This is a genomic window from Mesorhizobium sp. M0292 (assembly GCF_040321695.1).
In the GTDB taxonomy this organism is placed as follows: Bacteria; Pseudomonadota; Alphaproteobacteria; order Rhizobiales; family Rhizobiaceae; genus Mesorhizobium.
Window position 1 is genome coordinate 56,487 of record NZ_JAMYSB010000008.1, and the last position, 55,886, is coordinate 112,372.

The following is a 55,886-nucleotide window of genomic DNA, read 5'->3' on the forward strand; positions in this document are numbered from 1 at the left end:
AAATTCATCGTCAAGCTTGCTACTTCGTCGTCTCAGCCGAAGCTCGATCCAGGTACGGCGATCCGGCTGGGCTGTGGTCGTGAGGATTGCCTCGCGCTCGATAGATAACAACAAAAGGCAGACAAGGGAGACTCTAACCATGAAGAAATCGCCGAAAGTCGTCATCACCTGTGCGGTCACCGGCTCGATCCACACGCCGACGATGAGCCCGTATCTGCCCATAACGCCGTCAGAGATCGTCGATGCCGCCGTCGGCGCAGCCGAAGCCGGCGCGTCGGTGATCCATCTGCATGCCCGCGACCCCGAGACGGGCAAACCGACCCCCGATCCCAAGCTCTTCATGGACTTCCTGCCGCGCATCAAGCAGCAAACCAACGCGGTGATGAACATTTCTACCGGCGGCGGCCTCAAGATGACGCTCGACGAACGTCTCGAAGCCGCTCATGCCGCCAAGCCCGAGCTCTGCTCGCTCAACATGGGGTCGATGAATTTTGCCTTGCACCACATCGCGCCAAAATACACCGAATGGAAGTTCGACTGGGAAAAGCCTTATCTCGAGGACACCAAGAACGGCATCGTCTCCAACACGTTCCAGCAGATCGAGCGCATCATCGTCGAGGTCGGCCAGGCCTATGGGACGAAGTTCGAGTTCGAGTGCTATGATGTCAGTCACCTCTACACGCTGGCGCACTTTCTCGACCGCAAGCTGCTGAAGCCACCGCTTTTCGTCCAGACGATCTTCGGACTTCTAGGTGGAATCGGCTCTGACCCCGAAGACATGATGCATATGCGCAGGACGGCGGAGCGACTGTTCGGAGACGACTATCTCTGGTCGATCCTTGCCGCCGGCAAGCATCAGATGAACCTTTGCACGATGGGAGCGATCATGGGCGGCAATGTGCGGGTTGGGCTGGAAGACAGTCTCTATGTCGGCAAGGGCGCGCTTGCCAAGAGCAATGCCGAGCAGGTCGCCAAGATCAAGCGAATCCTTGGCGAACTCTCGCTTGAAATAGCGACGCCCGAAGAGGCGCGGCAGCTGCTGGATCTCAAGGGTGGCAACGAGGTCGGGTTTTGACCGCGCCCGGCATTGAAACCTATGTCGGCGTCGTGCACCCTTGGATGTGCGACGCGATGGGCCATCTCAACGTTCGTCACTACGTCGCCATGTTCGATGATGCCAGCTTTCAACTGCTGGGCAGGATTGCCGCTCCCAATCTAACGCCGACTCTCGGCTGGGCGGACGTCAGGATGGAGATCGACTATGCGCACGAAACCGCGGTTGGAACCTTGGTCACCATTCGCTCGGTTGTCGAAAAGGTTGGGAAGTCGTCTCTGACCTATCTGCATGAAATGCGCGGCACGCTCGACGATGTTCTGTATGCCCGTGTTTTGACGGTTACAGTACGATTCGACCTTAGTTTACGCAGCAAGATCGACCTTGAGGCGGATGCGCGTCATGCGGCGACAAGCCTTCTGAGGGCTGAAGGCGATACACGTCGATAACGATGCCGGGTAGGCGGGTTTGCATCTGTCCTCCAGCGCACCACGATATTCTCCGTGGTAGATGGAGTCGTGCGACGGCTGCGGAATCCGCCACGCGGTTCTTCGAAATCTTGGCAACCGCTTCGATGACGCCAACGGTCTGATCGTCACAAGCGCAACGTTGCGTCCGCGCGATCGGTGCTTCGGTCGGCATGAAGCCGGTCGGCCGCGACAACGATGCTTATCAACCAAAGCATGAAAATCTCCGCCTGCGGCTTTGGCGCAAAATACGCGGACCACCGCGAACGGGGACAGTCGGTCCCGCGTCCCGTCCTGCGGCCGGCGCTATGCTGACGCTCCTACGGCTGTCCTGTTCACCGCCCGCGGCGGGGGCGAATTTCCTCCGTCCTGCGCGCGACAACCGTCACTGTTGCCGATGCGCGCAGGACTGCGGCTTATACGCCATTTTCCTTTGAGCGCCGACGGTCGCCGGCGCGGGGATGCTTGGGCATGGAATCGAATCCCAGGCAGGGTATTGAATCGGGCTATGTATCTGAATTCCACATGTCGACTGTAGATGGCACCCTAGCAAAAGGCGCACACGGCGCAGAGACTCAGAATCGACCCCGACTTATCCGCTGCCGGAGTTTCGGCCATTCCAGCTTTGCACATCAACAGACGACATACCGGTGGGCGGAGATTGGTTATCTGGCTTTCGCCAAGACTGCAGCGAACACGCGCAGCATCGGAGGCGATTTTTCTCCTGATGCAGCACGCTTTTGACGAACTCGGCTACAGGAGGCTGGTATCGCGTTGCCAAGCTTTGAATACAGCTTCACGCCGCGCGGCGGAGCGCTACGGTTTCAAAGCAGAGAGGGTTTGGCGCGCCGCAGCCGTGGTCAAAGGTTGGCAACGCGACGTTGCTTGGCACTCAATGCTCCTCGAAGAATGGCCATCGCATAAGGCCGCCCTTTTGACATGGCTGGATGACGACAATTTCGATGCTAGCGGCAGTGCTCGCTCAGCACTCGCCAGGCTCCGAGAACGGACGCAAGCCTCAAAAAGATATTTCACTTTAGCCCGGTGCAGTGCACCGCCGATCCGCGCCAAGAAGGCGCGCTATCATGAGGATGCTCGCTTCCGGGAACGTACCTGCCGCCGCCGGTGCCGACGGCGGAGGAGGAGGAGAGGCCCGACGACTGGACGAAACTGCCTCTGCCTTCCCGTCCGCAGATTGGTGAAGCCACATCGGCGCATTCGGCCACACATGACGACACAACCTGACTACCGCATTCACGCCGGAAACGAGGACGGCCCCGAGATTGGTGCCGGCTGGAAACGCTTCAGCGAAAAGGCCGGAGACTATGTCTCGATCCAGCTCGACGACCCGACCTTCGCGCAGCCGATACGCGCCAACCTCTTTCGCAATGGCGACGACAAGACGTCCTGGTCGCTGCACTGGGCGCGCCCGCGCGACCGTAGCGAGAAGGATTGAACGATGCGCGCTCGCCGTCCGTCGACGAGCCATCGCGGTGCGCCCGGGCCGCTTCGCGCTGCCTGGCGCATGGCTCTGCTCCTCCTTTGCGGCCTGTCCGTCGCGACCGTCATGCCGGCGGCAGTGGCGCAGGACCTGGCCGTTGCCCGGTCTTCTCAACGCGATCCGTTCGGCGCGCATATCGCAGAAGCCTCGCACCGCTTCGGCGTCCCGACCGCGCTGATCCGCGCCATCATGCGCAAGGAGAGTGCGGGCGATATGCGTGCCGTCTCCAGCGCAGGCGCCCGCGGCTTGATGCAGATCATGCCCGGAACATGGGATGACCTGCGCGCCCGCTGGTCGCTTGGCCGCGATCCATTCGATCCCCGGGACAACATCCTGGCTGGAACGGCGTACCTGCGCGAACTGCACGATCGCTTCGGCTCTCCGGGATTTCTGGCCGCCTACAATGCGGGACCTGCACGCTACCAGGCCTACCTCACTGGGCGTCCGTTACCGGCCGAGACCCGCGCCTATGTCGCCGCATTTGCGCCCCTGATCGGTGAAAGCGAGGGTATGCGCCCTTTCGCCGTTACGTCTGTCGAGGCCATTCCCTGGAAGCGCGGCTCGCTCTTCGTCGGTCAGCCGGATCGCAAACAAGCTGTCGCTCGGGTGCCGGCCGAGCGACCACCAAATGACGCGAGCTCTGCGCCCACCGTGCGCGATGTGTCCGCCATCGTGCCGCTGTCCGAAGGCCTCTTCGTGGCGCGAGCGGGCGAAGGGATACAGCCATGAGCGCACATGGGCGTCTTCGCGCAACCGCAAGCTCCAGCGCACCATGGCGTGGGTGGAGGCGGAAAATGTGCAGAACAACCGGAAGATGGCGAGATAAAAGGCCGCGAGGTGCGGCGTCGATCGGTTGTGCTGTTTCAATAGGTTATGTGGCATTTCCGCGAGGTGCGAACATGTGGCGCACCTCGCCGGAACACCGTTTCACCTGTGATTTCGGTGCCTTGAGACGATGTGCGGATCTTCACGATGACTGACGAGGATGGTTTCCGCATCCGGCCCGGCCGCATCCGCTCGCCCAGCGCCCAGCCCGGGCTTGTGGGAAAGCCGATCCAGCGCGTCTCGAAGCGCAATGGCGGCATCGCCACGCTCGTCCGCGGACATCAGTCCCGGTTCAAGTTCCAGCCTGAAGTGCGGCAGCTCGGTTCGAACGGCGCGACAAGCGCCCGCTAGATTGGCCTTCAGATCGATGACGCGGTAGGTGGCGACGGGATAGGCGACCCCCTTGACCTTGACGTGCCCCAGCTCCTCACAGCCGATCGTGTTCTTCACTTGCGCAATCGTCTCGTAGGAGATGACGACGGCCCCCGGTGGGCCTCCTGTTCCAGGCGCGACGCGAGATTAACGGCGCCGCCAGCAAAGCCAAAGCTCAAAGAACCCCTTGCCAACGGAGAGCCGTCCCTACACGGCCCCATTTCGGTCATTGGAAAATTGGCTGCGAATGATCGGTCTAGCGATTTATCGGCCCTTCCCGGCCTCAATCATTGCTCGCCGTTTAATTAGCCACAATGTCAACATGGTGCGCCCACCAGATTCTGGCCGGGCTGCTTCGGCGTGAACGGCAGCTTTGCGCCGGTGGGTTCAACCGGTCACTGCAACACCTTTAATCTGAGAGGATTGGGAGGTGTCGCATGGTGACGTCACGGATCTGGTTTACCCCGGAGCAGAAGGCCGAGCTTTGGGAGCGGTGGAAGCAGGGTCAGAGCATTTCATCGATCTCGCGGGCACTAGACCGCCGGACCAAGGGCGGCGTTCAGCGGATCGTATCCTTACACGGCGGCATTGCTCCGTCAGCAAGGCGTAGAGCGGCCTCGGCGCTCGAGCTGGGGGAGCGCGAAGAGATCTCTCGCGGGATTGCGGCAGGTCTTGCCATCCGCGCTATTGCACGAAGTCTGGGGCGATCCCCATCAACGATCAGTCGCGAGATCTCGCGCAATGGCGGTGCCCAAGCTTATCGAGCAACCCGAGCCGACAAGCAGGCTTGGCAGCGCGCGCTTCGCCCGAAGCAATGTCGCCTGGCATGCTCTGGACGGCTAAGGTGGCGGGTGGCGCAAAAGCTGGCACTGCAATGGTCGCCGGAGCAGATTGGGGGTTGGCTGAAGCGAGCGTACCCAGGCGATCCAAGCATGCGGATATCTCATGAAGCGATCTATCGCAGCCTGTTCATCCAGTCGCGAGGGGTGCTCAAGAAGGAGCTGACAGCCCATCTGCGCACCAAACGACAGATGCGCCTCGGCAAAGGTGCACAGAGCAACCGAACGGGGCAAGGTCAAATCCTCGATATGGTCTCCATCCGCGAGCGTCCCGCCGAGGCGGAGGACCGTGCCATCCCAGGTCATTGGGCATAGGCGCTAAGATAGCTTTGGCATGGACTGAAACTTGCGCTTTCGTGGTGGCTCACGCCAGCGATATCGCAAGGCACGGAGATTCCGGCGCAGGGTTGCCAAGGGAGGTTGAGCGAAGATCGCTGCGATCAGAGAGGCGACGATCTGGCGGGTGGCGCGCCACAGTAGCGGGCGCCCGTCGCTCAAGGGGGAGAGACACCCAACTCCTGCGAGAGGGGTTCGGTCACAAGCGCGATGAGGAAGTGTGCAAGGATCCAAGGCTTTGCGATCCTTGGGTCTTTGGCGGGAGGAGAGCGCAGCCCGATCAGGCTCTTCAGGCGCTTGAAGGCGAGTTCGATGCGCCAGCGCATGCGGTAGAGCTTGAAGACCGTATCGGCGGGAAACTCCTCCCGGTCAAGCGAGGTCACAAGCAGGACGAAGCCGGCCGCAATCAGCGTCTGCGGTTGAACCTTGTTGCCCTTGGCCTTGGCTTCCTTGTTGATTTTGCGCCGCGCTTCTTGTGCCGCGGCCTCGGATTTGCGCAAGGCGATCAGGCGCATCTTCACAGGCTCGCCCTTCTTGAGTGCCAGCCGGGCAGGCGTTTCGCAGACTTCCTCCCGGCAGTTCTCCAGGTAGCCGATGAGATCGAACGCCCTGCCGTTGGCGTCGAGCCATCGCGCGTTTTTCCACGACGCGCGCACAACAACATCGCCGCCTTGCGCCATCACCTTTGCGATCCGCTCGGCCTGCAGATAGGCGCGGTCACCGATGCGGATCTCGCCCGCCACCACCGGCACGCGGTCGATCAACTCGGCCTCGCTCTGGTCGGTGATCTCGATGAAGTCGAACTGCTCGCGCTCAAGCTCGAAGGCGCAGTGCATGCGCCAAAGACCATTGCAGCCTGCCATGACCGCCCTCTCTCAGCCAATTTGCAGAACTCTCAGCACACTACCGGGCAGGACCTTTTCCAACGCATTGAATGTATCTCTCGAGGCAACAATCCCTGCGTTTCCACGGAGCCGCCCGCGAGAGGTTGACCATCCCTTTTGGGGTGGCGTCCTCGACAGCGGCTGCCTTTGAACAGGAGGTAAGGGTTCATCCAATCAGAAAACGATCAGCCCGCGCCCCTGCAACAGAACGCGAGCCTTTTGAGCAAAATAGCCCCGATGTCATCAGCTGGTCTTGATGCCGATCTTTCGGCGCTTCACTGGCGCCGCTTCAGGCTCAGGCGCTACGGCCTTCCGTCCCAGGCCGATCGCCTTCGCCATCGCCGATCGCACCGCGGCATAGTTCGGCGCAACCATTGGGTAATCGGAGGGCAGGCCCCATTTCGCCCGGTACGCATCCGGCGAAAGATCGTAGTGAGTGCCAAGGTGCCGTCTGAGCGATTTGAACTTCTTGCCGTCTTCCAGGCAGATGATGAAATCGGGCGTCACCGATTTCTTGATCGGGACTGCGGGTGTAGGCTTCTCTTCCGCTTTGGGTGGGAGTGCTCCCTGCAGCTTGCTGATCGCTCCATAGGTATCGGCAATTACCCGGGCGAGTTCTGCGACTGGAACCGGGTTGTTGCTGACATAGGCGGAAACGATGTCAGCTGTCATCTCCAGCAATTCCGTGTCGGAGTTGATAAGATCTTCAGGCATTTGGGCCAACCCTTCATTTGCTCTTCAGTTGCCGTAGCCCCGATCTACGTCAGCAGCCTCGCTACAGCAAAGCGCACCGGGTGCACAAGACAAGAAGTTACAAAGAGGAACGTGGCGGGGGCAGGGTCACGAAACGCTACATAAAGCAGTTCAGGCGCGGCACCGCCCAGCAATGAAGGTGGAAGCGCATTGGGCGGGAGGGCGGAAGTTGGTTTTGAGCGAGCCTTGTTATGCTGCCGGCTGAATGGGTGCCTCACCAGCAGGCTGACCAGATCTCGCGGCTCGTCGGGATCGGCAAGCAGGTCGAGCTCCTCGTAGAGGCCAGTCGCTTGTAGCTTGTCGCGCACGTATCGCAGTGCCGAAATATCCTCGATGGCTAACCCGACGGAATCGAACAGCGTGATCTGCTGACGTCCCGGCGGCCTTGCGCCCTGGCGTCCCGGAATTCGGTCACCGGGACAGTTGGAGTCCAGCTACTGGATCTCGCACTCGATGCGTGTCTGTGGTGGGAATTCGACGAAAATGTCGGAGCCCAGCAGGATGTCGCGGTGCAGTTCAGTCTGACCGAAACCTTAAGCTTCGACGTTGATCGCGCTCATCTACACCCCGGAGGACCCCTTTAACAGCTCTTCTATAAAATCAGCCACAATTCTCGAAGGCTCCCTTTGAGGCGGAAGCAACAGAAGCGTCCGAAAGTGAATTGCTGGCTCGAACGGCACGATCATCATTCCCCGACCGAGGAAGGGGTCCGCCGTAATCGGATTGACCATGCCGCAGCCAAGACCAGCCTCGACCATCGCCGCGATCGTCGTCGAATAAGGGGTCTCCAAGACAATTTTTGGCTTCACCCCATGCTCCGCGAAGATCGCCTCCGCCTCTCGCCTTGTCGTGTCCTCCGGCGCGAGTGCGACGAAGTTTTCATCGTGGAGGTCTCTTGGATAGATAACTGCTCTGCCCTGCAAACGGTGGCCCGGAGGCAGGGCAATGGCAACCTGATAGCTGGCAAAGGGCCGAGCGATGACGCCTGCGAGATCGATCTCGTCCGCCGCCACACCGACGTCGAACTGGCCGGAAGCAACCAACTCCTTGACCGAGGACGACATCCGCGCTTGGAACGTTATAGCCACCTGCGGGTGGCGCTTCTGGAACGAGCGCATGACTTTTGGCATGACGTTAGTGCTTAACGCCGACAGGCTTGCCACTCTTATTTCGCCCGACCCGAAGTCTCTTATACGCGCAGCCGCACTCTTGAGATGGATCAGGCCGGAAAACGAGGTTTCAACCTCTCGGAAGAAGAGCCGCCCTTCCGCAGTTGGGCTCATGCGCCCCTTAGCGCGATTGAACAGCGCAAAACCAACGGTGCGCTCCAGCTCCTGAACCGCCTTGCTCACGGCCGGCTGTGAGATGCGCAGGACCTCGGCCGCACGTGTCGTCGTGCCGTTTGTCATCAGGGCGTGGAAGACTTCGATCTGCCTCAGGTTCATCCGACCCTATAACCTCCGCGAATAGTAAACCGTAATCTTGATATTAGACCGCATAATGAGGAGTGTGCTTAAACAATCGCCATGTCCAGGGGGTGGCGAGAGAATGAACGACTTTACTGAAGTGGTGCTGACCCCGAAGGTTAGGAATGAGGGCTTCGATCCGCTTGGAACTGCGGTCCACAGAGCCTCGACGATCGTGTTCGAGAATGCGGAGGCATACGCCAACCGCGCGCAGCGCGGGCCTGAAGGATATTCCTACGGCTTGTACGGCACGCCGACGACGCGCACGCTCGAACAAAAGCTTACCAAGCTCGAAGGAGGCGTCCGGACGTTCCTCGCCCCTTCTGGCCAAGCGGCCAACTCGGTAGCGATGCTTTCTTTCCTGAAGGCTGGCGACAACATCCTCGTTGTAGACACGTCCTACCCGCCCGTCAGGGACTTCGCCAACCAGGACCTGGCACGCTTCCAGATAGAGACGAGGTACTTCGATCCATCCACGATCGATGATCTCGAAAGCAAGATCGACGAGCGCACCGCGATTGTCTGGTGCGAGTCTCCTGGTTCGACGAGCATGGACGTCCAGGACATACCAGCCATTGTGGCGGTGGCCCGGCGCCGCGGCATTCTCGTCGGATGCGACAACACTTGGGCGACGCCGCTGAACTTCAAGCCGATCCTGCACGGCGTCCATATCGTCACAGAGGCGTTGACCAAATACATCTCCGGGCACTCCGACATACTGATGGGATCGATTACGATCGCCCGTCCCGAACACGAGGCTGTGGTCAAGGGTTTCATGGGACGCTTTGGGATAGGCGTCTCGCCGGACGACGCGGCCCTCGTCCTGCGCGGCATGGAGACACTCGGCATCCGGATGCAGCGCTCGTTCGAAAGCGCGCGGACCTTGGTCGAACAGATCGAACGGCATCCGTTGGTAGACCGCGTGCTGTGGCCGCCACTCGCCCATTCGCCTGGTCATGAGTTCTGGAAACGCGACTTCGTTGGAGCGAGCGGCGTATTCGGCGTGCTGTTCAAGGACGCCTGCACCCGACATGTCTCACCAGCGCTCGACGTCTTGACGACGTTCGCCATCGGCGCCTCCTGGGGAGGCACCCGCAGTCTCGTCGCACCGATGCCCGTCCGGCAGAACAGAACGGCGACAGAATGGCTCGCGTCCGACCTCGTGCTGCGCATCAGTGTCGGGATCGAGGCGCTTGAGGATTTGCAGGCGGACGTCGCTCGCTTGCTCGAAGACATATCTGTTCGGACCGCACAAGATCGGTCCGGCACGGGAGCTCGCTCCTACGGGTAGTCAAATCAAAAACAAGGGGAATCGAACATGGACAGCAGCAAATTCATAGCAATTCACAGGCGGTCGTTTCTGACAGGCTTGTCCGGCATGATCGGCATCGCCGCCGGCGGCTCATTCTTTCCGAGCATGGTCGCGGCCGCGGCTGAAAATGATACGCTTAGGATCGCCATCTCTGTGGCCCCCGGCGACTTGGACCCCCACAAATTCAAGGGGCTCTACGCGGTCCAGGACATGGTGTTCGAACCACTCGTCACATACTCCTATGACGGAAAAATTGAACCTGGACTGGCGACCGCTTGGTCCATCGAGAATGAGGGCAAGCTCCTGCGCCTGACGCTCAGAGAGCGGGTGGTCTTCCATGACGGGACACCCTTCGACGCCACCGCGGCCAAGTGGAACCTGGGGCGCTGGATGGGGCAGGCTGACAACAACTGGATGAACTGCTCCAGGCTCTTCGTGGACGCCACCGTCGTCGACGACAGTCATATCGATATTCGCTTCAAGGAGCCCGTTCTTGGGCTGCTGCAAGAATTGGCCTATGTCCGCCCCGGTCGTTTCCTCAGCCCGAAATCGGTCGCGGCTGACGGGAGCTACAAGGCTCCGGTCGGGACCGGTCCGTGGCGTGAAATCAGCGCGGATAACTCGGGCAGCGTCTTCGAGCGGTTCGACCGCTATTGGGGCGAGAAGCCCAAGTTCTCGAAAGTCCAGTTGAAGGTGCTCCCCGACTCGCGTGGCCGTATGGCTGCGCTCCGAGCCGGCGATATCGACCTAATGGGTGGGGCCTTCGTATCGCCGATCACCGCGATCGAGGCCCAGACCTTGAAGCAGGCGGGGCTAGACGTCGTTGTGGAACCCGGTTCGACGACGATGATCATGGCATTCAATCCCGACCGGGCTCCAGCTCTCAAGGAAGTCGCAGTCCGGAAGGCCATCGATATCGGCATAGACCGGGCAGCAATTTCAAAGGTACTTTATCGCGGGATGGCAGCGACGTCGGCCAATCTCTTCGCCGAATCCGTTCCACTTGCCGGAAAGCGCTATGAGGTTCCCCAGATCGACGTCGAAGGCGCTAAGGCGCTTTTGGAAAAAGCGGGATGGGTCGGCAGTCCTGTGAGAGAGAAGGAGGGTACTCCGCTCGCTCTCGAAATCGTCGTCAGCGAAGAACAAATTCCCGGATCGAGATCCGTCGCCGAGGTGCTTCAGGCGGAACTGCAGGAGATCGGCATTCAGCTTACGATCCGCTCGGTGGACCATGCCTCGCGACACAGCGATATTCCCGAGCGCAAGTTCGACCTTGCTTTCTTCCAGACATACGGCGCCCCTTACGAGCCTTTCGCCACAATCGTCGGTCTTTTCCTGTCTACCTACGACAACGGGGTCGACGGCAAGCTGTTCGTCGACGCCGAGCGGCTCGATCCGCTCGTGACCGCGACGATGTCGGCGTTGGACCCAAACATGGAAGCCAACGTCCAGAAGGTTTACGATTGGCTGCACGACAACGTCGCCATCGCTCCACTGCTTTACGTGCCAGGTATCTGGGCGCACTCCAGCCGCGTCAAAGACTTCAAGGCCCCAGCAACGGAGTACGACATGCCTTACGAAAACATCAGCCTGAGCGAATAGGAGACGCCGTGTTCTTCTTCATCGCAAAGAGAGCCCGGAACGCGCTCATTCTGCTTTTTCTGGCTTCCGTCTTGTGCTTCTCGCTGGTGGTGTCAGCCCCAGGCAACATCGCTATCTTGATTGCGGAGCTTCGCACCCCAACGGCGACCAAGGCAGACATTGCCAAGGTCGCCGAGGAAATCGGCCTGAACAAGCCATTGCTCATTCGATACACGGACTGGCTTGGCAATGCCGCTCACGGCAACTTCGGTATCTCCTACAAGACTGGGGAGGACGTTGGAACATCTCTTCGGAGCCGGTTATCGGTTACCGCTACGCTGGTCGCCGGCGGAGCCATGGTCGCCCTCGTGTTCAGTTTGCTCATAGGATTTCTCGGGGCCTTGTGGGCACACAGAATGCCCGACCACATTGCACGCGGACTGGCGTTGTTCGGTGCATCCACGCCCTCGTTCTTCGTCGGTGCGCTTCTGGTCTATGCTTTCTCAGTGTCGTTCAAGATATTTCCGACATTCGGCTACGACGGTTTTCGCAGCTTCATATTGCCATGGCTCACAATAGCGATGCTGCCTGCCGCTGTCCTCAGCCGCGTCGTCCGAGTCGGCCTTGAGGAGGCCATGGCGCGTCCTTTCGTCCTCACCGCGATGAGCAAAGGATTCAAACGTGAGCGGATACTCGTGCGCGACGCTTTGCCCAACATCGCGCCGACCTACCTTAATGCGCTCGGAACTCAGATAGGTCTCATGGTCGTGGGCGCCGTCGTGGTAGAGCCGCTGTTCGCTTGGCAAGGGGTAGCAGAGCTGTTCCTGACCGGGATCCGGTTCCGCGACTTCATGGTGGTGCAGGCCTGTCTCCTGATCTTCATAACCTTCTTCATTATCCTGAATGTGATCGTGGACGTCCTGATGATGCTCACCGATCCGCGGATGCGCCGGCAAAGGAGCGGATCATGAACATAGTAGGCAAATTGGCAGAGCCGATAAGAAAACTGCCGCGCGCATCCGTCATCACCATTGGCGCTTTCGTATTCATCGGCGTGTTCGCACCGCTGCTCACACCTCACGCGCCGAACGCCCAGAACCTGCTGCTCGCAGGCGAAGGCCCAACCATGACACACTGGCTGGGCGCCGACCACCTTGGACGGGACACGCTCAGCAGGCTGATAACCGCTGCCCGGACCTCACTTGTCGGCGTCTGTCTCGTGCTCGTCATCGCCCACACGATAGGAACCACCATCGGTACGGTCGCCGGATATCGACGCGGCTGGACGGACGAGATCCTGATGCGCATTGTCGACGTCGGTCTCGCTATCCCCAGCCTTATCATTTCGCTCGCGGTCATCGGCGTATTCGGGGCCAGCTACTGGAACATGATCCTCGCCTTGGCGCTGGCTTGGTGGCCGGGTAGCGCTCGCGTCAGCCGCGCGGTGGCCGTGAGCGTCATGAACAAGCCCCAGATGGAGGCGCTGCGCGTCCTTGGTGCAAGCCCTATGCGGATCTACTTCGTCCATCTTCTTCCAACGACGCTCGGCGCCGTCCTTGTCTATGCCACGGCAGACGCGGGCGCAGTAGCTCTGGCGATTGCCACTCTGAGCTTTCTCGGCCTCGGCATCCAACCGCCAACTCCGGAATGGGGGCAGATGCTGGTCGATGCGCTTCCCTATCTGGAAACGGATCCACGGCAGGTTGTTCTCCCGGGTCTTGCCCTTACGCTGGCCGTGATTGGATTCAATATCCTGGGTGAAGCAGTCGCGCTGAACCGCGTGCCGACCCCGCTCACCAACAAGATGCTTGTCGCGCGTCGGCGCGCCACGGCGCTCTGGGCAAAGGAGTCGATCTGATGCCCGCTCAAACCGTACTGGACGTGAGAAACCTGACTGTCGATCTCTTAACTGGCCATGGGGCGGTCCGTCCGGTCGATGGCGTCAGCTATTCGATACGACGCGGGGAGACGTTGGCTGTCGTAGGAGAGAGCGGCAGCGGCAAGACCGTGATGAACTTCGCTCCTCTCGGTCTGATGCCGCTTGGTGTGAAAGCGGACGTTTCGGGCTCAGTGGTCTTCGACGGCACCGAGCTGGTCGGAGCCTCCGAGGACAAAATCAGACGCCTCCGTGGAAAATCGATAGGCTTCATTTTTCAGGACCCGATGAGTGCACTGAACCCCGCAAGAGGGGTGGGGCGGCAAATCGCGGAGATGGCTGAGTTCCACTTGGGCATGTCGGCAACTGCCGCCGAAGCAAGGGCGCTAGACCTTCTTAAATTGGTCGACATATCCGACCCGGCGGCGCGACTAAGGCAGTATCCTCACGAACTGTCCGGTGGCCTCAGGCAGCGCGTGATGATTGCAATTGCCATCGCGGCCGAACCCAAGCTCCTGATTGCGGACGAGCCGACCACCGCGCTCGACGTCACCGTTCAGGCCCAGATCCTGCGCCTGCTCAAGAACATTCAGTCAAAGCTTAAAATGGCGATGGTTCTCATTACTCACGACATGGGCGTCGTCGCAGGATCGGCAGACCGAGTGGTCGTCATGTACGCGGGCCGGAACGCGGAAACCGGTCCCGTCGAAAAGGTTCTGGTTTCCCCGCATCATCCCTACACGATGGGGCTGATCGACGCCATCCCGCGGCGTGAAGACGCGATCGGGGCACCCTTCCGGGGACTCCCCGGCGTGCCGCCTATGCTCGCGGCGCCTATTGTCGGGTGTGCTTTTGAGCCGCGCTGCGTTCATTCGGTCCAAAGCTGCAAATCGCATCGGCCTAAGCTCGTCGAGACGCTCGGCCCTTCGGTCTTCGCCGCGTGTCCTGTGATCAACGACCACCTCTTGGAGAGAGTAAGCTGATGGCTGTTCTCGAAGTCGAAAACCTTGTGACCAGCTTTCCCAGCGCGATGAGGGGCAAGACCATCAAGGCCGTAAACGACGTGTCAATCACGTTGAACGCGGGCGAAATCGTCGGCCTCGTCGGCGAGTCCGGCTGCGGTAAGTCGACACTTGGCCGATCCATCGTGGGGCTGGAGAACCCTCAGTCGGGTAGAGTGATCTTCGACGGCGTCGATCTCGGATCCCTCTCGGGCAGACGCCTTAGGGAAGTGCGCCGTGCCGTCCAATACGTGTTCCAGGACCCCTACGCCTCGTTGAACGATCGACAGACCGTTGGCGAAGCAATCGCAGAGGCTCTGATCATCAAAGGGATGCGCTCGAAGGAACAACGTGCGGCGCGTACGACGGAGCTGTTGGACCAGGTCGGACTGGCGACCCAGGTCAGGGACCGGTTCACCCGAGAGCTGTCCGGTGGACAGCGTCAACGTGTGGCAATCGCGAGGTCACTTGCCGTGGAACCGCGGGTGCTGATCTGCGACGAGCCCGTTAGCGCGCTCGATCTTTCGATCAGGGCGCAAGTGATGAATTTGTTCATGGGACTGCGCAGGGACCTTGGCGTCGCCTGTTTGTTCATCGCTCACGACCTCGGCCTCGTTCGACAGGCTTCGTCGCGTGTTTACGTCATGTACCTTGGTCGGATCGTCGAGATGGGAAGGTCTGAGGACGTCTACAACCATCCGAGCCACCCCTACACGCAGTTGCTCCTGGCATCGGTTCCAGTAGCCGATCCCATTGAGGAGAGAAATCGGAAGGTCCCGCTGCTCGTAGGAGAGATACCGAGCCCGACCAATCCTCCTTCGGGATGCGCGTTTCGGACGCGTTGTCCACTAGCTGTCGCCGACTGTGCGACAGCACTCCCGCCTCAGATCGAGGTCAGTGCCGGTCACCGGGCGGCGTGCGTGCTCGCGGAAAAGGTCTTCCGTGGAGAACGCAGTGCTCTCAACGTCCCGCCTGAATCCGGAAGAATGCCCGGGCAAGTGCGTCTGATGACTGCCCCCGCCCTCTGAAAGTAATCATTCAAGATCGAGTCGCACCTGCATGAGTCTGTCACCGGACATCGCCCTGCTGTCGCTTGCGGAACTGTCCCGCAGACTTCGCGCGAGGGAAATATCTCCCCTTGAACTCACGAAGACGTACCTCGACAGAATCGCTGCGCTGGACCAGAGACTTCACAGCTTCAACTCGCTGCGAACTGAAAGCGCGTTGCAGGAGGCATCGGCGGCGGAGCAGGCGCTCATGCGCGGGGACTGGCTAGGCCCGCTGCACGGCGTGCCCATTGGCATCAAGGACCTGATCGATGTCGCGGGACTGCCGACCACGGCGCAGGCTGTTCACAGACGCGACGCGATCGCCAGCGAGGATGCAGGCGTCGTCGCGTCCTTGAAGCGGGCCGGCGCGATTATCCTCGGGAAGCAAGCAACCACCGAATACGCGGTGTCCGGGACGCAGTTCGATCTTGGCTGGCCGCCCGCCCGCAACCCGTGGAACCTCGATCTCGACCCATCGTCGTCATCGAGCGGCTCGGCGATTGCGGTTGCGGCGGGTTTGTGCGCCGGATCGGTGGGGACGGAGACCGCAGGCTCCATACGAGATCCTGCCGCGTGGTGTGGGGTCGCAGGTCTCAAGCCGACCGACGCGCTGGTAAGCCGAAAGGGCGTACTTCCGCTGTCACGATCAATGGATTGCGTCGGTCCGCTAGCCTGGACGGTCGAGGACTGCGCCCTGATGATAGCGTCGATGGTGTCGACGGATAGTGACGATCTTTTGCTTAGAGGTTTCAAGAGCCCTGATATCTCAAGGATAGGAGAAGGGATCCGAGGTCTGCGCGTCGGCGTCATAAGGCAATTCTACGAGGGCGATCCCGACGTCGATCAGGACGTGCTCGACGCGATGGAGAATACGCTCACCGTCGTGCAGGATCTTGGCGGCCGTGTTTCCTCCGTCAAATTGGCGGATTTCGGCCTGTATGGTTCTGTCGCAAGAAACATTACCTGGCCGGAGGAATACGCCGAACATCGGACGGAGCTCGATGCCTATCCAGAACGGTTTCACCCTGTCAGCCGCTCCCGCCTGCAGGACGGGAGGACCGTTTCGGCGGCCGACTATATCGATGCCCGCCTTCGGCAGAAGGCGCTGACTGAAGCCCTAGCCGGCATTATGGAGGACGTCGACGTCCTTGTCCTGCCGACGATGAAGACGCCCGCTCAGATCCTAGGTTATGAGATGACGGAGATGGGCGAGATGGAACTTTCGCTCAGCCGGCCTTTCAACCTTACTGGTAGCCCGGCGCTTGCGATCTGCAACGGCTTTACCGCGACGGGACTTCCGATCTCGATGCAGATCGTGGGCCGCAAGTTTGAGGACGACACAGTGCTGAGGGCGGGACACTCCGTGGAGCAGGCGCTGGGACTTCGATCCAGGAGGCCGGTGGTGGCGACAGAAAATCCCGGGTGAGACCCGCCAAAGCACAGCCAGCCGAAACGCGTCGATCTCATGGCGCCTTCGGACCTATGTGCAGAGCAATCTCCCGAAGGCGGTGCACTCGGTCAATGCCACGCTCGTTTTGTAACAGCTTACAAGGCAAAAAGCCTGGCGGAGATGCCAGTCAACCCGAGCCGCGGACTACGCTGCCCTCGCAGCTTGGAGAGTGTGCAGCATCTCCGGCTTGAGATGCGTATACCGCCGCAACATCTTCCAATCCTTGTGACCCGTGACCAAAGCTACCTGTTCGATCGTGAATCCAGCTTCGAAGAGGCGGCTTGTTCCTTCATGCCGCAAGTCGTGAAAGTGAAGGTCGTCGATGGCCAGGTCAGCGCATCCTCGACGAAAGGCGGTGCCGACCGACCTATGATTGAAGGGGAAAATTCGATCATCGTCATTGCTTCGCTTGGCCAGTCGGTCCTTGACAATGGCCCATGCGTCGTACCCAGTTGCCGCGAACAAGGGTATGCGTTGATTGTTCCCGTTTTTGTTTCGTGGGTCTTTCCGGTCACGGATGAGAAGCATCCGCGTGCGGGCGTCCATGTCGGACCACCGCGCCTTGCAGATTTCCTCCTGGCGCATCGCCGTTGCGACGGCGAAACGTATTATCTGACCAACCGGCGCTATTTGACGAGGATTTGCATCGAAGTGGGCGATGAGTCTGTCGAGTTCATCCTGGGTCGGCCTCCTGTCGCGCTGATTGCCTTTACCAACGAGGCCAAGCCTCTTTAGGGCAATACGCGCGAGATCAACCGGTTCGACCTTGACGGGCAGGCCGTGCACCGCAGCGGCATGAGCCAGTATGAGTTTTACAAAGCCGATGTCCATGCCGAGCGTCATCGGTCCGGCACCTTGGGCGGCCCGGTCGCGCCCAAAACGAATGAGCCGTTCGCGATCGAGAGCCGCGATGTTGCACTTCCCCAGATGTCTTTGGAGCATATCGAGAGCCGCGGCCTTGGAGCGGCGAGGGGACTTGCCTACATCACACATGTCGCCGATATGAAGGTCGATGAGTTCACCGAAAGTTTTCAGGCGGGCTATACGGGACTTGGTCGGCGTCTCACCACGATCGACTTGGCGCTCGGCTTCGGTTGCCCAGCGCCGTGCGTCGTCTCGGCGTAGGAAGGTCTCGCTGACGTAGCGACCCTTGCGACGGACTTGGACGCGCCAGGAACCGGACGAGAGTTTTGTGTAGGTGGCCATTTTTTTGTGTGCGCTCTGTGTGCACTGAGAGATCGAAACGTGGCGAAAAGGGTCGTATTCTGGCGCAAATTCGTGTGCACTCGGTAGGTTCTAACGATTTGATGTTAAAGAAAAAATGTTGAAAAATCAAGAGCATAGACTGGCCATTGCACCGATGATGGACTGGACCGACCGGCATTGCCGGTTCTTCCACCGCCAGCTGACGCGGCGTGCGCTGCTCTACACCGAAATGGTGGTGGCGGACGCCGTCATCCATGGTACGCGCGAGCGGCTGCTTGGTTTTGACGAGACCGAACATCCGGTGGCACTGCAACTCGGTGGCTCCGATGCGCAAAAGCTGGCCGAGGCGGCGCGCATCGGCGAGGGCTTCGGTTACGACGAGATCAATCTCAATGTCGGCTGTCCGTCCGACCGCGTCCAGTCCGGCACGTTCGGCGCCTGCCTGATGAAAGTGCCTGACCTCGTCGCCGATTGTGTGGCGGCGATGAAGGCGGCGGTGAAAATCCCGGTGACGGTCAAATGCCGCATCGGCGTCGACGAGCAGGATCCGGAGCCCGCGCTCGACGCGCTGGCCGACGGCGTTTTCGCGGCCGGCGCCGACGCGCTGTGGGTGCATGCGCGCAAGGCCTGGCTGGAGGGTCTGAGCCCGAAGGAAAATCGCGACATCCCGCCGCTCGACTATGACAGGGTCTATCGCCTCAAGGCGGGAAAATCGAACAAATTCATCGGCATCAATGGCGGCGTTCAATCGCTCGAAGAGGCGGCTCGCCACCTCGATCATGTCGATGGCGCCATGCTTGGCCGCGCCGCCTATCACACGCCAGGCATCCTGGCCGGCATCGACGCGGCATTCTACGGCGGCAAGGCCGGCGCCTACGATTTTGCCGCGCTGATCGACGCGATGGCCGACTATGCGGCGCGGCATATCGAGCAGGGCGGGCGGCTCGGCCACGTCACCCGCCACATGGTCGGGCTGTTCCACGGCCTGCCGGGCGCGCGCCGCTTCCGGCAGATACTGTCCACCGACGCGACGAAACCCGGCGCCGGACCGGATGTGCTGAAGGCAGCGTTCGCTGCCGTCGATTTCGACCGTGTTGAAAAGGCCGCTTAAGCAGTTCAGTCGCGCAGAATCATCCGGTTGCCGCGCACGTCGAAACCCGACAGCGAACCGATGAAATTCATGCCGAGCAGGCTCTGGCTGAGCGCGCCGGGCGCGGCGACCATGACTTGCATGTTCCTGCGCACGATGCCGCCGATCGCCAGTTCGTCGGTGCGCACCGAAGCGGCGCGCGCCATGCCATTGGCGGTCGAGACCGGGACGGTGAAGCTCAGCGCTGCCGGATTGAAGCCGGCCGCCTGCGCGTCTTCGGCGGTGAGCACTGTACTGGTCGCGCCGGTATCGACGACGGTGCGGATCGGCGCGCCGTTGATCGTGATGCGGGCCTCGAAATGGCCGCTGTCGGCCTTGTCCAGGGTCACGGTGGCATGGCCGTCCTCGACGCCGAGCTCCAGCGGGCTGCCGGGAACGAGGCCCGCCGTCACCCGGCTGGCGAAATCCTGCAACTCGTAGCGGTACTGGTAGCCGGCGACGAGCGCCAGCACGATCAGGGCCCACGTGCCGAGATTGCGGGCCATGACGCCGAGCGGCCTGCCGGACCGGACAAGGCCGGCGCTGACGAGCAAGCCGATCGCCCCCAGCCAGACCAGACGGCTGAAATCGTAATTCTCGATGCCGAACGTGCTGCCGGCGTCGTTGTTGATCATCAGCAGCACCAGCCCGAGGCCGATTGCCGCCATCACGATCCAGAACAGTCGGTTCATTGGACCTGCCGCCTCAAGAGAGGACGTCGCGCTCGCGCGCCATGCGGCTGCGGCGTGTTTCCCGGCGCGGCCTGCGCTCGACCGTTTCCAATCGGGCCGGCAACTCGGCCATGACGCTGCGGCGTACCTCCGGCGTCATCCCCATCCAGGCGCCGATTTCATCGCGCGTGCGGCCACAGCCGAAGCAGAAGCCGGTTTTCATGTCGATCGAACAGACCAGGATGCACGGGGATTCGATGGCCGTCATGACTTTCTCTTGAAGGTTCCGTCCGGAATCCCTCGTTCCATCTCCACATGGTGCAACGGCAAAGCCAATGCAAGCCCTTCGGAATGCGGCGCGGGCAACCGCTTTCGCGCCAATGTCGAGGGGAGTTGTGCCGGCCGGGCAAGGCGGTTATGCCGCTGATCAACCACAGGGAATGATCAGGACCGACATGACCAGCGCGCTGCCCTTCGACGACTTTCGCAATCTGGTGGCGTGCCTGCCGCCTGCCTAAACCGGCCCGGAAAACCCGGGCCCCACCGTGTTTTCCAAGGCCGACAAGCCGAAAGCCTCGCTTGGCCGCATCGAGGACATCGCCGCCTGGCTTGCTGCCTGGAGCGGGCGCGCCCCGCCGGCGGTGAACCGGCCCCTGGTGGCGATCTTCGCCGGCAACCATGGCGTGACCCGCCACGGCATCTCGCCGCGCCCTGTCGCTGCGACCGCAAACGCCGTTGAGCTGTGCGCCGCCGGCGGTGCGGCAATCAACCAGATTTGCGTCGCCTACAATCTTGGCCTCAAGGTGTTCGACCTGGCGCTGCACATTGCGACCGCCGACATCACCGAGGACGCCGCCCTCGACGAACGCGGCTGCGCCGCCACCATGGCCTTCGGCATGGAAGCCATCGCCGGTGGCGCCGATCTGATTTGCCTTGGCGATCTCGGCGTCGGCAACTCCACCGTTGCGGCGGCCTTGTGCGCCGCCCTGTTCGGCGGCAGCGGCGCCGACTGGGTCGGCCCCGGCTCCGGTGCCGACGCGGCCATGCAGGCGCGCAAGGCTGATGTAGTCGATGCAGCCGTCGCCTTCCATGGTGCGGCTCTGAAGGACCCGTTGGAAGCACTGCGCCGGGTCGGTGGCCGCGAATTTGCGGCCATTGCCGGCGCCATCCTCGCCGCCCGGATGCAAAAAATCCCGGTGCTGCTCGACGGCTTCGCCGCGACCGCTGCCGCTGCCGTGCTGCATGCCGCCAACCCGGGTGCGCTCGACCATTGCCTGCTGGCCAGCCAGTCGCCCGAACCCGGCCAAAGGCTTGCCGCCGAGCGGCTCGGCCTCAGGCCGCTGTTCGATCTCGGCATCAGCCACGGCGAAGGGGTAGGGGCCGCCCTTGCCGCCGGTCTGGTCAAGGCGGCGGCGCTTACCAGTTCGGGCATGGCGGCGGCGGTCAAAGCCTAGAACAAGCTGTCAACGTCGGCGGGCCGCCGCCACGGTCTTGGTTGGCAGCGCCGGCAGTTCCTCCATCACTCGGGCGAGCGGGAAAATGGCGATTGCCTCGGTGCCTTCGCGCAATTTCGACTGAAGTTCGAATTCGCCGCCATGCATGGCGAGCAGGCCCTGCACGATCGGCAGTCCGAGCCCGGTGCCCTGTTCGGCGCTCTTGATGGCGATCGAGCCCTGGCCGAAGGCGGACAGCACGATCGGGATTTCGTCTTCCGGTATGCCCGGCCCGTTATCCTTGACCGAAATGTACTGGCCGCCGCCCGCCGTCCAGCCGACGCGCACGCGAACTTCGCCGCCGGTGGCGGTGAATTTGATGGCGTTGGACAGGAGGTTGAGCGTGATCTGCCGCACCGCGCGCTCGTCGGCGAACAGCCGCGGCAGGGCACTTTCGAAATCCTGCACAATGCGGATGTCCTTGTTGCGCGCCTTCAATTCCATCATGTGGCAGCAATCTTCGGCGATGTTGAGCAGCATCACCGGCTCTTCGTTGAGCTGATAGCGGCCGGCCTCGATGCGCGACAGATCGAGGATTTCGTTGATCAGGTCGAGCAGATGCTGGCCGGAATCGTGCACGTCGCGGGCATAGTCGCGATAGGTCGGGTTGCTCATAGGCCCGAGCACTTCATTGGCCATCACCTCGGAAAACCCGAGAATGGCGTTGAGGGGCGTCCTCAGCTCATGGCTCATCGAAGCAAGGAAGCGCGACTTCGCCAGATTGGCGTCTTCGGCCCGCCGACGAGCTTCGTCCGACATCGATTTCGCGGTCTCCACCTCGGCGAGCAGCGCATCCTTTTCGGAGCGGAAGGACAGAAGTATCAGCGACGAGCGGTTGAGATGGCGCGCGATGTAGGCAAAGAACGGCAATGCCGCGACCAGCAGGGCGACCATGATCGTCCCGACCGGCACCCAAAATTTCGTTTCGGCATAGGCATAGACCGCCACCGGAACGACGAAGGTGGCAAGCAGCGAGCCGCGCAAGGACGACGCCATGATAGCGGTCGTCGCCATGGCCAGCAGCAGCACCACCGCCTTGGCCACCTGGAACTGGTCGATCTGGCAGGTGGCGCAGCCGAGCCATGCGAACCACGCCCAGCCGAGGCCGCACAGCGAATGTCCGATCAGGAAATCCCTGCGGGTGTGAACAGGATTGAGCTCGGCGGCTTCGGTGCGCTCGACGCGGCGCGCCATGAAGGCGACGATCGAATAGCAGATCAGGGTGAACAGCGCCCAGACGCTGATCTGTTTGTCCACACCGGCCAGCAGCCCGGCCGCCGCGACCGCCAACACCAGCAGTGGGATGACGGCTGCGCCGCGCACCATGGTCCCGGCATGCAGCTTCAGCAGTTCACGGTCGAAGTCGAGATTGCCAACCTGCTGCGAAAGACGGTCGCGCGTCTTGCGCACCGCGCGCGCCACATCGCTGTTGCGGTGCGGTTTCCGGCGGTCCACAATGAATTTATCCGCTGTGTTCGAGCGTAGCAGAGGCATGGAAACTTCGATTTATGCGCGCAGCGATCTCAATTCGTTAAGCTACGTTCGAATGATTAAGAGACTGTTTGCCATATGAGCCGTTCGTGGTCGCCAAGGCCGCGCCGGCGATACTATCCGCCGCCGCCGCGAAGCCTGTGGCGCAAGCTGCTGGATTACGCGCTGACGGTCATTCTGCTCGGCCTGCTGATCCTGCTCGCCGCACGCCTCGACCGTTTCGAGACGCGCAAGGCGCAAGGGGTGGCGATCGTCAACGATGGCGATTCACTCACTCTTGGCACCGAACGTATCCGCATGCGCGGCATCGACGCTCCGGAATACCAGCAGATCTGCCGTAGGGATGGCGCAGACTACGCCTGCGGCAGGCTGGCGCGCCAGGCGCTGGTGCGGCTGATATCAGGAAATCCGGTGACCTGCAGCGGCTGGCAGCGCGACCGCTACGGCCGCCTGCTCGGCGATTGCAAGGCCGGCGGCAAGGATCTCAACCGGGCCCAGGTTGAGGCCGGCTGGGCCATTGCCTATGGCGATTTCGACACCGAGCAGGCCATTGCCCGCGCCGGCAAGGTTGGCATCTGGGCCGGCACGTTCGATGAGCCGCAAGACTGGCGCGAAAGCCACCACGGCGGCCCGCTCGAAAGAAAGCACGGCACCCTGGCTTCGGTCGGTGACGCCTTGCGAGAGATGTTTCGCTTCTGGTGACGAGCACTATAGTTGAAGGACCAGATCGGGAGGATAAGCATGAAACTGTTCGACGGCGGCCGCGCCCCCAATCCGCGGCGCGTGCGGGTTTTCCTCGCCGAAAAGGGCATCGCAGTGCCGCTGGTGCCGGTCGACATGGGTGCGATGGGGCACAAGCAGGAGCCGGTCAGGTCGCGCAACCCGCTGCAGCGGCTGCCGGTGCTCGAGCTCGACGGCGGTACCATCCTCACCGAATCCGTCGCCATCTGCCGCTATTTCGAGGAACTGCATCCCGAACCGGCGCTGTTCGGGCAAGGCGCGCTCGGCAGGGCCAAGGTCGAGATGTGGCAAAGGCGCATGGAGTTCAATCTGCTCAGCTGCGTCGCCCAGGCTTTTCGCCACATCCATCCGGCGATGAAGGAATGGGAAATTCCGCAGATCCCCCAATGGGGCGAGGCCAACAAGGCGAAAGCGGTCGAATTCCTGAAACTGCTCGACCCCGAACTGGCAAACCGCGAATTCGCCGCCGGCGACGCCTATTCGATCGCCGATATCACCGGCATGATCGCCATGGATTTCATGAAACCGGCGCGCATCAAAGTGCCGGACGAGTGCACCAACGTGCTGCGCTGGTACAGCGCCGTCTCGAGCCGTCCGAGCGCTTCCGCCTGATGGAGGCGGAACTCGAACGCTTGACGGCAAAGGTCCGCGCCTGCCGCATCTGCGTCGACACTCCGGTCGGCAGGCCACTGCCGCACGAGCCGCGCCCGGTGCTGCTGCCATCATCCAGTGCCCGCATCCTGCTCGCCGGCCAGGCGCCAGGCACAAAGGTGCATTTGTCGGGCATGCCGTTCACCGACGCGTCCGGCGACCGCTTGCGAAGCTGGCTGGGCGTGACAAGCGAGGAATTCTACGACACGGATAAATTCGCCATCGTGCCAATGGGGTTCTGCTTCCCCGGCCAGGACGCCAAGGGCGGCGACCTGCCGCCGCGCCGAGAATGCGCGCTGGCCTGGCGCGCGCCGCTGATGGCGCTGATGCCGCAGATCGACCTCGTTTTGACAATCGGCTCCTACGCGCAATCCTGGCATATGGGCGCCACGCGCCGGCCGTCGCTGACCGAAACCGTGAAGGACTGGCGCACCATCTGGGATGCGCCGGCCAGCCTGAAAGTGCTGCCGCTGCCACACCCGTCATGGCGCAACTCAGGATGGCGGAAGCAGAATCCATGGTTTGAAATGGATTTGCTGCCGTTTCTGAGATCGGAAATCCGCTATCGCATAGATTAGACTTTAAGCAAGATATCACTCGCTTTTGTGCCATCCGGCAGAATTTCTTTCTTGTGAAAGGTCGAAATAAGAGGGAGTATAGCCAATCTATTCCCAAAGCGCGTCGCGCCCGAGGGAACGCGGCCTGCACCAGGAGCACCTCAATGGATCGCCTCGACAGAAAAATTCTCCGCCTCCTGCAGGAGGACGCGACGCTCGCGGTTGCCGATGTCGCCAAGAAAGTCGGCCTGTCGACGACGCCGTGCTGGCGCCGCATCCAGAAGCTGGAGGAAGAGGGAGTCATCAAGCGGCGCGTCGCCATTCTCGACCACGAAAAGGTCAATGTGCGCGTCACCGTCTTCGTGTCGATCCGCACCAATTCGCACAGCCATGAATGGCTGCGGCGTTTCTCGGAAGTCATCCAGGAATTTCCCGAGGTGGTCGAATTCTACCGCATGAGCGGCGACGTCGATTATCTCTTGCGCGTCGTGGTGCCCGATATCGCCGCCTATGACGCCTTCTACAAGCGGCTGATCGCCAAGATCGAGATCCGCGACGTGTCGTCGTCCTTCGCCATGGAGCAGATCAAGTACACGACCGAAATGCCGCTCGACTACATGCTGCTGGACAAGGAATCCGGCGCCAACGCGGCCTGAGCGCGGTTGTCCGTGACTGGGCGGTGACGCTGCACAAGCCGGCGGCGCTTAGTTTTTCTTTTTGTTGAGGAAACTCCAGGGCGAGTTGACCGGCAGCGTGATCGTGTCCGGCACCGTGTCGACTGCCACCACATCGGCTTTGCGTACGGTGTAGCCGGACTGGATGATGCTGACGCCGTCGAGAATGAACAACTGGCTCTTCTCCAAGCCGGGCCGCAAGGCGCCGGTCACGGCAACCGACTCATAGGCCTGCGACATCTTGTAGGGACGGGCCGGCGTCACCAGCACGATCTGGTTGGGCGGCGGCGTCGGCATGTGGCTGCAAGCGCCTGTCCACGGCACCAGCAGGAACTGGTAGACGAGGTCGCCATCGCGGTCGACCGGCAATGCATAGCCGGCTAATTGTACCATCTTGTCCTGCAGGTTGAGCGACAATGTCTCGCCACGATCGGGCAGTTTTGCCGCAATCATCGGCAGGCCGGCATCTTCGGCCACCGCCTGCGTCGCAGGACGCAGATCTTTCCAGAAGATGTGCGCGGTTTGGCCTGAGGCGTTGGTAGCGGTGAACACCAACAACGCGGCTGCAAGCGCCAAGGTCGATTTGAGAGGACTGCTCATCGGCCGCTTCCTTTGTGCAGGAGTAAAGACGCCGCGGCCGATCGCGTCAACGCTCGAGCCGCATCACATGTCTGCGAGAGCCGGCCATGCCGACCTCATGGAACCCGCGAGCGATGAACACGCCGCGAAACCCCATGAAACGGTAGCTCGGCGATGCCTCGTCGACCGGGTAGGCCTCGATCACGCCGGCGCCCTTGGCAAAGGCGTGATCTATGGCAGCGTCAAGCAGCGCTGCCGCCAGCCCGCCGCCGCGCAGCGCCCTTGGCACATAGAAGCAGACGATCGACCAGATGCCGGTCTCGTCATCGTCCTGTTGCGACGTCAGCTTCCGATAGGTCTGGCGCGGCGCGACCGAGCACCAGCCGACGGTCTTGCCGTCAATCTGGGCCAAGATTCCCACCGGCGTACCGGCCTCGACAAGCGCCATCATGGCCCGTTTCAACTCGGCGTGCTGGACATGCTCGCGGCGGCCGGGCAGGGGCCGCCAGGCCATGCACCAGCAATACTTCGGACCGCCTTGCGCTTCGAAGAGGCCTTCGAAATCGGCGCGCGTCTGCCGCGTCACCTCGGTGAACCGGACGTTGGCTAGGTCAGCCTTTTCTGGCGGCGATCCGCTCGACGATCTTGGCATTGGTGAGTTCCCGTACGGCGTCCTTGCCAATCCAGCGCGCCGTCTTGTCGGCCGACTGGGCCAGTCGTTCGGCCACGGCAAGGGCAGCGCCGTGCATCTCCAACGATCGCTTGCCGATCGAACGAAGCGCCCAGTTTGCCGCCTTCTTCACGAAATTGCGGCTGTCGGCGGCATGCGCTTCGATGATCGGCAGGAAGCCGAGGAAAGTCGCCACCGGCTCCTGCTTCCGGTGCACGACGGACCACGCCATCATAGCAAAGGCCGTGCGTCGAACGAACTCGCGCTCGTCCGCCGCGAACTCTTCAATCAGCTCCTTCCAGGCGTCCGTGTCGACGAAGAGATCGGAGACGCCGTCGACGATATCCCAGGAATCGAAGGACGCGGCCCATTGTCGTGCATCCGCGGCTGAGAAGCGCTTCGGGTCGGCCGTGACGGAAGCGATGAACTGCGCCTCCATGATGCCGGTCTGCCAAAGTTCGAAAGCTCGCTCGTGGTTGCGCTTGATCTTTTTGGCGATCTGCCGCTGCATGCCATGCGAGATGCCGAGCGCGCGCTCGGTCTTGATACCGTAGCGCAACATGCCGCGGCGATTGTCCTCCGAGCCGATCGAGCGCAAATGGGCGACGATCTCATCGGCGCTCGATTGGGGCGAAAGCTCGGCCATTGCGAACGCTTATTTTTCCAGGCGCGCCAGCAAGGACGAGGTGTCCCAGCGCTTGCCGCCCATCGCCTGCACATCCTTGTAGAACTGGTCGACAAGGGCGGTCACCGGCAGTCGCGCGCCATTGCGGTCGGCTTCATCGAGGCAGATGCCGAGATCCTTGCGCATCCAGTCCACGGCAAAGCCGAAATCATATTTACCGGCATTCATCGTCTTGTGGCGGTTCTCCATCTGCCAGGACCCGGCAGCGCCCTTGGAGATGACTTCGATGACCTTCTCGATGTCGAGCCCGGCCTTCTTGCCGAAGTGGATGCCTTCGGCCAGTCCCTGCACCAGCCCGGCAATGGTGATCTGATTGATCATCTTGGTGAGCTGGCCGGCGCCCGACGGCCCCATCAGCCCGACCATCCGGGCAAAGGCGTCGATGACCGGCCTGGCCTTGTCGAAGGCAGCCTGCTCGCCGCCGACCATCACCGTCAGCACGCCGTTCTCGGCGCCCGCCTGGCCGCCGGAAACCGGCGCGTCGAGGAAGGAAAAGCCGGCCTTTTCAGCGGCGTCGGCCAGTTCGCGCGCGACTTCGGCCGAGGCGGTGGTGTTGTCGATGAAAACGGAGCCTTTTTTTATCGCGGCGAAGGCGCCATCGGCCCCGGTCGTCACCGAGCGCAGATCGTCGTCATTGCCGACGCAGGAGAAGACGAAATCCTGGCCCTCTGCGGCCTCTGCCGGCGTCAAAGCAAGCTTGCCGCCATGCTGGGCAACCCATTGCTCGGCTTTCGCTGCGGTGCGGTTGTAGACGGTGACCTCATGGCCACCTTTGTTCCTGAGGTGCCCGGCCATGGGATAGCCCATCACGCCAAGACCGAGAAATGCCACAGATGCCATGGGTTTGCCCTTCAGATGAAAGCGAAATTGTCAGCGCAAGCTCTAGGCACTGCACACAATTCGTCAAGACGCGCATGAGCCGATCGACTGGTACAGCCGAACGCTCAGCGGATCAGATGAATGGTGATCCGTCGCTCGATCCATTCGACGCCGTGGCGCAGGATCTCGACCATCACCAGATAGACGATGGCGACCCAGACATAGGCCTGGAAGTCGAAGGACTTGGCGTAGGCGAGCTTCGCGTTGCCCATCAAATCATAGACGGTGATGATGGCAACGATGGCAGAGGCCTTGATCATCAAGACGAGCTCGTTGCCGTAGGGTCGGAGCGCCACGATAAACGCTTGGGGCAGGATGACCTTGCGCAGCGTCTGCAGCTTGTGCAGGCCGAGCGAAGCAGCGCCCTCCCATTGGCCCCTCGGAACACTCTCTATGGCGCCGCGCAGGATTTCGGCCTGGTAGGCGGCGGTGTTGAGCGCGAAGGCGAACACACCGCAATTGAAGGCGTCGCGGAAGAACCACCACAGTCCGACGGATTCGAGCTGCACCCGGAACGAGCCCAGGCCGTAATAGACGAGATAGACCTGGACCAGCAGCGGCGTGCCGCGGAAGAAGTAGACGTAGCAATAGGCCAGGACGGACAGATAGCGGTTCTTCGACATGCGGGCATAGGTGACGGGCAGCGAAAAAAGCGCGCCGAGCACCATCGAGATGGCCACCAGCGCAAGCGTGGTTCCCAAGCCCTGCAGATAGGCCGGCGCGTATCTGGCGAAGAATTCGCCATTCCAAGCGTAAACCAGATAGACGGCGATGCCGATGCCGAACAGGATCCAGAAGCCGACCAGCGCGTAGCCGACGATACGGGCCCGCGGCCAGCCTCGCGCCCGTGGTGGTGGCTTCTCGATGTCGACGGCGGCGCGCGTCACGACGCTCATCGTGCCTCCCTCCTCCCGAGCGAACGCAGGATGAAGCCGGTGGCGATCGACGACAGGATGGCAAGGATAAGGAACACCATCGCCGCGACGCTGTAGAACAGGAAGGAATGTTTGGTGACACGGGCCGCCACGCCGGCGTTGCGCAAGGTTTCAGCCAGGTTGACGACCGACACCAGGGCCGTGTCCTTGAGCAGGCTCAGCCAGCAATTCTCAAGGCCGGGGAAGGCGATGCGCAGCAGCTGCGGCAGGATCACCTTGCGCATCGTCTGCCATTTCGACAGCCCGATCGCATAGCCGCCCTCATACTGGCCCTTCGGAATGGCGCGAAAGGCCGAAAGGAAGACTTCGCTGGAATAGGACGAAAAGATCAGCGACAGCACGATCATGCCGGCGAGGAAGCTGTCGACATCGACCGTCGCTTCCGGCCTGAACAGACGGATGACATACTGCAAGAGGATCGGCATGCCGAAGAAGAACAGGAAAAGCGTCACCAGTTCCGGCAGTCCGCGAAACACCGTGGTGTAGATGTTGGCAGCCACGCGAAGCGATGGCTCTTCGGATTGTTTCGCCCAGGCGACGAAAAAGCCGATCGTCAGGCCGATCGGCAGTGTCGCCAGCGCGAGCGCAATGGTGACCAGTGCGCCATAGGCAATATCGTCAATCCAGCCATCGGGTCCCCAAGTGAGAAGTATCCATATGTTCTGGCTTGGCATTGACGGGTCTTGTCTCCACTTCTGTCAGGCCAAAGGCGGCAGGAGGAAACTTCCCCTGCCGCCTTGTTCAGACGATCAGGACTCGGCGCCGAAGACGTCGAACTTGAAGTACTTGTCGTTGATTTCCTTGTACTTTCCGTTGGCGCGGATTGCGTCGATGGCGCTGTTCAACTTGTTGACCAGATCCGTCTCGCCCTTGCGCACGGCGATGCCGGCGCCCGGTCCAAAGATATCGACCGGCTGCGGCGAAGGCTGGCCGAGAATCTTGCAGCAGGCGCCATCAGGCGAATCCAGGAACTGTTGCAACACGACGATATCGTCCTCGATCGCGTCGAGACGGCCATTGGCGAGATCGGCCTGCTCTTCGGGGCTGCTCGGATAGCCCTTGACCGTGCTGTCCGTATAGGTTTTCGAGGCATAATTGAAATGCGTCGTGGTGGTTGCGACGCCGATGGTCTTGCCGGCCAGGTCTTCCTTGGTCACGCCCTTGAGGGTCGAATCCTTGGGTACCGCGATCGCCGACGGCGTGTTGTAGTATTTGTGGGTGAAGTCGACCTTCTCGGCGCGCTCCGGCGTGATCGACATCGAGGCGACGATGGCGTCGAACTTGCCGGCCTGCAGGGCCGGAATGATGCCGTCCCAATCCTGGGCGACGAAGGTGCACTTGACCTTCATCTCGTCGCAGAGCGCCTTGGCGATGTCGATGTCGAAGCCCACGAGCTGGCCGTCGGAGGTCAGGTTGTTGAATGGGGGGTAGGCGCCTTCGGTGCCGATTCTCAGGGTCGTTTCCTGAGCCTGGGCGACGCCGAGCGTCAGCAGCGCAGCCGATGCGGCGAGCGCGATACGCAGTGCAATACGCATGATAGTCCTCTCTTTATGGCTCCCGGCCGTCGTTCCGGAACGGCTCTGTGGGGCGGTGCTTTTGACCGCCCGCTGGCGCGATACTCCCACTGTTTTCGGGAGAAAAGCAACTGCAAAACCGTTGCTTGCGGGATTTGCGGGTCCAGCCAATGCCGACGCCGGGTTAATGCATGTCGCCCAAAAGTGCGCAGCGGTTTTGGGACGACGACATGCATAAATAAAACAACCTGAAGCGTCGCATGAGGCCGTTCAGGCGCGACGCGCTTAGACAATGCAACGGCTGAAGAGGGCGGCTGACCCGGGCGAGGGCATGGGCCTCAAGGTTTGAGGCCGGTCATGCGCTCGATGAAGTCGGCTATCCCTCCCGAGTCGTCGAGATCGAACACAGGCAGGCTTTCGCCGGTAACCGCGAAGTCGGCGGCAATCGCCACGATATGTCCGTCGTTGGCCGACAGCGGCGAGCGGTCCTTGGCCTCCCGCCGCCGGGTCTCGATCTTTTTGTGCGCCTCGCGCTTGTAGCCTTCGACCAGCACGATGTCGCACGGGGCCAACCGCGACAGGACCGTCTCCAGCGTCGGCTCGTCCTCACCGCGCAATTCATGCATCAGCGCCCAGCGTTTGCCCGACACCACCGCGACTTCGGTGGCGCCCGCCTGGCGGTGGCGAAAGCTGTCGGCGCCAGGCTTGTCGATGTCGAACTCATGATGGGCGTGTTTGACCGTCGACACCGTCCAGCCGCGCCGGACGAGCTCTGTGACCAGCTTCTCGGTCAGTGTGGTCTTGCCGGAATTCTTCCAGCCGGTGATGCCGAAGATGTTCATGGGCCGATGCTCTGCAACAGACGCTCGGCCACCGCAAGGTCGTGCGGTGTGTTGATGTTGAAGAACGGGTCGATCTCGTCACTGCCGTGGGCCAGCAACGGAAATTCCACTTCGACACAGTCGTGCCGCTCGATGAAGGCGGAGACGCGCCTGTTGTCCTCGTCGATCAGGAAATGACGCAAGGCCTCACGCAGCCCGAGCGGCCACAGCGCGAAGGTCGGATGCTGCCGGCCGCCGGAACTGGCAACCGCAATCGAGCCTGGTCGCTCGTCAACAGCCGCAGCCAGCCTCACGACCAGGTCCACCGGCAGGAACGGGGTGTCGCCGGCGGCCGTCGCCAATGCCTTGAAAGCGGTATTCGCTGCCGCCCATTCGAGGCCGGTGAGGATTCCGGCAAGCGGTCCGGCATAGCCTTCGACCATATCGGCGAGAACCGGAAGACCGGCCGCGGCGAAGCGCGCCGGGTCACCATTGGCGCTAAGCGCCAGCGATCCGACCTGCGGCGCCAGGCGGGCAACGACATGGTCGAGAAGCGGACGCCCGCCAAGCGCCAGCAAAGTCTTGTCGCCGCCGCCCATGCGCCGTGACAGGCCTCCGGCCAGGATAATTCCTGCAATGTCTTGGCTCATGGCCAAACTATATGCCGTCCGGCGCCATGTCGGGTCCAGCGCTTTCGGCTGCGGGTTTTTGCCGGCCGGCGACCCGCTCGCGATAGAGCGCGTAGAGGCCGGAGCCGATGATGATGGCGGAGCCGAAGATCATCGGCAGGTCGGGAACATCGCCGAAGATGGTGAGGCCAAGCAGCATCGACCAAAAGAGGGCGGTGTAGCGGAATGGCGCAATGAAGGAGATGTCGCCGGCCCGCATTGCCATGATGATGAACTGGTAGCCGATCAGCACCAGCACCGCCGCCAATGCCAACAGTGCCGTGCCTTTGCCGGACATCGGCGTCCAGCCACCCATCGGCGACAGCAGCACGGCGCCAACGATGGTCATGGCGATTGCCGTTGCCGTCGACACCAGCAAGGTCGGGATAGCCCTCGGGATGCGCTTGGTGGCGAGGTCACGTACTGCGCAACAGGCGACGCTGACGAGTGCGTACAGCGAATAGACGCTGAAGCCTTCGAAGCCTGGCCGCACGATGATCAGCACGCCGCCGAAGCCGACGGCGATCGCCAGCCAGCGCCGCCAGCCGACCGCTTCGCTGAATACGAGTGCCGCCCCCATCGTCACCGCCAGCGGCAGCGCCTGCAGCACCGCGGAGACATTGGCGATCGGCAGATGCGCCAATGCGACAAGGAAGGCGACGGTGGCGCCGGCCTCGGCGACCACGCGAAGCGCCACCAGCGGCTGCAGCATCGAGCCCGGCCGTGCGAGCGCACCTTGCTGCCAGGCGAGCAGGCCGACCAGCAGCGACGCAAAGGCGCCCCGCACCAGCATGACTTGCGCCATGTTCATCGATTCCGACGAGAACTTGGTAATGGCGTCGTTGAGGGTGAAGCCGATCATGGCCACCATCATGCACAGCGCGCCGCGAATGTTTGGGGAAAGAGGCAAGGGCGTTACCGGTTTTGCAAGAGCAATTCCAGGAAAAGTGTGAAACGGTTTTCCGTCCGGAATTGCGTGAAAACAAAGAATAAAGCGGTTCGACGTTTCGGCGAAACGGTGAACCGCTCAAGCCTGTAGCAGCCGGCGGCAAGACAGCAACGTCAAAGAAATAGGCCAAGGATTTTCACCCGTGGCCAATAGAAATCCCTGAGAGGGCTGGCTGGATGACCAGCAGGCTCATTTCGGCGTCAGCACCTCGGTGCCGCTGCCGTTCTTGCCGGCGATGGTCCACAGGCCGTGCAGCGAGCCGTCATCCTCTACCTTGTAGACGACAAGACCGATTTCCTTGCCCATGACATAGCCGGCGGAAAAGGCATCGTCGTTGCGCATGCAGATGCCGTCCGACGATGATCCGCCGGTCTCCCAATGGATGGTACAGGTGGTCTCGCTGGTCAGCGTGATGGTGGCTTCGCCGCCATATTTCGAGCCGTCGAAATTGGTGCCCGCGACGGTGTAGCTGCCACCGATGGACTGTGCTGCTGCCGGCGCGGCGGCAAACCCAAGCATTGCAAGAGAAAGTAAGAATGTGCGCATGTCGTATTCCCCCAAACCGAGCGACGAGCCGCTATGTCCAGGAATCTAGGCTCGAACGCGCTTGCGGTAAATCCGCCAGCTATATGCGCATGAGACTTTTTCTGGTGTGTGTCCGAAAAGCTCACGGTCCTTTGAGGCTGCCGGCAATGGCGCCGACCAGCGGATCGTATTTCGCTTTAACGGCCGGCGGATAGTCGATCCGCACGGTGCGGATGACGCCGTCCTTGCCGAACAGGCGCCGTTCGTAAAAAATCTTGCCATCCTTCAGTCCCGACAGCACCGCCCAGTTCTTGCCGGTCTTGCTGTAGCTGATCTGGTAGCCCGCTTCCTTGATTGCCTTCTCCTCGGCGACGAAGCTCTTTGGGGTGTCGTCACTGACGTTGAAAATACCGGAGCAGATCAGGCTGGCGCCGTCGGCGCTGAGCCACTGCTGTCCGTCGCCATTGTACGGCTCGGGCTGGCGATCGGTGAAGATGTCGTCGGGAAAGGTGCAGACCGTGCCGAAGCGCGCATTGGTGTAGGTGAACGGCGCTGCATTGGCGCTGCCTGCCGCGATCAGTGCAACTGCCAATCCAATGGAAAGACGCTTCATTCGATGTCTCCAGCCGACAATGGGAGACATTCCTTGCACCAATCGCGGAGAAAATCAGCCGCCGGTGACGCTCATATGTCTCGACACCGACGGGCGGCTGGTGCGGCGGTCGATGATGAAATCATGGCCTTTCGGCTTGCGGCCGATCGCTTCGTCGATGGCAGCAGCGACCAGTTCGTTGCCTTCGGACGCACGCAGCGGGGCGCGCAGGTCGGCGGCATCCTCCTGGCCCAGGCACATATAGAGCGTGCCGGTGCAGGTCAGCCGCACGCGGTTGCAGCTTTCGCAGAAATTATGCGTCATCGGCGTGATGAAGCCCAGCCTGCCGCCGGTCTCTGCGACATGGACGTAGCGGGCCGGACCGCCGGTCTTGTAGGGGATGTCGCTCAGCGTGAACTGGCGCTCGAGCGAAGCGCGCAGCAGCGACAGCGGCAGATACTGGTCGGTCCGGTCGGCGTCGATCTCGCCCATCGGCATGGTTTCGATGACGGTCAAGTCCATGCCGCGGCCATGCGCCCAGCGCATCATCTCCGGCAGCTCGACGTCGTTGAAGTCCTTCAGCGCAACGGCGTTGAGCTTCACCTTCAGCCCCGCCGCCTGCGCGGCATCGATGCCTTGCATGACCTTGCCGAGATGGCCCCAGCGGGTGATGGCGTGGAACTTGTCGGCATCGAGCGTGTCGAGCGAGACATTGATGCGCTCGACACCGCAATCGGCAAGCTCGGCGGCAAAGCGCGACAGCTGCGAGCCATTGGTGGTCAGCGTCAACTCTTCCAGCGCGCCGCTCTTCAAGTGCCGCGACAACTGGCGCACCAGATGCATGATGTTCTTGCGCACCAGCGGCTCGCCGCCGGTGAGGCGCAGTTTGCGCACGCCCTTTTCGATGAAGACGGTGCAGAGCCGGTCGAGTTCCTCGAGCGACAGCAGGTCCTTCTTGGGCAGGAACGCCATGTCCTCGGCCATGCAATAGGTGCAGCGGAAATCGCAGCGGTCGGTGACCGACACGCGCAAGTAGCTGATCGTGCGACCGAAGGGATCGATCATGTCCATGCGTTCAAGCGTTTCCAATGCTGCGAGTGGTGCCGTTATATACGGCTATGTGATACGATCCAACCCGCCATTCAAGATAGCCGGTCTCGATCTTTGGTGACATTCCCTGGCCGACATCCGATGTCGGCCGGGTCCAAATGGCCTTTTCCGCTCGCGCGAAGCAGCGTAGGGAAGGGCGGATTGATGCGGGATGCAGAACAATGACGGCGCCGAAGGAACTCAGGGTCTCGAAGGACAGAAAACTGCTGTCCGTCACCTTTCCCGATCATCGGCCGTTCGAACTGCCGGCCGAACTGCTGCGCGTCGCTTCACCCTCGGCCGAGGTGCAGGGCCATTCGCCGGACCAGCGGGTGACGGTTCCCGGCAAGCGTAACGTTGCTATCCTGAAGATCGAGCCGGTCGGCAACTACGCCGTGCGCATCACCTTCGACGATTTCCACGACACCGGCATCTTCACCTGGAATTACCTGCACACGCTTGGCCACGAAAAGGACGCGCGCTGGAATGCCTATCTCGCCGAGCTCCAGGAGAAGGGACTGAGCCGCGACCGCTAGTCGGCACTGTCCGCAAAACGTCATTGACTGGGGGTAACGCCGGCAAAGGTTCGGAGACGGGAAAATGTCTGACATCACCACGGTCGAACAGCTCGAAGCCCTCTACGGCCTGCCCGGCGAAGCGTCGACGATCAAGGAACTCGACCACGTCATTCCCGAATATGCCGCCTTCATCGAAGCCTCGCCTTTTGTCGCTCTGGCGACGAGCGGGCCGGAAGGGCTGGACTGTTCGCCGCGCGGCGATCTCGCCGGCTTTGTGCGCATGCATGACCCGAGAACGCTGATGATGCCGGACCGACGCGGCAACAACCGCGCCGATTCGCTTAAGAACATCATCCGCGATCCTCGCGTCGGGCTGCTGTTTCTTGTGCCGGGTTCGGGCACGACGCTGCGCGTCAACGGCCGCGCCCGCATCGCCACCGACGCCGCGCTTTGCGCCTCCTTCGCCGTCGAAGGCAAGCCGGCGCGCTCGGTCACCGTGGTCGATGTCGATTCGGTCTATTTCCAGTGCGCCCGCGCCATCGTTCGCTCGGAGCTGTGGAACCCGGCAAAGCACGTCGACCCGAAATCGCTGCCGACACCCGGAACAATCCTGGAAGTCACCAGCCGCAAGAATATCGATGCCGGTACTTACGACAAGGAATGGCCGGAGCGGGCGAAGAAGACGATGTGGTGAGGTGGGAGGCGCGTGGATCGAACGGCTCAGGTATCCTTCAGCACGTCATAGATCTTGCGCATCTGTTCGCCGATCATATCGCACTGTTCCGCTGTCGACTGGCTCATCGCCTTTTCGATCAGCGCCATATGCACCTTCAGCGCCTTCATCAAAAGCTCCGTGCCGGCCTCGGTAAGCGTCAGCCGCAGCACGCGTTTGTCCTTCTCATCGCCTTCGCGGCGCAGCAGGCCGCGCGCCTCGAGCTGCGGCAACAGCATGGTGATGTTGGAGCGGCCGACCAGCAGTTTGCGGGCGAGATCGTGCTGCGACATGCCGGGATGGCGATAGAGGTTCATCAGCACGTCGAGCTGCGCCGGCTTGAGATCCAGCGGCGCCAGCTTTACCGCCAGCGCACGCTCCAGCACATGGCAGGCGCGCGCCACCGCGACCCAGTTGCGAAAGCGCGGGTTGTCCCAGGGCAGCTCTTGTTTAATGTTCATGTTTGAACTATTATGTTCATGCTTGAACGGAATGGATGGATCGCCACTATGGCATCATTTGGACTGAAGGTCATCCGGGGCGTGTTCGGCGCGGCCGAGCTTGTGGCGCCGCGTCTTAGCGGGCGCGCGGCCTTCGAACTGTTCTGCCGCACGCCGAGCGTGAAGGCGCTCAGCGACGGCGAGCGGCGTGCGGTCGACCGCGCCGCCGGCTTCATGGCCGAGGCGCGCCATCATCGGCTGACGACCAAGGCCGGCTGCGTCATGGTGCACGAATTCCGGCCCGAGCCGGGCAGGGCGTCCGCCGGCACGGTGCTGGTCGTCCATGGCTGGCGTTCGCGCACGGAATATATGCGCGCTCTGATCGAAGGTTTTCGCGATGTGGGCTACCGGGTCGCCTCGCTCGACCTGCCGGGCCATGGCCAGTCGCTGGGCCGGCATCTCAACATGGTCAATGCGGTCGAGGCGGTCAGGGTCGCCGGCGAATGGTTCGGTCCGTTCAAGGCGATCGTCGGCCATTCCTTCGGTGGCGCCGTCGCCGCCAATGCCATTGCCGGTTCGATCAGGGGTATCCACCCAGTGGCGGCCGAGCGGCTGGTGCTGGTGGCCGCGCCAAGTTCCCTGCCGGCGATCTTCGCCGACTTCAGCCGCATGCTCAACGTCGGCCCGCGTTCGCAGGTTTCCATGGCCGATCAGGTGAAAAGGTTGTCGGGCCGGCCGCTGCACGAATTCACCGGCGACCGCCAATTGGCCGAAGCGCCGGTGCCGACGCTGGTCATCCATGCGCCGGACGATCGCGAAGTTCCGGCCGACCATGCCAGGCGCTACGCCGGCGCCGGCAGCCATGTGCGGCTGCACTGGGCCGATGGGCTCGGCCACCGTCGCATTCTCGCTGACAAAGGTGTCATCGAACGCGCCGTCACCTTTGTCAAAAACGAGCGCGAGCCGATACTGCATTGATTCCAATGGGTGTATTGTCGACTCCGACAACGCCGGAGCGGTGAGCTAACCGTTCTTCTTGCCGCCCGGCTCGACGGGCAATCCGGCCGACTTCCAGGCGGTATAGCCGCCAAGGATGTGCTTGACCGGCGACAGCCCCATATCCTGCGCCGTCTTGGTGGCCAGCGCCGAGCGCCAGCCGCCGGCGCAAAAGAAGACGAAGCTCTTGCCCGAGGCAAAGAACGGCTTGTGGTAGGGGCTTTCGGGATCGATCCAGAATTCCAGCATGCCGCGAGTGACATGTTTGGCGCCGGGGATCTGGCCGTCCCGCTCGATCTCGCGTGGATCGCGCAGGTCGACGAAGATGGTGTCCTCGTCGTCGAGCAGCCCGGCCGCTTCCTCGGGCGAGACCACCTCGATCTCGGCATTGGCCTCGTCGAGCAACTCGCGATACCCTTTTTTCACGGATGATCCCTCCCGGCGCATTTCGCCGCCGACTGGATTTCCAGCACAAGCTCCGCGCTTTGTCACGCTGTTCCGACCAGCCCCTGCCACGCCGCCATCGCTCCGGCCACTGTGGCCATCAGCGCTTCGCACGAGGCGCCGTCGCGGGCCTGGATCGACATGCCGTGCTGGACCGTCGCATAGAAGGTCGCCGCCGCGTTGCTGTCGAAGCCCGCCGGCAATTCGCCTTCCGCCACACCGCGTTCCAGCCGTCTCAGCAAGAGGGTGTGGTTTTCGGCGCGGCGGCGGCGCAAATCATCGCAGATCGCGCCGCTGCTTGAATCCTGGTGCAGTGCGCCCAGCGCGATGAGACAGCCCTGCGGGCGGTCGTCCTGAGAGTACGCTATTGCCGTCTGGCGCAGGAAATTCTCGATCGCCTGGCATGCCGTCGGCGCTTCGTCCAGCGCGCTCCAGATCTCGGTGCCTTCGTTGCGGGTGTAATACTCGGTCGCTTCCAGAAACAGCGCCTCCTTGCTGCCGAAGGCGGCATAGAGGCTGGGCGAGCTGATCCCCATCGCCGCGGTCAGGTCGGCGATCGAGGTGCCCTCATAGCCTTTGGCCCAGAACAGCTCCATCGCCTGCCGCAAGGCGGCGGTTCGATCGAAGGTGCGGGGACGGCCTCTTTCCGGCATGACGATCTTTTCTGTGTTGATCGACACATAATTCACTTGACGTCGCCAGGCAAGGTTGCCAGATATTTATGTATCGATCGTTACATAACGGAGAAATGACATGTCAGCGAACGGATTGAACGGCAAGGCAGCACTGGTCACCGGCGGCAGCCGCGGCATAGGTGCTGCGATAGCAAAACGGCTTGCGGCCGATGGCGCCGACGTCGCCATCACCTACGTCAACAGCTCGGCGCCGGCCCAAGCTGTCGTCGCCGAGATTATAGCGGCAGGTGGTCGCGCGATCGCCATCCAAGCCGACAATCGCGACGCTGCCGCCATCGAAAATTCGGTCACCGAGGCGGTGAATGCCTTCGGCCGGCTCGACATCCTGGTCAACAGCGCCGGCATCTGGCGCGCGGCGCCCATCGAACAGATGTCGCTGGCCGACTTTGACGAGACCATTGAGGTCAATCTGAGAGCGCCGTTCGTGGCCTCGAAGGCGGCAGCGGCTCACATGGGCGAGGGCGGCCGCATCATTTCGATCGGCAGCAATCTGGCCGAGCGCGTCACCGACACCAGCCTCAGCGCCTATTCGACCAGCAAGGCTGCGCTGGTCGGCCTGACCAAGGCGCTGGCGCGAGACCTCGGTCCGCGCGGCATCACCGCCAACGTCGTTCATCCCGGTTCGACCGACACCGACATGAACCCGGCCGAAGGCCCGCATGCCGAACACCAGCGGCGGAAGATGGCGACGCCCCGCTTCGGCAAGGCTGACGAGATCGCCGGCATGGTTGCCTGGCTCGCCGGTCCGGAAGGGCGCTTCGTCACCGGCGCCGCGCTCACCATCGACGGTGGCGCCAACGCCTGAAGCAGCAGCCGCTTTGACCGGTCTGGAGCGGCAACGCCGCTCCAGACGTCACGATGTTGTGAAACCGTTCTGCAACAGGCCTGCGGAAATTTATGGAAGCTTAACGAAATCGGTATGAATCGGTATAGTAGCGCCTTACATCCGCCATGCGGTTGGCAAGATCGTCTAGCGGCGCGGAACGGGAGCCGGCTTGCAGCCGGAGCGGGTGATTAATGAAATTCCTCGGAAATAAAGCCACCGTGATGCCGCTTGCAGTGGCGGCAGCACTGGCCTTCGGTGTGCCGCAGGCAAGCGCGCAAGGCCTGTTCGACATGCTGTTCGGCGGTGGCGTCAAGCACAGGCCGCAAGGCGAATTCCCGCCGCCGCCAAAGCGCAAGCCGAAGCCCGCCGTATCGGGCGGCGGCGGCACCAGGATCAGCAGCCCGTCCTACTACACCTACAAGGCCGACCGGCTGGTGCGCGTCGACTTTGCCGCGTTGGTGGCAGCACCTCCCCAGGTGGCAACAGCTGAAGACGCCGCCTTTGTGCCGTCGGCGACCAGCACTGCCTTCCGCGAAGCCGTTGCAGGCCTTAGTGACTATGAACTCTATGCCGAGCCCGATATCGCCAAGGCACTGATTGCCTATTACTCTGCCAATCCTGATTTCATCTGGGTGAACGAGGGCAATCCCAATGCCCGCGCCCAGGATGCGGTGCGGGTGCTTGGCGAAGCCGCAAGCTATGGTCTCACGTCGGCCGACTACACGGTCGAAGTGCCGGCAGCCAACGCATCGGCAGTCGATGCCAACGCCCATCTGAAGGAACTCGTCCGCTTCGAGATGGCGCTGTCGGCGCGCGTACTGCGCTATGCCCGTGACGCCCAGAGCGGGCGCGTCGATCCCAATCGCATCACCGGCTACTATGAATTTCCGCCGAAGCCGGTCGACATGGAAGGCGCGCTCAAGACGCTGGCCCACACCCAGGAAGTGCGCACCTACCTCGAATCGCGGCACCCGCAGAACGCAGAATATCAGGCGCTGCGCGTCGAACTTGAATCGCTGCAGGCGAGCGCCGAAAACGAAATCGTCGTCGATCCCAAGCTGTTGCTGAAGCCCGGCGAGACCAGCGCCGAACTGCCGAAGCTGCTGACGCTGATCGCGCGCAATCTCGACGACGAGATGGGCGGCGCCTATGGCGAGATCCTGTCTCGTCTCGGCACCAGCGATGTCTATGTTCCCGAACTGGTTCCGATCATCAAGGCCGTGCAGGTGAAGGCCGGCATGAAGGGCGATGGGGTCATCGGCCCGCGCACCGTCGCCTCGCTCGCCGGCACGTCCAAGGCCGACAGGCTGCAGAAGGTGCAGGTCGCGCTGGAAGAATTGCGCTGGATGCCGTCCGATCTCGGCAGCCCGCGGGTGTTCATCAACCAGCCCGCCTTCACCGCCAGCTATATCGACAATGGCGAGGAGAAGCTGAAGACCCGCGTCGTCATCGGCCGGACCACCAACCAGACCGCCTTCTTCTTCAAGGAGATCAAGCAGGTCGATTTCCATCCCTATTGGGGCGTGCCGCAGTCGATCATCGTCAACGAGATGCTGCCAAGGCTGCGTGGCGATCCGGGCTATCTCGACCGTGCCGGCTACGAGGTGACCGACTCGCGCGGCAGGCGGGTTCCCTCTTCCTCGGTCAATTGGGGCGCCTACGGCGCCAACATTCCCTACAGCGTGCGCCAGCAGCCGAGCGAAGCCAATGCGCTGGGCGAACTGAAGATCCTGTTCCCCAACAAGCACGCCATCTACATGCACGACACGCCGCAAAAATCCTTCTTCCAGCGCGATATGCGGGCGCTCAGCCATGGCTGTATTCGCCTTCAGGATCCACGTGGGATGGCGGCGGCGGTGCTCGGCGTCTCGGTCGACGACATCGCCGAAAAGCTCAAGCACGGCCATGCCAGCGAAGACGTGACACGCACGATTCCCGTCTATGTCTCCTACTTCACTGCCTGGCCGGACCTGTCCGGCAAAGTCGAATATTTCAACGATGTCTACGACCGCGACACACGGCTGATGCAGGCGCTGGAAGCGACTGAAGCGGTGCGCTCGCCGACGAGCTGAAACCAGCGGAGTTCCTCGTTCAACGAACGAGGAACTCACTTTGTCTCTCTGGTTTTATTAGATTTTTGGCCGATGGACGGTCGCCCGTTTCCTGCGATCAGCGCTGGATGAGCGGACGCCGGAAGCCGGCGTCGCGGCCCGCGATCAGCCAATAGACCAGACCGGCTACGAGGCCGGCGGCGGCGATGATGCCGATATCGGCCCAGCGTCCGGCATCCTCTTCCGCGGCCGGCCAGACCAGGAAAAAGCCGGCTGCAGCGGCAGCGGCGCCAAACAGCATGTGCACCAGGAAATTGCGCAGGGCAAAGAATTCGGCGAGCAGCGCGAAGATCAGCGTCTGCAGGCCGGTCAGCACGATCGTCAAGAAATAGACGACCATGCCGAGCGGCGGCCACAGCAGCACGACAATGGGCGAAAATTGCATGGCGCCGAAATAGTCCGGCGCGTTGGGCAATACGGCGAGTGCGCAATATATCGCCACGACCGCGAACAATCCGATCAGCACCGAAACGAAATAGCCGGCAAGCATCATCAGGATGCGCTTCAAAACATGCTTAACCATGGCCATGCACCCCCGTGCCCTGCAACTGTTACGCGCACTCAGCCATCAAAGGCGGACCGGCGCAAGAGTGCATCCAGCAGTGCTTTGCGGCAAATCTTCAGGCGCCGCCGCATAGATGTTGTGAATCCGGCAAAACCCATGTGCCTTTTATCGTGAGGTCGACGCCGTAATAGACCCGCCCGCGCTCGTCGCCCTGCGGACAATCCCTCGGGATCGAAATCAGGCACATGACGACAGGATCGCCGGCTTTCGAACTGGCAAGGCCAGGCTCCCGCTCGTAGGAAACCCCGGCGCCGCCATTGCTGAACCGCGCCAGGCTGCCGGCTTAAGGCCGGCGGTTTCCAGCGGGTCGTCGCCGAGCCGCGTCGTCAGCGCGGTGATGTGGGTCAATGCGCATTGGCCGATCGACGAGGGCAGGGGCTGGTCGGGGCTGCCCGGATGGCGGGCCGCGGTGTCGAGCGCCTTCTTGCCGATCAGGGCGATGTTGTAATCCTGCACCCAGGACGGCGCATTGCCGTAGGTCTGCAGCGCATTGTTCTGGGCGCTGACGATGCAGGCGGCATCCTGCCCACAGGCGTTCCTGTCGTCGATGAGCGCACGGGCGATCTTGCGCTTGTCGCCGCCAAAGGCTGGCTCGAAACCCGTAAAGGCCTCGGCCACCAAGGCATCAATTGCCGACAGTTGCGGGTCGGCACAGATCGCCTTTTCCACCGGCAGGCTGGCTTTGCGGCAGTCGAAGGATGGCCCGTCGGCACGCGCTGGACCAAGGCAGACCGCCGCGCCAGCCAGTGCAACGACAAGCGCAAGCGAGTTGGCAATTCGATTGGAAGAAAGCATGGTCGCCCCGTTGTCCGACAACTGCCACCATCGTAGGCAAAAAACGCGGCGGACGGAATTGCCGAAGCGGTGCGGTATCGGCGCTATTTCGGTTCGGCGGTCACGGGATCGAAGGTGATTTCGACTTTCGCCTTGTCGGCGGTGTAATAGGTCACGGTGTAGCCGTCCTTGTCCCAGTCGACCTCCTTCACATAGCGAAAGCCGTCGCGCTGCTCGACCTTGGCGATGATTGCCGACAGTTTCTGGGCATTCGTCGGCGGCAGTGGGCTGTCATCCGCGGCAAAGGCCGTTGAGCCGGCCAGAAGAACGACGACACCGGTCGCCAGAACAAGATTTCGCATGATTACCCTCATTTGGTATTGAACCGCACCGGAAACTCGCAGGCAGCACAGTTTGTTCCGAGATGTGACGTCGCGCAGGTTCCGTGAAGCCCTGGATCGCGGCGCTCAGAGCGACGGCACGCCCATATTTGCGCCAACCGCCGGCCAACCATGAGTGCTGCCACGGCCCGCGCTGGACAACCCGATGGTGGTAGAGCTTTGCCAAAGACCCTGCTAGACTTCTGGTCCTGGCGGGGTGGCATGGCGCGCCAACCCCGCCGGAATCTTCATCTCTCAGCGCGCGGCGAAGTGTTTCAGGAACGGGTCGTCGCCTGTGCTGGACCAGAACCAGAAAGGGAGCGGGGGCTCGAACATGGCTGTACGGAACTACACCCGTCAGCTGGCGACAATCATTTCTATCGATGCCGTCGGGTTCTCGCGGCTGATGGGCATCGACGACGAGTCTGCTGTCGCGGCATTCGAGGAACGGCGCGACATCATCGCCGACAGCTGTGGCACATTTGGCGGCCGCACGTTCGGCGACGCCGGCGACAGCATCATGGCCGAGTTCGGCAATCCGATCGAGGCGTTGCGCGCGGCCTTTGATTTCCAGGGCCGCATCGTCGCCCTCAACGCCGAGGTTGCCGACGATATGCGCATGCCGTTTCGCGCCGGCATCAACACCGGCGACGTCATCGTGCGTGGTGGCCGCCTCTACGGCGACGACGTCAACATCGCGGCGAGAATCCAGGAATTCGCGCCGGGCAACGGTCTCGCCGTTTCGGAGACGACCTGGCACCATGTGAAGGACAAGACGGCGGCCGAATTCACCGATCTCGGCGAATTCATGCTGAAGAACATCGCCTTGCCGGTGCGCGTTCTGATCGCCGGCCGCAGCGGCAACGGATCCTCGCCGGCGGCGTCGTTCGCGGCCATTCCCCAGGCCAATGCGCAGCAGAAGCTGTCGTCCAAGGGGCCGCCGGCGATCGCCGTCCTGCCCTTCCACGCCGATGGCGGCGAGCATGACATCGGCTACATGGCCGACGGCATCGCCGAGGACATCATCTATGGTCTATCCAACACCAGATGGCTCTCGGTCATCGCCAAGGGCTCCAGCTTCCAGTTCCGCGACGACACGCTGGGCACGCGCGTGATCGGCAACGCGCTCGGCGCGCGCTACATCGTCAGCGGCACGCTGATGCGCAATGGTGGCCAGATCCGCCTCAACACCTCGCTGGCCGACGCGTCCAACGGGCGGCTGGTGTGGTCGCAGCGCTTCGATCGCGATCTGGTCGACATCTTCAACCTGCGCGACCAGATCGGCGCTGAGATCGTTTCGATCCTCGACAAGGAGGTCGACCGGGCGGAACAGGCACGCACCTTCCAGGTTCCCTGGGAAAGCCTGGAGACCTGGCAACTGGTGCGACGGGGCCGCTGGCACATGAACCGGCGCACCCGCGGCGACACCGAAACCGCACTCGAGTTCTTCCAGAAGGCCTACCGCGAGGACGCCAACTCGAGCGCCGTGCTCAACGAACTGGCGTGGTGGTATTTCTGGCGGGCATGGCTGCGTTTCGGCGACAGCGACGATTTGAACAAGGTCGAGCAGTTTGCCCGCAAGGCATTGCTGGTGGACAGCCTGGATGCGCGCCCGCACGCCCATCTCGGCGCCGTCGACATCATGCGCGGCGAACCGCGGTCGGCCGTCGACCATCTCGAGGAAGCGATCCACATCAATCCGAGCTTTGCCTTCGCGCGCTCGGCCATGGGCAGCGCCCAGCTGCTGCTCGGCAATGCCGCGACCGCGATACCGTTCTTTCTCGATACCGAGCGATTGAGCCCGTTCGACCTCTACCGCTTCCACAATCTGGGGGAACTGACGGCGGCCTATTGTCTGGTCGAGAACTGGCCGGCGGCGATCGCTGCCGCTGACCGCTCGCTCAACCTGTCTCCCGGCTATTTCTATTCCAGGTTCCTGAAGATCGGCGCGCTGATGCGAAGCGGCCGGCCGGAACAGGCGCGGCGCGAGATGACCATTTTCACCACCCGGCATCCCGATTTTTCAGAACAGCGTGTGCGCTGGATACCGTTCACCGACAAGGCCGCGAACGAGATCCTCGTCGCCAATTTCCGACTGGCCAAATGAACATGGCGTCAATGCTGGCTGGAACATGGACCAACTGTGAAAAGATTCACATACGTGCAACCGATGCAAACCTAGGCGTTGAACGGCCGGCATCGCAATAACGTGGATAGCCGGGGGGCTTGAACGCGCATGACCGAACTGAAGTATTTCGACGCTATTCGCGTGGCCCAGAAAAACCAGCGCCCGCTGTCGGAAATGCCGCCGTTCGATCTCGGCCGGATCCGCAAGACAGGGCTGATTGCGCGCATCGTCGGGTCTCTGGCCGAAGACCCCCGCTGGGCGCTTTCCCTGTTGCGGCGTATCCGCCCGACCGGCAAGCTCTTCGGTGTTCTCGTGGTCACCAAGAACGCCGATGTCCGCGACATATTGGAGCGCGGCGACGAATTCCAGACCCCATACGGCCCGGAAATGACCGAGCTTGCCCGCGGATCGAACTTCATCCTCGGCATGCAGGACGGCGCCGACTACCGGCGCATGAAATCGTCGGTGCTGAGTGCATTCCCGCCGGCCGAGGTCGAAGCCGCCGTCAGGCCGATCGCGGCGCGTCATTCGCAAGAGATCATGACGCGCGCCAGCCCCGGCTTCGATGCGATCTCCAGGTTGATGAAGATCGTCCCGGTGCACATCTGCCGCGATTATTTCGGCGTCGAGATGGACGATGAATCCGAATTCGCCGACTGGGCGATCGCGCTGAGTGCGCTGTTCTTTTCGGACCCGACGGCGAGCCCCGTCATGCGCGAACTCGCAGTGGTGGCGGGCGACCGTCTTTTCAAAGTCATCGATCGCTCCATCCAGTCGGCTAGGGACCGGGGCTTGAAGGCCGAGCAACCGCTGGCGAGGCTGGTTGTCCAGATGGATCAGGGCCGCCTGTCGCGGGACGACCTCAATTCGATCATGCTGGGCATGATCGCCGGCTTCGTCCCGACCAATGTGCTGGCCGCCGGCAATTGCCTCGACGTGATCCTGTCGCGGCCCGACGCAAGGCAGGCTATCGATGCCGCATTGGCCGAAAACGATACCGCCAAGCTCGACAGGGCCGTCCTTGAAGCCATGCGCTTCAAGCCGATCTGGGTCGGCCCCTGGCGCTACACGGCCCGCGACGCGATCATCGGCAAGGGTACGCGCCGCGAGCGCCTGGTGAAGGCCGGCACGGTGGTGATGCCGGCGACGCTGTCGGCGATGTTCGATGCCGACGCCGTGCAGAACCCGGACCAGTTCGACACATCGCGCCCGCATCGCGACTACATGGTGTTCGGCCACGGCATTCATCAGTGCATCGGCGCCGAGATTGCCAGGATCCAGATCGGCGAAAGCCTGCGCGCCCTGTTCCAGAAGCAGGGCGTGCGCCGCATGCCCGGCAAGGCCGGGCGGATGACCCGCATCGGCGCCTATCCCGAAACCCTCAAGGTCGATTTCGAACGGGCAGAACTCTGCCGCACCGTAACGCAGTCTATGGTGACGGTGGTCTGCCCGGTCACCCGATCCGCGTCGCTGGATGCTGTCCGCGACAAGGTTGCCAGCCTCGGCAACCCGGCCGTCGAAGATATCCGCACCGCGCTCGACATTGCCGGCACCGTCCACTTCACCAGCCTGACCGTGGTCGGCACCGGCGAGATCGGCGCTGATTCCGGTCAGGAAAAAGGAGCTCTGGTTCTCGAGATTTCCGGTGACGGCAGCATCGACGATGTCATCGATGCGGTCACGCACGCCATCGGGCACCGGCTACGGCCGATCTTCAAGGATGTCTGCGATCTGCGCGATGGCGGCGCATTGAACGATTTCCTGCGCAAGCACAATGTCGACATATCGCCGTCCTTCGGCAGCAATGCCGGACTGGTGTTTTCGGGCACGCCGGGGCACTCGGTCCAGCGTATCAAGGCCGAGCAGCAGCTTTTCGAAGCCGTGCGCGACATCGTCGAGCGGCCACGCAAAGGCGCCGGCAACGCTCCTGCCGTGCTCGCTGAAGTTCGCCAGCATGTCCAGTCATTAGAGACGTTTGCCTGGGCGTTCGAGCCGGCCGAGAGCCTGCTGGAAAAGCCGCCGGGTCATTGGGGCCGTGCTCTGATGACGACGTTGCTGGTACCACCGGTCTTCGTCACGGTGGCGATCATCTGGGCTGCTTGCTGGTACATGACCTACAGTGTGGTGTTCGGCAGATCTATCGACATCAGTTCCCAGGAAATCTCCTTCACCGCTATAGCCGTGGCAATCACCTCACTTCTGTTGTCCGGACTTGGAGTGTTGGTGGCAGCGGCGCTGCTGGCGTTTTCGTGCTTGCTGGCGCTGCGACGCCGCGAGGACAGGGATCGGCCGGAAAGCACATCGATCGGCATATCTGAATTGAACGCGATACTCGTCAAGGAGGGCCACGCGGCACAGAACCATCTGACTGCGATTTCGACGATGAAGGCCGGCATCCTGCGGCGGCTGGCGCTCAGGTTTTCTTTCTACCTGATCTCGATAGCTGCCCAGAAGGTATTCAAGCCAGGCTTCCTCAACACCATCAACACCATCCATTTCGCCCGCTGGATACTGCTGCCCGGCTCCAACCGATTGATGTTCTTCTCCAACTACGGCGGCAGCTGGGAAAGCTATCTTGAGGACTTCATCGCCAAGGCGTCCGCTGGCCTGACCGGCGTGTGGAGCAACACCGTGGGCTATCCACGCACACGATGGCTGTTCCTGGACGGCGCCCGCGACGGCGATCGTTTCAAGCGCTGGGCGCGGCGCCAGCAGGTGCCGACCCTGTTCTGGTACTCCGCCTATCCCCAAATCAACACAGAGCGCATCCGGATCAATTCCCGGGTCAGGCGCGGCATTGCTTCCGCCGTCGGCAACGAGGCGCGCGACTGGCTGAGCTTGTTCGGTTCGCTACGGCGCCCGGCGAGCGAAACAACCACCGTTCAAAAGACCACTTCGCTGCTGGCCAATATCAGCTCTGCCTTTCCGGCGCCTCTCGAGCAGCAGCTGGAAACCGGCGAGATCCAGTCCATCTTCTTCGGCCCGCTCGGCCCGCTCGCTTATTCGCATATGCTTGCGATCCGGGTGCCGGACAAGTTGCCGGCGCCCAAGCGCAGAGCCTGGCTCGATTTCGTTGTCGAGCAGACGAGTTTCGGCGAAGGCAGGCCCGCCGGGCGCGCTATGATAGTCGCCTTTGGTCCCGGTGGCCTGCGGCAGTTTGGGCTCGACGAGGGTGTGGAGGGCGATCCACTGGAAACATTTCCGATCGCCTTTCGCCATGGCATGGGCAACCCCGAGCGTGGGCGCATACTGGACGACCGAGGCCGCGACGGCCCGGACGAATGGGAGTGGGGGTCGCTGGAGAACCCTGTTGACCTGGTCATCGTCTGCTATGCTGAAGACCCGGGACGGTTGAAGACCGAGATTGCCACCGTGAGACGAAAGACGACCGGTGCAGGCATGAAGGTCGTCGCCGAACTGCCGCTCGCCGTAAACCGGGGTCCGACCGACACGAAGACGAAATCGTCCGACGGGGCAAAGCGTGACGATCGGTCGGAACGTGGGCCAGCCTACGAGCATTTCGGTTTCGCGGACGGGATTTCGCAGCCGATTGTCCGGGGCACGACCCGCGCCAGCAGGGGCGCCGCGCCCATGCATCTGGTCGCGCCCGGCGAGTTCCTGTTCGGCTATCGTGATGAGCATGGGTTCTATCCAGCCTCGCCCTCGGTAAGCGCATCACGCGATCGGACCGGAATCCTTTCGCAGGTGCGCCGTAGCCGGCTGATTCCGGGCCTGCCGCCACCGCCGCGCGATTTCGGGCGCAACGGTTCATTCCTGGTTATTCGCCAGTTCGAGCAGCACGTCGACGTCTTCAACAACTACTGCAAAAAGGCTGCAGCCTTGGTCGCGAGCCAACTCGGCAACCAAGCCATCACGCAAGACTGGATTGCCGCCAAGATGCTCGGCCGCTGGCAGAACGGTAGCTCGCTGGTGCGCAACCCCGATCATCCGGGACGCGTCATCGACAACAACTTCGCCGCTGGCGCCGAGGATCCGCAAGGCCATCGCTGCCCGCTTGGTGCCCACATTCGCCGTTCCAACCCACGCGACTCGCTGGGTGAGGACCGCGATACGCAGATCAATATCGGCAAGCGCCATCGTATCCTGCGGGTCGGCCGTACCTACGAGAAGCAGGACGGCAAGAATGGCAAGGTCGAAAAAGGGCTGCTGTTCATGTGCCTCAACGCCGACATAGAGCGCCAGTACGAATTCATTCAGCAGACCTGGGTTTCATCGGCCACGTTCCAGGGCCTCGTCGCTGAAAAGGACCCGACGATTGGTTCGCGCGGCGGTGATGGCAGGTTCACCATTCCGTCATGGGAAAAGGTCACGACGCTCCGTGACATGCCGCAATTCGTCACCACCAAGGGTGGTGGATACTTCTTCATGCCCAGCCGCTCGGCGCTGCGCTACCTGATTTCGCGGCTCTGAGTCTTAGCCGGGGCTGATTCGGGATCGGCGTCAGTCGTCGTCCTGCGATTCGGCGATATGGCGCAGCGCCCCGGTGTCGGTGATGCGCAGGCCGCCGCGTTTGATGGCAATGAACGAGCGGTTGCGCCAGTCGTTGAGCGTCTTGTTGACGGACTCGCGCGTGGCGCCGAGGAACTCTCCGAGTTCCGATTGCGAGATCGGGATCCAGCCGGCGCTGTCGGCCATCACCTTGGCCAGGAAGACCAGGCGTTTGGCGAGCCTCGCCTCGATGCCGAAGAAGGCCTGGTCGCCGAGTTCGCCGCTGACCCAGCGCAGCCGGGCGCACAGAAGTTCGATCATCGCGCGTGCCAGCGGTGGATTTCTCTCAATGCGATCAAAGAGTTGTGTCCTGCTGAGCGAAACCAGCTCGCAAGCGGTCAGGCAGATGGCGGTGGCGGTGCGTGGCCGCCCGTCAAGCGCGCCGATCTCGCCGACGAGGCTGCGCGACAGCTCGATATTGGCCACCAGCTTCTGCCCGCCAGGCGAATAGATCGAGATTTCCACCGTGCCGCTCATCACCCCGTAGATCCGGTCGGCGGCGTCTTCCTGGACGAACAGATGCTGGCCGGCGGCGTAGCGCTCGACCTTGCAGCCGCTGAACAGGATATCGAACAGCTTTGGATCGATGCGTGCCAGGCGCGGCAGATCGTTTCTGTCGTTTGGGCCGCCAAAAGCCATGTTCCAAATTCCCAATTGCCGCAATCGGCGAAGTTTAAGGGCCGAAGTCTAAGGCAAGAGTGCACCGCGTCAAAGGCCGGCGTTCATCCCTTGCGATTACGCCTTGTAAAGGCTTGGCGCAGTGGTCGCGCCCAGTGCCTGGCTCGTGCCGGGCGGAAAGCCGCCTGCCCCCGCGGGGCGGGGGGGCCCGCGGGGTCCAGGCGCCAACTGATAAAAATGGATAGGTGATAAAATTTCTGTAAAACCGAGCGGCCGCAATGGCCTTTCCGCCTGTTGCGATAGCTGGGCGCAAACAGCGTGAGCGTATGTGACGGAGATCACATACAGCATCGCTGAAATAATGCGAGCGTCATACATCGCGCGAGCGACTGCGGGCAAAGAGACATGCCGACGTTGCGCCCCGGTCATATTCGACGCAAGTTGATTTGTTTCCTTGCCTGCCGGTCAGAATTGCACCAGTCTAAAATGGGGCAATACACTTCTTTACTTCGACAGAACCTTTGGGGGGGCGACTATGCCGGTCAGCAGAGAGCAGCGAATCCGTCAATATCTCGATCTCGTCACCGGGGGCGAGAGGACTGAATCGGTCCTCGGCAACATGGAGACGATGGCAGGCGGCGGCCTGGAATCCCTTGCGCCTGCGGAAGCCGGCAAGACGGAGGCGGCGTTTGAATCGGCGCGCGCTGGCATGGAGAGCCTCGCGCGGGGCGCCGAAGTCGCGCCCGAGCAGCTTTCCGATCTGGAAGCCATAATCATCCCGGAGTTGCGGCCGGTCTATGACATCAAGGATGGCACCTTTACGACGCTGACTTTCGACGGCGCTCCGACACCTGGCCATTCGCTGTGGACGAAGCTTACCAGCGAGGCCGCATTGAAGCAGCGCATCGAAGCCGCCCTGCCGGCGATCGGGCGCATCGAACTGTTGTGGAACACCAATATCCCTTACGGCGGCACGGGCTTCGTCGTCGGCCGCAACCTGCTGATGACTAACCGTCATGTGGCGCAGATATTTGCGGACGGCCTTGGCGACCGCAATCTGCAATTCATCAACGGCCGCGCCGCCGGCATCGACTTCAAGCGCGATTCGGCGGCAGGAAACGTCTTCAAGATCCGCAATGTCCGGATGATCCATCCCTATTGGGACATGGCGATCCTCGAAGTCGAAGGCCTGCCCGACAACATCACGCCGCTGTCGCTCGCGGTCGCCGACGCGCGCGATATGCTGCGCCAGGAAGTCGTCGCCATCGGCTATCCCGCGTTCGACAATCGCAACGCGGTCGATGTCCAGAACGAGCTCATGCGCAATCGTTTCCAGGTCAAGCGCCTGCAACCGGGCATGCTGCAGGGCGGCTTCGATACGGAGAGTTTCGGCAAGATCGTCAGCGCTGCGACACATGATTGCTCGACCACTGGCGGCAACTCCGGCACCGCCATGATCAACCTCGCCACCGGCGAGGTCGTGGCGCTGCATTTCGCCGGCCGCTATCTCGAGCGCAACTACGCCGTGCCCACCGGCGCGCTCGCCAACGACCAGCGTGTCGTCGATCTCGGCCTCAATTTCGCCGGCGCCGCCAGCGGCGGCCCCAACGATTGGGGCGCATGGTGGAACAAGGCGGACAGCGGGTCGCCGGCCGAGGGCGTAAACCTGGTTGAAGTCGGCGGCGTCCAGCAGATCCCGGGCGTCGCCACCCAGACGCCTCCATCCGGAGGCGTCGTCGTTTCGCCGGGCGGCAGCGTCACCTTCGAAGTGCCGTTGCGCATCACCGTCTCGCTCGGCGCAACGCCTGCCCATGAAGCGGTCACGGAATCGGTCGAGCTCGAAGCGGCCAAGCCGACCCCTCCAGGCGGCGCATTCGTTCCCAAAACGGTCGCGGACTATGCCGGCTATAAGGGCTACGACGAGAAATTTCTCTCTGGCGGCACTAAACTCGCGCCGGTCGTTGTGCCGATGCCTGAGGCCACCGACCTCTCCGTGCTGGCGCCACTTAGAGACGGGGGCACGCGGCTAGACTACCAGAATTTTTCGCTCAAGATGCACGCCAAGCGGCGGCTGGCGCTGTTCACCGCCTCCAACGTCACCGAGGAGAGCAACCTGCGCGAGCCGGAAAAGGGCCGCAACTATTCGCGCGGCGGCCTGTTCAGCGAGCGCTGGTTCCCGGATCTGCGGCTCGACGACAAGTACCAGATCCCCGACGTCTTCTACACCCAGGATCAGGGCGCCTTCGACAAGGGCCATATCGTCAGGCGCGATGACGTGGCCTGGGGCAGCACCTTCGAGCTGCTGCTCAGGGGCAATGTCTGCTCCTTCCATGTCACCAACTGCTCGCCCCAGGTCGAAGGCTACAACCGCTCCGACAGCGGCGAGAAGAACTGGGGGGATCTCGAGAATCACGTCCTGTCGGAGGCGGCGAGCGAGCGGCTTTGCGTCTTCGCCGGGCCGGTCCTCGCCGATGATGACCGGACCTTTGCCGGCAAGGGTTCCAAAGGCACCAGTCTTCGCGCGCCGGTGCCGCGCCGCTTCTGGAAGGTGGTGGTCGCCCGCGTCAGTGACGGCATCGCCAGTTATGGCTTCGTGCTCGAACAGGATCTGTCGGACACGGAGCTGGAGTTTACCGTCTCCGACGAGTTCATCGGCGCCATGTACCCGCTGACCGAAATCTCCGAAATGACCGGCGTCAGCTTCGACCAATCGTTGATCGATGCCGACCAGTACGAAACGGTTCGCGGCACCGAAATTGCGATGCGGGCGGGATCACGCAAGCGGAAGAAGAAGGCTTAGGGTCGGAGGGAATCCCATGACCGAATGGACGCAATCCGAACTGAACAGTCTCAACCGCATCCTCGCCAACCTCTACCCGATGATCGGCGACGGCGTGCGTGTTGCCAAAGGTGTCGGTCTTTCGACTGCCCAGATCGCCTTTGACAACAAGGCGATCAACAACTGGTTTGCGATTGTCCAGCGCGCAAAGCAGGAGACCAGGGCCGATGACCTCGTCGCCTTTGCACTCGATGAGAATCCCGGCGACCAAGCACTGCTGCAGGCAAAGCAGCACGCCCCGCCGCCGCCGGTCGAAGGCCCCGCGACCGCCAATTGGAGCGGCGCGACGGCGCCGGCCCAGCTCGAAAAAATCCTTGGCGACAAGAGCACGCTGGTGCCGATCAGCTATCTCGAACTCGGCCTTGTCAGGGCAAGATCGGTGGTGCGCATCAAGCGTGCGGATGGCAGCTCCGGCACCGGCTTCATGACCACCGGCGGGATACTGATCACCAACAACCATGTCTTGCCTGACGACGCTTCATTGGCGGGCACGGTGGTCCAGTTCAACTATCAGCGCACCGTTGCCGGGCTCGACGCGCCGCTCGACCAGTTCGACATCGACACCGCCGTGCCTCTTCGTACCTCCAACGACAATGATTGGTCAGCCGTCCGCATCAAGGGCGATGCTTCCAAGTGGGGCGAGCTGGACATGAAGCCCATGGCCGTGAAGGTCGGCGATCACGTCAATATCATCCAGCATCCCGGCGGTGCGCAGAAACAGATTTCGTTCGTCGCCAATGTCGTGGCCTTCGTCGGCGGCGGCCGCGTCCAGTATCTGACCGACACACTGCCGGGTTCGTCGGGCTCGCCGGTCTTCGACACCGACTGGAACCTGATTGCGCTGCATCACAGCGGAGGCTGGCTCACCGAGCCCAACGCGCCTACCAAAAGCACATATTATCGCAACGAAGGCATCGCGATCGACACCATCATCCAGGACCTCGCGGCCAAGCCTGTGTAGATGGTGAGCTATGCAGACCGATGGCGCAGCTCGATGCGCGGCGATTTGGGACTACGGCATGTAAAATTTTTCGGATGTGACGGTTTATAACGCCAGACACCAAACACCAGGGAGTTCACAGATCAGCGCCTATTTCGACCTCAGGCTTCAACTGGCTGATCTCTACCCATTGCCTCCCGATTGGTTGCAGGTAACCAAGGACGCTGGAATCGTCGCTGGCGCCATCAACCTCCAGGGGGCGGCGCTTACAGTCTGGTTCAACATCCTTGACTATGCGTTGACCAATAAACTGTCGCAGGCGCTTATGACTGCCGTCGTGGCGCAAAATCCGCAGTGCGCGGCCCGGTTCAAGGCCTATCTGGACGAACTCGCCGCGGGCCAGAAACCGACGGCCGAGTTGCCCGGCATGACGACCGACGATCGGGTCAACACCGCGCTCGCAGGCTTCAACGCCGTCAACCAGCAGTCCAAGGACATTCAGGCCACGCTTGCCGCCGACAACGGCCTCACCAATGTCACCAGCCAGATCGATGTCCTCAAGACCTACAAGGACCTGCATGACCATCTGCAGAGTTTTCAATACGGCATCGGCAGCTTCCAGAACCTGCTGGTCGCCGCCCGCGACATGGGGGCCGACCTGGAGCAGGTCCGCGTCATGCGCAATTTCCTCAAAATATTGAAGCTCTTCTGTGTCTCTATCGGAGAGTCGGTCATGGAGCTGCCGGCGGGGCCGGCGCTTCACGATATCGAGCAGGCCTGGCTCGACGACCTCAAGGGGGCTGCGATGAAGTTGCAGGCTGCCATCGATAACAAGTCTCCGGACGCCTACGACGCGCTGTTTGACGTGCGCACCGTGCTGCGCGTCGTGCCGTCGCGGCTCAACCAGCAGATTTTCGTCACGGCAAAGAACCTGCCCTTCGGACTTTTGGCCACCGGTCTAGATACGATAGCCGGCAAACTTCCTGCAGAAGAGCCGTCCGTGCCCTTGATCAAGGCCGCGCATGACGCGATCATGGTGCTGTCCTCGACCATCTACGCGCGCGTCGTCGAGCACAAGCTATGGCAGGACATCGACAACAAGCTGG

The 55,886-nt window shown here is 62.1% G+C and carries 53 protein-coding genes and 6 pseudogenes (2 of these 59 cut by a window edge); 30 read left to right on the top strand and 29 right to left on the bottom strand.

The window, feature by feature from the left end; translation table 11 throughout:
• The 6 genes and pseudogenes from NKI96_RS14660 to NKI96_RS14685 form a co-directional block, all read left to right on the top strand.
• Positions 1-108, top strand: the 3' end of a protein-coding gene (locus NKI96_RS14660) for an ABC transporter ATP-binding protein (RefSeq protein WP_352804944.1). 921 nt of this gene lie to the left of the window's left edge; the window shows 108 of its 1,029 coding nt (coding positions 922-1,029); its start codon lies off the left edge, out of view; the stop codon is at positions 106-108.
• Between the two features lie 31 nt (positions 109-139).
• Entirely contained in the window at positions 140-1,075 is a 936-nt protein-coding gene (gene kce / locus NKI96_RS14665; protein ID WP_023820709.1) for a 3,5-dioxohexanoate:acetyl-CoA acetone transferase, read from the top strand.
• Positions 1,072-1,503: an acyl-CoA thioesterase gene (locus NKI96_RS14670; RefSeq protein WP_023723894.1), complete on the top strand. Its 432-nt coding sequence runs from the start codon at positions 1,072-1,074 to the stop codon at positions 1,501-1,503. The genes kce and NKI96_RS14670 overlap by 4 nt, the downstream gene beginning before the upstream one ends.
• A 679-nt stretch (positions 1,504-2,182) precedes the next feature.
• Positions 2,183-2,290 (top strand): annotated as a pseudogene (locus tag NKI96_RS14675) (GNAT family N-acetyltransferase); the annotation flags it as partial.
• Positions 2,291-2,761: 471 nt separating this feature from the next.
• A pseudogene (locus NKI96_RS14680) lies at positions 2,762-2,977 on the top strand (DUF736 domain-containing protein); the annotation flags it as partial.
• A gap of 3 nt (positions 2,978-2,980) precedes the next feature.
• Entirely contained in the window at positions 2,981-3,751 is a 771-nt protein-coding gene (locus NKI96_RS14685; RefSeq protein ID WP_352804947.1) for a lytic transglycosylase domain-containing protein, read from the top strand.
• 318 nt (positions 3,752-4,069) lie between these two features.
• Here the strand turns inward: NKI96_RS14685 and NKI96_RS14690 are convergent.
• Positions 4,070-4,383: pseudogene (locus NKI96_RS14690) on the bottom strand (adenylate/guanylate cyclase domain-containing protein); the annotation flags it as partial.
• A gap of 273 nt (positions 4,384-4,656) precedes the next feature.
• On the opposite strand from NKI96_RS14690, the pseudogene NKI96_RS14695 reads away from it, so the two are divergent.
• A pseudogene (locus tag NKI96_RS14695) lies at positions 4,657-5,367 on the top strand (IS30 family transposase); the annotation flags it as partial.
• A 185-nt stretch (positions 5,368-5,552) separates the two neighbouring features.
• Here NKI96_RS14695 and NKI96_RS14700 read toward each other — a convergent pair.
• The 4 genes and pseudogenes from NKI96_RS14700 to NKI96_RS14715 all read right to left on the bottom strand — a co-directional run bounded on the left by NKI96_RS14700 (position 5,553) and on the right by NKI96_RS14715 (position 8,476).
• On the bottom strand, positions 5,553-6,158 hold the full coding sequence (locus tag NKI96_RS14700) for a transposase (RefSeq protein ID WP_502900268.1): 606 nt from the start codon (positions 6,156-6,158) through the stop codon (positions 5,553-5,555).
• Positions 6,159-6,521: 363 nt separating this feature from the next.
• Positions 6,522-6,992 carry a Ros/MucR family transcriptional regulator gene (locus NKI96_RS14705; RefSeq protein WP_023816091.1) on the bottom strand — a complete coding sequence of 157 codons (471 nt, stop codon included), beginning with the start codon at positions 6,990-6,992 and terminating at the stop codon, positions 6,522-6,524.
• Between the two features lie 203 nt (positions 6,993-7,195).
• A pseudogene (locus tag NKI96_RS14710) lies at positions 7,196-7,558 on the bottom strand (hypothetical protein); the annotation flags it as partial.
• Positions 7,559-7,591: 33 nt separating this feature from the next.
• Positions 7,592-8,476 (bottom strand): LysR substrate-binding domain-containing protein, encoded by an 885-nt coding sequence (locus NKI96_RS14715; protein ID WP_023669029.1) that lies wholly within the window; start codon positions 8,474-8,476, stop codon positions 7,592-7,594.
• Positions 8,477-8,579: 103 nt separating this feature from the next.
• On the opposite strand from NKI96_RS14715, the gene NKI96_RS14720 reads away from it, so the two are divergent.
• The 7 genes from NKI96_RS14720 to NKI96_RS14750 are packed head-to-tail and all read left to right on the top strand — an operon-like array spanning position 8,580 to position 16,742.
• Positions 8,580-9,788, top strand: a complete 1,209-nt coding sequence (locus NKI96_RS14720; RefSeq protein WP_023820718.1) for a trans-sulfuration enzyme family protein — start codon at positions 8,580-8,582, stop codon at positions 9,786-9,788.
• Positions 9,789-9,815: 27 nt separating this feature from the next.
• Positions 9,816-11,411 (top strand): ABC transporter substrate-binding protein, encoded by a 1,596-nt coding sequence (locus NKI96_RS14725; protein ID WP_245260522.1) that lies wholly within the window; start codon positions 9,816-9,818, stop codon positions 11,409-11,411.
• Positions 11,412-11,419: 8 nt separating this feature from the next.
• On the top strand, positions 11,420-12,361 hold the full coding sequence (locus NKI96_RS14730) for an ABC transporter permease (RefSeq protein WP_023820720.1): 942 nt from the start codon (positions 11,420-11,422) through the stop codon (positions 12,359-12,361).
• Positions 12,358-13,248, top strand: coding sequence for an ABC transporter permease (locus NKI96_RS14735; protein WP_023820721.1), 891 nt, complete (start codon positions 12,358-12,360; stop codon positions 13,246-13,248). Before NKI96_RS14730 ends, NKI96_RS14735 begins: the two co-directional genes overlap by 4 nt.
• A complete protein-coding gene (locus NKI96_RS14740) occupies positions 13,248-14,249 on the top strand; it encodes an ABC transporter ATP-binding protein (protein WP_023820722.1) in 1,002 nt (333 codons plus the stop codon). Before NKI96_RS14735 ends, NKI96_RS14740 begins: the two co-directional genes overlap by 1 nt.
• Positions 14,249-15,295 carry an ABC transporter ATP-binding protein gene (locus NKI96_RS14745; protein WP_023669023.1) on the top strand — a complete coding sequence of 349 codons (1,047 nt, stop codon included), beginning with the start codon at positions 14,249-14,251 and terminating at the stop codon, positions 15,293-15,295. The genes NKI96_RS14740 and NKI96_RS14745 overlap by 1 nt, the downstream gene beginning before the upstream one ends.
• Positions 15,296-15,326: 31 nt before the next feature.
• Positions 15,327-16,742 carry an amidase gene (locus NKI96_RS14750; protein ID WP_031197795.1) on the top strand — a complete coding sequence of 472 codons (1,416 nt, stop codon included), beginning with the start codon at positions 15,327-15,329 and terminating at the stop codon, positions 16,740-16,742.
• 168 nt (positions 16,743-16,910) lie between these two features.
• Here the strand turns inward: NKI96_RS14750 and NKI96_RS14755 are convergent, their stop codons facing one another.
• Complete coding sequence (locus NKI96_RS14755) at positions 16,911-17,972, bottom strand: site-specific integrase (RefSeq protein ID WP_023820724.1); 1,062 nt, start codon at positions 17,970-17,972, stop codon at positions 16,911-16,913.
• 115 nt (positions 17,973-18,087) lie between these two features.
• On the opposite strand from NKI96_RS14755, the gene dusA reads away from it, so the two are divergent.
• Positions 18,088-19,083, top strand: coding sequence for a tRNA dihydrouridine(20/20a) synthase DusA (gene dusA, locus NKI96_RS14760; RefSeq protein ID WP_352804957.1), 996 nt, complete (start codon positions 18,088-18,090; stop codon positions 19,081-19,083).
• Positions 19,084-19,088: 5 nt separating this feature from the next.
• On the opposite strand, the gene NKI96_RS14765 is transcribed toward dusA, so the two are convergent.
• A complete protein-coding gene (locus NKI96_RS14765; RefSeq protein WP_023736600.1) occupies positions 19,089-19,793 on the bottom strand; it encodes a TIGR02281 family clan AA aspartic protease in 705 nt (234 codons plus the stop codon).
• A 13-nt stretch (positions 19,794-19,806) separates the two neighbouring features.
• The gene (locus NKI96_RS14770; protein WP_023824914.1) at positions 19,807-20,040 is read right to left on the bottom strand and encodes a DUF1289 domain-containing protein; all 234 of its coding nucleotides are present in this window, start codon (positions 20,038-20,040) and stop codon (positions 19,807-19,809) included.
• A 187-nt stretch (positions 20,041-20,227) separates the two neighbouring features.
• Here NKI96_RS14770 and NKI96_RS14775 point away from each other — a divergent pair.
• Positions 20,228-21,226 (top strand): annotated as a pseudogene (locus NKI96_RS14775) (nicotinate-nucleotide--dimethylbenzimidazole phosphoribosyltransferase).
• A 9-nt stretch (positions 21,227-21,235) separates the two neighbouring features.
• Here the strand turns inward: NKI96_RS14775 and NKI96_RS14780 are convergent.
• Positions 21,236-22,759 (bottom strand): sensor histidine kinase, encoded by a 1,524-nt coding sequence (locus NKI96_RS14780; protein ID WP_352804960.1) that lies wholly within the window; start codon positions 22,757-22,759, stop codon positions 21,236-21,238.
• 75 nt (positions 22,760-22,834) lie between these two features.
• Here NKI96_RS14780 and NKI96_RS14785 point away from each other — a divergent pair, with 75 nt between their 5' ends.
• The 4 genes from NKI96_RS14785 (at position 22,835) to NKI96_RS14800 (ending at position 25,361) form a co-directional block, all read left to right on the top strand.
• Entirely contained in the window at positions 22,835-23,458 is a 624-nt protein-coding gene (locus NKI96_RS14785; RefSeq protein WP_023669016.1) for a thermonuclease family protein, read from the top strand.
• Between the two features lie 39 nt (positions 23,459-23,497).
• Positions 23,498-24,109, top strand: a complete 612-nt coding sequence (locus tag NKI96_RS14790) for a glutathione S-transferase (protein ID WP_023669015.1) — start codon at positions 23,498-23,500, stop codon at positions 24,107-24,109.
• Positions 24,109-24,726 (top strand): uracil-DNA glycosylase family protein, encoded by a 618-nt coding sequence (locus tag NKI96_RS14795; RefSeq protein WP_023669014.1) that lies wholly within the window; start codon positions 24,109-24,111, stop codon positions 24,724-24,726. The genes NKI96_RS14790 and NKI96_RS14795 overlap by 1 nt, the downstream gene beginning before the upstream one ends.
• A 143-nt stretch (positions 24,727-24,869) precedes the next feature.
• Entirely contained in the window at positions 24,870-25,361 is a 492-nt protein-coding gene (locus NKI96_RS14800; RefSeq protein WP_023669013.1) for an Lrp/AsnC family transcriptional regulator, read from the top strand.
• A gap of 48 nt (positions 25,362-25,409) precedes the next feature.
• Here the strand turns inward: NKI96_RS14800 and NKI96_RS14805 are convergent, their stop codons facing one another.
• The 13 genes from NKI96_RS14805 to moaA form a co-directional block, all read right to left on the bottom strand.
• The gene (locus NKI96_RS14805) at positions 25,410-25,979 is read right to left on the bottom strand and encodes a DUF3299 domain-containing protein (RefSeq protein ID WP_023669012.1); all 570 of its coding nucleotides are present in this window, start codon (positions 25,977-25,979) and stop codon (positions 25,410-25,412) included.
• A 46-nt stretch (positions 25,980-26,025) separates the two neighbouring features.
• Positions 26,026-26,610, bottom strand: coding sequence for a GNAT family N-acetyltransferase (locus NKI96_RS14810; RefSeq protein ID WP_023669011.1), 585 nt, complete (start codon positions 26,608-26,610; stop codon positions 26,026-26,028).
• A complete protein-coding gene (locus NKI96_RS14815; RefSeq protein ID WP_023710489.1) occupies positions 26,570-27,274 on the bottom strand; it encodes a DNA alkylation repair protein in 705 nt (234 codons plus the stop codon). Before NKI96_RS14815 ends, NKI96_RS14810 begins: the two co-directional genes overlap by 41 nt.
• Before the next feature lie 9 nt (positions 27,275-27,283).
• Complete coding sequence (locus NKI96_RS14820) at positions 27,284-28,153, bottom strand: NAD(P)-dependent oxidoreductase (RefSeq protein WP_023755279.1); 870 nt, start codon at positions 28,151-28,153, stop codon at positions 27,284-27,286.
• Positions 28,154-28,257: 104 nt separating this feature from the next.
• A complete protein-coding gene (locus NKI96_RS14825; RefSeq protein WP_023688511.1) occupies positions 28,258-29,088 on the bottom strand; it encodes an ABC transporter permease in 831 nt (276 codons plus the stop codon).
• The gene (locus NKI96_RS14830) at positions 29,085-29,801 is read right to left on the bottom strand and encodes an ABC transporter permease (RefSeq protein WP_023669007.1); all 717 of its coding nucleotides are present in this window, start codon (positions 29,799-29,801) and stop codon (positions 29,085-29,087) included. The genes NKI96_RS14825 and NKI96_RS14830 overlap by 4 nt, the downstream gene beginning before the upstream one ends.
• A 75-nt stretch (positions 29,802-29,876) precedes the next feature.
• Positions 29,877-30,662, bottom strand: coding sequence for an ABC transporter substrate-binding protein (locus NKI96_RS14835; protein WP_023688509.1), 786 nt, complete (start codon positions 30,660-30,662; stop codon positions 29,877-29,879).
• Between the two features lie 317 nt (positions 30,663-30,979).
• Positions 30,980-31,483, bottom strand: coding sequence for a molybdopterin-guanine dinucleotide biosynthesis protein B (gene mobB / locus NKI96_RS14840; protein WP_023714210.1), 504 nt, complete (start codon positions 31,481-31,483; stop codon positions 30,980-30,982).
• Complete coding sequence (gene mobA / locus NKI96_RS14845) at positions 31,480-32,112, bottom strand: molybdenum cofactor guanylyltransferase MobA (protein WP_352597222.1); 633 nt, start codon at positions 32,110-32,112, stop codon at positions 31,480-31,482. The genes mobB and mobA overlap by 4 nt, the downstream gene beginning before the upstream one ends.
• Positions 32,113-32,119: 7 nt before the next feature.
• Positions 32,120-33,040: a DMT family transporter gene (locus NKI96_RS14850; protein WP_352804966.1), complete on the bottom strand. Its 921-nt coding sequence runs from the start codon at positions 33,038-33,040 to the stop codon at positions 32,120-32,122.
• A 228-nt stretch (positions 33,041-33,268) separates the two neighbouring features.
• Entirely contained in the window at positions 33,269-33,625 is a 357-nt protein-coding gene (locus tag NKI96_RS14855; RefSeq protein WP_023669002.1) for a hypothetical protein, read from the bottom strand.
• 121 nt (positions 33,626-33,746) lie between these two features.
• The gene (locus NKI96_RS14860; RefSeq protein WP_023726592.1) at positions 33,747-34,217 is read right to left on the bottom strand and encodes a hypothetical protein; all 471 of its coding nucleotides are present in this window, start codon (positions 34,215-34,217) and stop codon (positions 33,747-33,749) included.
• 54 nt (positions 34,218-34,271) lie between these two features.
• On the bottom strand, positions 34,272-35,267 hold the full coding sequence (gene moaA, locus NKI96_RS14865; RefSeq protein WP_031193366.1) for a GTP 3',8-cyclase MoaA: 996 nt from the start codon (positions 35,265-35,267) through the stop codon (positions 34,272-34,274).
• Positions 35,268-35,467: 200 nt separating this feature from the next.
• On the opposite strand from moaA, the gene NKI96_RS14870 reads away from it, so the two are divergent.
• Positions 35,468-35,821 (top strand): gamma-butyrobetaine hydroxylase family protein, encoded by a 354-nt coding sequence (locus NKI96_RS14870; RefSeq protein ID WP_023668999.1) that lies wholly within the window; start codon positions 35,468-35,470, stop codon positions 35,819-35,821.
• A gap of 64 nt (positions 35,822-35,885) precedes the next feature.
• Complete coding sequence (locus NKI96_RS14875; protein WP_023726591.1) at positions 35,886-36,497, top strand: pyridoxamine 5'-phosphate oxidase family protein; 612 nt, start codon at positions 35,886-35,888, stop codon at positions 36,495-36,497.
• Positions 36,498-36,523: 26 nt separating this feature from the next.
• Here the strand turns inward: NKI96_RS14875 and NKI96_RS14880 are convergent, their stop codons facing one another.
• Positions 36,524-36,976: a MarR family winged helix-turn-helix transcriptional regulator gene (locus tag NKI96_RS14880; protein ID WP_023668997.1), complete on the bottom strand. Its 453-nt coding sequence runs from the start codon at positions 36,974-36,976 to the stop codon at positions 36,524-36,526.
• A gap of 48 nt (positions 36,977-37,024) precedes the next feature.
• Here NKI96_RS14880 and NKI96_RS14885 point away from each other — a divergent pair, with 48 nt between their 5' ends.
• Positions 37,025-37,933, top strand: coding sequence for an alpha/beta hydrolase (locus tag NKI96_RS14885; protein ID WP_352804969.1), 909 nt, complete (start codon positions 37,025-37,027; stop codon positions 37,931-37,933).
• Between the two features lie 45 nt (positions 37,934-37,978).
• Here NKI96_RS14885 and NKI96_RS14890 read toward each other — a convergent pair whose 3' ends face one another.
• Both NKI96_RS14890 and NKI96_RS14895 read right to left on the bottom strand, forming a co-directional pair.
• Entirely contained in the window at positions 37,979-38,377 is a 399-nt protein-coding gene (locus NKI96_RS14890; protein WP_023690747.1) for a rhodanese-like domain-containing protein, read from the bottom strand.
• Between the two features lie 62 nt (positions 38,378-38,439).
• Positions 38,440-39,048 (bottom strand): TetR/AcrR family transcriptional regulator, encoded by a 609-nt coding sequence (locus NKI96_RS14895; protein WP_023690748.1) that lies wholly within the window; start codon positions 39,046-39,048, stop codon positions 38,440-38,442.
• 100 nt (positions 39,049-39,148) lie between these two features.
• On the opposite strand from NKI96_RS14895, the gene NKI96_RS14900 reads away from it, so the two are divergent.
• A complete protein-coding gene (locus NKI96_RS14900) occupies positions 39,149-39,895 on the top strand; it encodes a 3-oxoacyl-ACP reductase family protein (protein WP_023726589.1) in 747 nt (248 codons plus the stop codon).
• A 212-nt stretch (positions 39,896-40,107) separates the two neighbouring features.
• Positions 40,108-41,988: a L,D-transpeptidase family protein gene (locus NKI96_RS14905; protein ID WP_352804972.1), complete on the top strand. Its 1,881-nt coding sequence runs from the start codon at positions 40,108-40,110 to the stop codon at positions 41,986-41,988.
• A 97-nt stretch (positions 41,989-42,085) separates the two neighbouring features.
• Here the strand turns inward: NKI96_RS14905 and NKI96_RS14910 are convergent, their stop codons facing one another.
• The 3 genes from NKI96_RS14910 to NKI96_RS14920 all read right to left on the bottom strand — a co-directional run bounded on the left by NKI96_RS14910 (position 42,086) and on the right by NKI96_RS14920 (position 43,728).
• Positions 42,086-42,556: a hypothetical protein gene (locus NKI96_RS14910; protein ID WP_023668992.1), complete on the bottom strand. Its 471-nt coding sequence runs from the start codon at positions 42,554-42,556 to the stop codon at positions 42,086-42,088.
• Positions 42,557-42,769: 213 nt separating this feature from the next.
• Positions 42,770-43,387, bottom strand: coding sequence for a lysozyme inhibitor LprI family protein (locus NKI96_RS14915; protein ID WP_352758231.1), 618 nt, complete (start codon positions 43,385-43,387; stop codon positions 42,770-42,772).
• Positions 43,388-43,470: 83 nt separating this feature from the next.
• Positions 43,471-43,728: a PepSY domain-containing protein gene (locus NKI96_RS14920; RefSeq protein ID WP_023668990.1), complete on the bottom strand. Its 258-nt coding sequence runs from the start codon at positions 43,726-43,728 to the stop codon at positions 43,471-43,473.
• 352 nt (positions 43,729-44,080) lie between these two features.
• Here NKI96_RS14920 and NKI96_RS14925 point away from each other — a divergent pair, with 352 nt between their 5' ends.
• Both NKI96_RS14925 and NKI96_RS14930 read left to right on the top strand, forming a co-directional pair.
• A complete protein-coding gene (locus tag NKI96_RS14925) occupies positions 44,081-45,853 on the top strand; it encodes an adenylate/guanylate cyclase domain-containing protein (RefSeq protein ID WP_023682506.1) in 1,773 nt (590 codons plus the stop codon).
• A 129-nt stretch (positions 45,854-45,982) separates the two neighbouring features.
• On the top strand, positions 45,983-50,305 hold the full coding sequence (locus tag NKI96_RS14930) for a cytochrome P450 (protein WP_352804975.1): 4,323 nt from the start codon (positions 45,983-45,985) through the stop codon (positions 50,303-50,305).
• A gap of 30 nt (positions 50,306-50,335) precedes the next feature.
• On the opposite strand, the gene NKI96_RS14935 is transcribed toward NKI96_RS14930, so the two are convergent.
• The gene (locus NKI96_RS14935; RefSeq protein WP_023668987.1) at positions 50,336-51,022 is read right to left on the bottom strand and encodes a Crp/Fnr family transcriptional regulator; all 687 of its coding nucleotides are present in this window, start codon (positions 51,020-51,022) and stop codon (positions 50,336-50,338) included.
• Positions 51,023-51,536: 514 nt separating this feature from the next.
• On the opposite strand from NKI96_RS14935, the gene NKI96_RS14940 reads away from it, so the two are divergent.
• The 3 genes from NKI96_RS14940 to NKI96_RS14950 form a co-directional block, all read left to right on the top strand.
• Entirely contained in the window at positions 51,537-53,801 is a 2,265-nt protein-coding gene (locus NKI96_RS14940; protein WP_352804978.1) for a DNA/RNA non-specific endonuclease, read from the top strand.
• Positions 53,802-53,817: 16 nt separating this feature from the next.
• Positions 53,818-54,801 carry a trypsin-like peptidase domain-containing protein gene (locus NKI96_RS14945; RefSeq protein ID WP_023726582.1) on the top strand — a complete coding sequence of 328 codons (984 nt, stop codon included), beginning with the start codon at positions 53,818-53,820 and terminating at the stop codon, positions 54,799-54,801.
• Positions 54,802-55,105: 304 nt separating this feature from the next.
• Positions 55,106-55,886 carry the 5' portion of a hypothetical protein gene (locus NKI96_RS14950; RefSeq protein WP_352804981.1) on the top strand. It continues 350 nt past the right edge of the window, so only the first 781 of its 1,131 coding nucleotides appear in the window; the start codon lies at positions 55,106-55,108; the stop codon falls past the right edge of the window.

Excerpts from the sequence above, each read along its gene's own strand:
- kce (WP_023820709.1), top strand. The coding sequence starts at position 140 with ATGAAGAAATCGCCGAAAGTCGTCATCACCTGTGCGGTCACCGGCTCG.
- NKI96_RS14685 (WP_352804947.1), top strand. The coding sequence starts at position 2,981 with ATGCGCGCTCGCCGTCCGTCGACGAGCCATCGCGGTGCGCCCGGGCCG.
- NKI96_RS14705 (WP_023816091.1), bottom strand. The coding sequence starts at position 6,992 with ATGCCTGAAGATCTTATCAACTCCGACACGGAATTGCTGGAGATGACA.
- NKI96_RS14715 (WP_023669029.1), bottom strand. The coding sequence starts at position 8,476 with ATGAACCTGAGGCAGATCGAAGTCTTCCACGCCCTGATGACAAACGGC.
- NKI96_RS14720 (WP_023820718.1), top strand. The coding sequence starts at position 8,580 with ATGAACGACTTTACTGAAGTGGTGCTGACCCCGAAGGTTAGGAATGAG.
- NKI96_RS14725 (WP_245260522.1), top strand. The coding sequence starts at position 9,816 with ATGGACAGCAGCAAATTCATAGCAATTCACAGGCGGTCGTTTCTGACA.
- NKI96_RS14735 (WP_023820721.1), top strand. The coding sequence starts at position 12,358 with ATGAACATAGTAGGCAAATTGGCAGAGCCGATAAGAAAACTGCCGCGC.
- NKI96_RS14740 (WP_023820722.1), top strand. The coding sequence starts at position 13,248 with ATGCCCGCTCAAACCGTACTGGACGTGAGAAACCTGACTGTCGATCTC.
- NKI96_RS14745 (WP_023669023.1), top strand. The coding sequence starts at position 14,249 with ATGGCTGTTCTCGAAGTCGAAAACCTTGTGACCAGCTTTCCCAGCGCG.
- NKI96_RS14750 (WP_031197795.1), top strand. The coding sequence starts at position 15,327 with ATGAGTCTGTCACCGGACATCGCCCTGCTGTCGCTTGCGGAACTGTCC.
- NKI96_RS14755 (WP_023820724.1), bottom strand. The coding sequence starts at position 17,972 with ATGGCCACCTACACAAAACTCTCGTCCGGTTCCTGGCGCGTCCAAGTC.
- dusA (WP_352804957.1), top strand. The coding sequence starts at position 18,088 with ATGTTGAAAAATCAAGAGCATAGACTGGCCATTGCACCGATGATGGAC.
- NKI96_RS14765 (WP_023736600.1), bottom strand. The coding sequence starts at position 19,793 with ATGAACCGACTGTTCTGGATCGTGATGGCGGCAATCGGCCTCGGGCTG.
- NKI96_RS14770 (WP_023824914.1), bottom strand. The coding sequence starts at position 20,040 with ATGACGGCCATCGAATCCCCGTGCATCCTGGTCTGTTCGATCGACATG.
- NKI96_RS14780 (WP_352804960.1), bottom strand. The coding sequence starts at position 22,759 with ATGCCTCTGCTACGCTCGAACACAGCGGATAAATTCATTGTGGACCGC.
- NKI96_RS14785 (WP_023669016.1), top strand. The coding sequence starts at position 22,835 with ATGAGCCGTTCGTGGTCGCCAAGGCCGCGCCGGCGATACTATCCGCCG.
- NKI96_RS14790 (WP_023669015.1), top strand. The coding sequence starts at position 23,498 with ATGAAACTGTTCGACGGCGGCCGCGCCCCCAATCCGCGGCGCGTGCGG.
- NKI96_RS14795 (WP_023669014.1), top strand. The coding sequence starts at position 24,109 with ATGGAGGCGGAACTCGAACGCTTGACGGCAAAGGTCCGCGCCTGCCGC.
- NKI96_RS14800 (WP_023669013.1), top strand. The coding sequence starts at position 24,870 with ATGGATCGCCTCGACAGAAAAATTCTCCGCCTCCTGCAGGAGGACGCG.
- NKI96_RS14805 (WP_023669012.1), bottom strand. The coding sequence starts at position 25,979 with ATGAGCAGTCCTCTCAAATCGACCTTGGCGCTTGCAGCCGCGTTGTTG.
- NKI96_RS14810 (WP_023669011.1), bottom strand. The coding sequence starts at position 26,610 with ATGCCAAGATCGTCGAGCGGATCGCCGCCAGAAAAGGCTGACCTAGCC.
- NKI96_RS14815 (WP_023710489.1), bottom strand. The coding sequence starts at position 27,274 with ATGGCCGAGCTTTCGCCCCAATCGAGCGCCGATGAGATCGTCGCCCAT.
- NKI96_RS14820 (WP_023755279.1), bottom strand. The coding sequence starts at position 28,153 with ATGGCATCTGTGGCATTTCTCGGTCTTGGCGTGATGGGCTATCCCATG.
- NKI96_RS14825 (WP_023688511.1), bottom strand. The coding sequence starts at position 29,088 with ATGAGCGTCGTGACGCGCGCCGCCGTCGACATCGAGAAGCCACCACCA.
- NKI96_RS14830 (WP_023669007.1), bottom strand. The coding sequence starts at position 29,801 with ATGCCAAGCCAGAACATATGGATACTTCTCACTTGGGGACCCGATGGC.
- NKI96_RS14835 (WP_023688509.1), bottom strand. The coding sequence starts at position 30,662 with ATGCGTATTGCACTGCGTATCGCGCTCGCCGCATCGGCTGCGCTGCTG.
- mobB (WP_023714210.1), bottom strand. The coding sequence starts at position 31,483 with ATGAACATCTTCGGCATCACCGGCTGGAAGAATTCCGGCAAGACCACA.
- mobA (WP_352597222.1), bottom strand. The coding sequence starts at position 32,112 with ATGAGCCAAGACATTGCAGGAATTATCCTGGCCGGAGGCCTGTCACGG.
- NKI96_RS14855 (WP_023669002.1), bottom strand. The coding sequence starts at position 33,625 with ATGCGCACATTCTTACTTTCTCTTGCAATGCTTGGGTTTGCCGCCGCG.
- NKI96_RS14860 (WP_023726592.1), bottom strand. The coding sequence starts at position 34,217 with ATGAAGCGTCTTTCCATTGGATTGGCAGTTGCACTGATCGCGGCAGGC.
- moaA (WP_031193366.1), bottom strand. The coding sequence starts at position 35,267 with ATGGACATGATCGATCCCTTCGGTCGCACGATCAGCTACTTGCGCGTG.
- NKI96_RS14870 (WP_023668999.1), top strand. The coding sequence starts at position 35,468 with ATGACGGCGCCGAAGGAACTCAGGGTCTCGAAGGACAGAAAACTGCTG.
- NKI96_RS14875 (WP_023726591.1), top strand. The coding sequence starts at position 35,886 with ATGTCTGACATCACCACGGTCGAACAGCTCGAAGCCCTCTACGGCCTG.
- NKI96_RS14880 (WP_023668997.1), bottom strand. The coding sequence starts at position 36,976 with ATGAACATTAAACAAGAGCTGCCCTGGGACAACCCGCGCTTTCGCAAC.
- NKI96_RS14885 (WP_352804969.1), top strand. The coding sequence starts at position 37,025 with ATGGCATCATTTGGACTGAAGGTCATCCGGGGCGTGTTCGGCGCGGCC.
- NKI96_RS14895 (WP_023690748.1), bottom strand. The coding sequence starts at position 39,048 with ATGCCGGAAAGAGGCCGTCCCCGCACCTTCGATCGAACCGCCGCCTTG.
- NKI96_RS14900 (WP_023726589.1), top strand. The coding sequence starts at position 39,149 with ATGTCAGCGAACGGATTGAACGGCAAGGCAGCACTGGTCACCGGCGGC.
- NKI96_RS14905 (WP_352804972.1), top strand. The coding sequence starts at position 40,108 with ATGAAATTCCTCGGAAATAAAGCCACCGTGATGCCGCTTGCAGTGGCG.
- NKI96_RS14910 (WP_023668992.1), bottom strand. The coding sequence starts at position 42,556 with ATGGCCATGGTTAAGCATGTTTTGAAGCGCATCCTGATGATGCTTGCC.
- NKI96_RS14915 (WP_352758231.1), bottom strand. The coding sequence starts at position 43,387 with ATGCTTTCTTCCAATCGAATTGCCAACTCGCTTGCGCTTGTCGTTGCA.
- NKI96_RS14920 (WP_023668990.1), bottom strand. The coding sequence starts at position 43,728 with ATGCGAAATCTTGTTCTGGCGACCGGTGTCGTCGTTCTTCTGGCCGGC.
- NKI96_RS14925 (WP_023682506.1), top strand. The coding sequence starts at position 44,081 with ATGGCTGTACGGAACTACACCCGTCAGCTGGCGACAATCATTTCTATC.
- NKI96_RS14930 (WP_352804975.1), top strand. The coding sequence starts at position 45,983 with ATGACCGAACTGAAGTATTTCGACGCTATTCGCGTGGCCCAGAAAAAC.
- NKI96_RS14935 (WP_023668987.1), bottom strand. The coding sequence starts at position 51,022 with ATGGCTTTTGGCGGCCCAAACGACAGAAACGATCTGCCGCGCCTGGCA.
- NKI96_RS14940 (WP_352804978.1), top strand. The coding sequence starts at position 51,537 with ATGCCGGTCAGCAGAGAGCAGCGAATCCGTCAATATCTCGATCTCGTC.
- NKI96_RS14945 (WP_023726582.1), top strand. The coding sequence starts at position 53,818 with ATGACCGAATGGACGCAATCCGAACTGAACAGTCTCAACCGCATCCTC.